At 26.3% G+C, this 57,671-nt stretch carries 50 protein-coding genes (2 of these 50 cut by a window edge); 39 read left to right on the plus strand and 11 right to left on the minus strand.

The features are described from left to right. Window positions 1-54 carry the end of a hypothetical protein gene (locus NG901_RS07195; RefSeq protein WP_252213140.1) on the plus strand. Its footprint begins 285 nt before the window's first position, so the window shows 54 of its 339 coding nt (coding positions 286-339); its start codon lies beyond the left edge, outside the window; it ends in the stop codon at window positions 52-54. 340 nt (window positions 55-394) lie between these two features. Here the strand turns inward: NG901_RS07195 and NG901_RS07200 are convergent, their stop codons facing one another. Continuing rightward, a complete protein-coding gene (locus NG901_RS07200) occupies window positions 395-1,390 on the minus strand; it encodes a CehA/McbA family metallohydrolase domain-containing protein (RefSeq protein ID WP_252213141.1) in 996 nt (331 codons plus the stop codon). Window positions 1,391-1,531: 141 nt separating this feature from the next. Between NG901_RS07200 and NG901_RS07205 the strand changes: the two genes are divergently transcribed. Continuing rightward, window positions 1,532-2,041: a gamma carbonic anhydrase family protein gene (locus NG901_RS07205; protein ID WP_252213142.1), complete on the plus strand. Its 510-nt coding sequence runs from the start codon at window positions 1,532-1,534 to the stop codon at window positions 2,039-2,041. Between the two features lie 23 nt (window positions 2,042-2,064). Continuing rightward, window positions 2,065-2,901: a CvfB family protein gene (locus tag NG901_RS07210; protein ID WP_252213143.1), complete on the plus strand. Its 837-nt coding sequence runs from the start codon at window positions 2,065-2,067 to the stop codon at window positions 2,899-2,901. A gap of 152 nt (window positions 2,902-3,053) precedes the next feature. Here the strand turns inward: NG901_RS07210 and NG901_RS07215 are convergent, their stop codons facing one another. Continuing rightward, entirely contained in the window at window positions 3,054-4,457 is a 1,404-nt protein-coding gene (locus NG901_RS07215) for a spore germination protein (RefSeq protein ID WP_252213144.1), read from the minus strand. Between the two features lie 203 nt (window positions 4,458-4,660). Then, window positions 4,661-4,960, minus strand: a complete 300-nt coding sequence (locus tag NG901_RS07220) for a hypothetical protein (protein WP_252213145.1) — start codon at window positions 4,958-4,960, stop codon at window positions 4,661-4,663. A 171-nt stretch (window positions 4,961-5,131) separates the two neighbouring features. Between NG901_RS07220 and NG901_RS07225 the strand changes: the two genes are divergently transcribed. From NG901_RS07225 to NG901_RS07260, 8 genes are all read left to right on the plus strand, one after another. Continuing rightward, window positions 5,132-5,551, plus strand: coding sequence for a YaaR family protein (locus NG901_RS07225; RefSeq protein ID WP_252213146.1), 420 nt, complete (start codon window positions 5,132-5,134; stop codon window positions 5,549-5,551). Window positions 5,552-5,957: 406 nt separating this feature from the next. Then, window positions 5,958-6,938, plus strand: coding sequence for an ABC transporter substrate-binding protein (locus NG901_RS07230; RefSeq protein ID WP_252213147.1), 981 nt, complete (start codon window positions 5,958-5,960; stop codon window positions 6,936-6,938). Then, window positions 6,913-7,683: an ABC transporter permease gene (locus tag NG901_RS07235; protein WP_252213148.1), complete on the plus strand. Its 771-nt coding sequence runs from the start codon at window positions 6,913-6,915 to the stop codon at window positions 7,681-7,683. The genes NG901_RS07230 and NG901_RS07235 overlap by 26 nt, the downstream gene beginning before the upstream one ends. Next, complete coding sequence (locus NG901_RS07240; protein WP_252213149.1) at window positions 7,667-8,338, plus strand: ABC transporter ATP-binding protein; 672 nt, start codon at window positions 7,667-7,669, stop codon at window positions 8,336-8,338. The genes NG901_RS07235 and NG901_RS07240 overlap by 17 nt, the downstream gene beginning before the upstream one ends. A 240-nt stretch (window positions 8,339-8,578) precedes the next feature. After that, window positions 8,579-10,285, plus strand: a complete 1,707-nt coding sequence (locus NG901_RS07245; RefSeq protein ID WP_252213150.1) for an ABC transporter ATP-binding protein — start codon at window positions 8,579-8,581, stop codon at window positions 10,283-10,285. Window positions 10,286-10,587: 302 nt separating this feature from the next. After that, window positions 10,588-10,902 carry a thioredoxin gene (gene trxA / locus NG901_RS07250; protein WP_252213151.1) on the plus strand — a complete coding sequence of 105 codons (315 nt, stop codon included), beginning with the start codon at window positions 10,588-10,590 and terminating at the stop codon, window positions 10,900-10,902. 17 nt (window positions 10,903-10,919) lie between these two features. Continuing rightward, entirely contained in the window at window positions 10,920-11,780 is an 861-nt protein-coding gene (locus NG901_RS07255; protein WP_252213152.1) for an NAD(P)/FAD-dependent oxidoreductase, read from the plus strand. A 366-nt stretch (window positions 11,781-12,146) separates the two neighbouring features. After that, entirely contained in the window at window positions 12,147-14,138 is a 1,992-nt protein-coding gene (locus tag NG901_RS07260) for a fructose-1,6-bisphosphatase (protein ID WP_252213153.1), read from the plus strand. Window positions 14,139-14,162: 24 nt separating this feature from the next. Here the strand turns inward: NG901_RS07260 and NG901_RS07265 are convergent, their stop codons facing one another. Both NG901_RS07265 and NG901_RS07270 read right to left on the minus strand, forming a co-directional pair. Beyond that, entirely contained in the window at window positions 14,163-15,671 is a 1,509-nt protein-coding gene (locus NG901_RS07265; RefSeq protein WP_252213154.1) for a HAMP domain-containing sensor histidine kinase, read from the minus strand. Further along, on the minus strand, window positions 15,671-16,342 hold the full coding sequence (locus tag NG901_RS07270) for a response regulator transcription factor (protein WP_252213155.1): 672 nt from the start codon (window positions 16,340-16,342) through the stop codon (window positions 15,671-15,673). Before NG901_RS07270 ends, NG901_RS07265 begins: the two co-directional genes overlap by 1 nt. 179 nt (window positions 16,343-16,521) lie before the next feature. Here NG901_RS07270 and NG901_RS07275 point away from each other — a divergent pair, with 179 nt between their 5' ends. From NG901_RS07275 to NG901_RS07285, 3 genes are read left to right on the plus strand one after another with little or no spacing between them, the layout of a single operon-like run. Continuing rightward, window positions 16,522-17,763: a M16 family metallopeptidase gene (locus NG901_RS07275; protein WP_252213156.1), complete on the plus strand. Its 1,242-nt coding sequence runs from the start codon at window positions 16,522-16,524 to the stop codon at window positions 17,761-17,763. A 55-nt stretch (window positions 17,764-17,818) separates the two neighbouring features. Next, window positions 17,819-18,457, plus strand: coding sequence for a recombination regulator RecX (recX, locus tag NG901_RS07280; protein ID WP_252213157.1), 639 nt, complete (start codon window positions 17,819-17,821; stop codon window positions 18,455-18,457). 12 nt (window positions 18,458-18,469) lie between these two features. Continuing rightward, the gene (locus tag NG901_RS07285) at window positions 18,470-19,534 is read left to right on the plus strand and encodes a transglutaminase-like domain-containing protein (RefSeq protein ID WP_252213158.1); all 1,065 of its coding nucleotides are present in this window, start codon (window positions 18,470-18,472) and stop codon (window positions 19,532-19,534) included. Between the two features lie 49 nt (window positions 19,535-19,583). Here the strand turns inward: NG901_RS07285 and NG901_RS07290 are convergent, their stop codons facing one another. Further along, on the minus strand, window positions 19,584-19,937 hold the full coding sequence (locus NG901_RS07290) for a tetratricopeptide repeat protein (protein WP_252213159.1): 354 nt from the start codon (window positions 19,935-19,937) through the stop codon (window positions 19,584-19,586). A gap of 198 nt (window positions 19,938-20,135) precedes the next feature. On the opposite strand from NG901_RS07290, the gene NG901_RS07295 reads away from it, so the two are divergent. The 11 genes from NG901_RS07295 to NG901_RS07345 all read left to right on the plus strand — a co-directional run bounded on the left by NG901_RS07295 (window position 20,136) and on the right by NG901_RS07345 (window position 36,367). Next, a complete protein-coding gene (locus NG901_RS07295; protein WP_252213160.1) occupies window positions 20,136-24,440 on the plus strand; it encodes a 2-hydroxyacyl-CoA dehydratase in 4,305 nt (1,434 codons plus the stop codon). Window positions 24,441-24,752: 312 nt separating this feature from the next. Beyond that, complete coding sequence (locus tag NG901_RS07300; RefSeq protein ID WP_252213161.1) at window positions 24,753-25,175, plus strand: UDP-N-acetylglucosamine pyrophosphorylase; 423 nt, start codon at window positions 24,753-24,755, stop codon at window positions 25,173-25,175. 323 nt (window positions 25,176-25,498) lie between these two features. Continuing rightward, on the plus strand, window positions 25,499-26,548 hold the full coding sequence (locus NG901_RS07305) for a galactose ABC transporter substrate-binding protein (protein WP_252213162.1): 1,050 nt from the start codon (window positions 25,499-25,501) through the stop codon (window positions 26,546-26,548). Between the two features lie 95 nt (window positions 26,549-26,643). After that, window positions 26,644-26,790 carry a hypothetical protein gene (locus NG901_RS07310; RefSeq protein ID WP_252213163.1) on the plus strand — a complete coding sequence of 49 codons (147 nt, stop codon included), beginning with the start codon at window positions 26,644-26,646 and terminating at the stop codon, window positions 26,788-26,790. 50 nt (window positions 26,791-26,840) lie between these two features. Then, window positions 26,841-26,984, plus strand: a complete 144-nt coding sequence (locus tag NG901_RS07315) for a CPC_1213 family protein (RefSeq protein WP_491536912.1) — start codon at window positions 26,841-26,843, stop codon at window positions 26,982-26,984. Between the two features lie 373 nt (window positions 26,985-27,357). Continuing rightward, a complete protein-coding gene (locus NG901_RS07320; RefSeq protein WP_252213164.1) occupies window positions 27,358-28,719 on the plus strand; it encodes an MATE family efflux transporter in 1,362 nt (453 codons plus the stop codon). A gap of 300 nt (window positions 28,720-29,019) precedes the next feature. Beyond that, window positions 29,020-29,631, plus strand: coding sequence for a hypothetical protein (locus tag NG901_RS07325; RefSeq protein WP_252213165.1), 612 nt, complete (start codon window positions 29,020-29,022; stop codon window positions 29,629-29,631). Window positions 29,632-29,887: 256 nt separating this feature from the next. Next, window positions 29,888-30,850, plus strand: a complete 963-nt coding sequence (uvsE, locus tag NG901_RS07330; protein WP_252213166.1) for a UV DNA damage repair endonuclease UvsE — start codon at window positions 29,888-29,890, stop codon at window positions 30,848-30,850. 266 nt (window positions 30,851-31,116) lie between these two features. Then, window positions 31,117-34,335, plus strand: a complete 3,219-nt coding sequence (locus NG901_RS07335) for a ligand-binding sensor domain-containing protein (RefSeq protein WP_252213167.1) — start codon at window positions 31,117-31,119, stop codon at window positions 34,333-34,335. A gap of 43 nt (window positions 34,336-34,378) precedes the next feature. Further along, entirely contained in the window at window positions 34,379-35,062 is a 684-nt protein-coding gene (locus tag NG901_RS07340; protein ID WP_252213168.1) for an RNA pseudouridine synthase, read from the plus strand. Between the two features lie 141 nt (window positions 35,063-35,203). Next, window positions 35,204-36,367 carry an iron-containing alcohol dehydrogenase gene (locus tag NG901_RS07345; RefSeq protein ID WP_252213169.1) on the plus strand — a complete coding sequence of 388 codons (1,164 nt, stop codon included), beginning with the start codon at window positions 35,204-35,206 and terminating at the stop codon, window positions 36,365-36,367. 167 nt (window positions 36,368-36,534) lie between these two features. On the opposite strand, the gene NG901_RS07350 is transcribed toward NG901_RS07345, so the two are convergent. Beyond that, complete coding sequence (locus NG901_RS07350) at window positions 36,535-36,933, minus strand: GtrA family protein (RefSeq protein ID WP_252213170.1); 399 nt, start codon at window positions 36,931-36,933, stop codon at window positions 36,535-36,537. A gap of 9 nt (window positions 36,934-36,942) precedes the next feature. Beyond that, the gene (locus NG901_RS07355) at window positions 36,943-37,914 is read right to left on the minus strand and encodes a glycosyltransferase family 2 protein (RefSeq protein WP_252213171.1); all 972 of its coding nucleotides are present in this window, start codon (window positions 37,912-37,914) and stop codon (window positions 36,943-36,945) included. Window positions 37,915-38,147: 233 nt separating this feature from the next. Between NG901_RS07355 and NG901_RS07360 the strand changes: the two genes are divergently transcribed. The 6 genes from NG901_RS07360 to NG901_RS07385 all read left to right on the plus strand — a co-directional run bounded on the left by NG901_RS07360 (window position 38,148) and on the right by NG901_RS07385 (window position 46,961). Further along, complete coding sequence (locus NG901_RS07360) at window positions 38,148-39,008, plus strand: S66 family peptidase (RefSeq protein WP_252213172.1); 861 nt, start codon at window positions 38,148-38,150, stop codon at window positions 39,006-39,008. 211 nt (window positions 39,009-39,219) lie between these two features. Next, entirely contained in the window at window positions 39,220-39,576 is a 357-nt protein-coding gene (locus NG901_RS07365) for a nucleotidyltransferase family protein (RefSeq protein ID WP_252213173.1), read from the plus strand. Window positions 39,577-40,151: 575 nt separating this feature from the next. Further along, the gene (locus tag NG901_RS07370; RefSeq protein WP_252213174.1) at window positions 40,152-42,794 is read left to right on the plus strand and encodes a valine--tRNA ligase; all 2,643 of its coding nucleotides are present in this window, start codon (window positions 40,152-40,154) and stop codon (window positions 42,792-42,794) included. Between the two features lie 364 nt (window positions 42,795-43,158). After that, window positions 43,159-43,479: a putative heavy metal-binding protein gene (locus NG901_RS07375; protein WP_252213175.1), complete on the plus strand. Its 321-nt coding sequence runs from the start codon at window positions 43,159-43,161 to the stop codon at window positions 43,477-43,479. A gap of 156 nt (window positions 43,480-43,635) precedes the next feature. Then, complete coding sequence (locus tag NG901_RS07380; protein ID WP_252213176.1) at window positions 43,636-44,949, plus strand: bifunctional folylpolyglutamate synthase/dihydrofolate synthase; 1,314 nt, start codon at window positions 43,636-43,638, stop codon at window positions 44,947-44,949. 47 nt (window positions 44,950-44,996) lie between these two features. Further along, window positions 44,997-46,961 carry an HIRAN domain-containing protein gene (locus tag NG901_RS07385; RefSeq protein WP_252213177.1) on the plus strand — a complete coding sequence of 655 codons (1,965 nt, stop codon included), beginning with the start codon at window positions 44,997-44,999 and terminating at the stop codon, window positions 46,959-46,961. Window positions 46,962-47,003: 42 nt separating this feature from the next. On the opposite strand, the gene NG901_RS07390 is transcribed toward NG901_RS07385, so the two are convergent. Further along, complete coding sequence (locus NG901_RS07390; RefSeq protein ID WP_252213178.1) at window positions 47,004-47,252, minus strand: TIGR03905 family TSCPD domain-containing protein; 249 nt, start codon at window positions 47,250-47,252, stop codon at window positions 47,004-47,006. 164 nt (window positions 47,253-47,416) lie between these two features. On the opposite strand from NG901_RS07390, the gene NG901_RS07395 reads away from it, so the two are divergent. Further along, window positions 47,417-48,310 carry a YncE family protein gene (locus tag NG901_RS07395; protein ID WP_252213179.1) on the plus strand — a complete coding sequence of 298 codons (894 nt, stop codon included), beginning with the start codon at window positions 47,417-47,419 and terminating at the stop codon, window positions 48,308-48,310. Here NG901_RS07395 and NG901_RS07400 read toward each other — a convergent pair. After that, complete coding sequence (locus NG901_RS07400) at window positions 48,294-48,827, minus strand: DUF4364 family protein (RefSeq protein WP_252213180.1); 534 nt, start codon at window positions 48,825-48,827, stop codon at window positions 48,294-48,296. The genes NG901_RS07395 and NG901_RS07400 overlap by 17 nt on opposite strands. A 128-nt stretch (window positions 48,828-48,955) precedes the next feature. Here NG901_RS07400 and NG901_RS07405 point away from each other — a divergent pair, with 128 nt between their 5' ends. Together NG901_RS07405 and NG901_RS07410 are read left to right on the plus strand one after the other, a co-directional pair. Continuing rightward, a complete protein-coding gene (locus tag NG901_RS07405) occupies window positions 48,956-49,717 on the plus strand; it encodes a polysaccharide deacetylase family protein (protein WP_252213181.1) in 762 nt (253 codons plus the stop codon). 98 nt (window positions 49,718-49,815) lie between these two features. Beyond that, complete coding sequence (locus NG901_RS07410) at window positions 49,816-50,466, plus strand: single-stranded DNA-binding protein (protein WP_252213182.1); 651 nt, start codon at window positions 49,816-49,818, stop codon at window positions 50,464-50,466. A 61-nt stretch (window positions 50,467-50,527) separates the two neighbouring features. On the opposite strand, the gene dapD is transcribed toward NG901_RS07410, so the two are convergent. Continuing rightward, entirely contained in the window at window positions 50,528-51,238 is a 711-nt protein-coding gene (gene dapD, locus NG901_RS07415; RefSeq protein ID WP_252213183.1) for a 2,3,4,5-tetrahydropyridine-2,6-dicarboxylate N-acetyltransferase, read from the minus strand. 239 nt (window positions 51,239-51,477) lie between these two features. On the opposite strand from dapD, the gene NG901_RS07420 reads away from it, so the two are divergent. The 5 genes from NG901_RS07420 to NG901_RS07440 form a co-directional block, all read left to right on the plus strand. Beyond that, a complete protein-coding gene (locus NG901_RS07420) occupies window positions 51,478-52,617 on the plus strand; it encodes a pyridoxal phosphate-dependent aminotransferase (protein ID WP_252213184.1) in 1,140 nt (379 codons plus the stop codon). Window positions 52,618-53,044: 427 nt separating this feature from the next. Next, a complete protein-coding gene (locus NG901_RS07425; protein ID WP_252213185.1) occupies window positions 53,045-54,718 on the plus strand; it encodes a peptide ABC transporter substrate-binding protein in 1,674 nt (557 codons plus the stop codon). 553 nt (window positions 54,719-55,271) lie between these two features. After that, window positions 55,272-56,198: an ABC transporter permease gene (locus tag NG901_RS07430; protein WP_012424500.1), complete on the plus strand. Its 927-nt coding sequence runs from the start codon at window positions 55,272-55,274 to the stop codon at window positions 56,196-56,198. A 20-nt stretch (window positions 56,199-56,218) separates the two neighbouring features. Further along, window positions 56,219-57,163 carry an ABC transporter permease gene (locus NG901_RS07435; protein ID WP_252213186.1) on the plus strand — a complete coding sequence of 315 codons (945 nt, stop codon included), beginning with the start codon at window positions 56,219-56,221 and terminating at the stop codon, window positions 57,161-57,163. 12 nt (window positions 57,164-57,175) lie between these two features. After that, window positions 57,176-57,671, plus strand: the start of a protein-coding gene (locus NG901_RS07440) for an ABC transporter ATP-binding protein (protein WP_252213187.1). 515 nt of this gene lie beyond the right edge of the window; only the first 496 of its 1,011 coding nucleotides appear in the window; it begins with the start codon at window positions 57,176-57,178; its stop codon lies off the right edge, out of view.

Below are 57,671 nucleotides of genomic sequence, written 5' to 3' on the forward strand. Positions count from 1 at the left end.
ATAAAACCAAAAGCAAAACCTAATAGAGTAAAACATAAAGATAATGGAAAATAAAATAGTTGGTATTTTTTTATTTTAGTCATAGAAAAATATAAAAAAATTAATATTTAAAATTATTTTTTATAAGATAAAAACATTAAAAAAGCTAAAATTTTAATACTGACAGGCATAAGAGATACTGTTATATATAACAGTATCTCTTATGCCTTTTAAATTTTTTTATTCTTTAGAAAATTATATTTTAAAAAAATCTGTGGATAACTCAAATTATAATCTTGTTTAAGGATTAAGAAACAAATCATAAAGAATAAAAAATTGACACTCCAAAGTTGCTTGGCAATTTTTTTTACTTGAATTTAGATTTATGTCTACTACATTGGCAGAGATTACTACACTAAATACGGAAAATAGGTGAACTTATTCCTACCTTACCATTTTCTAATATGGTTTTTATAACATACCACTTTTCATTATTTTCAGCTTTATGCCTGTAAATGTATTTTATGCGATTTAAATTTAAATCAGGTATTTTTTTTATTATTGTACCTGAAAAAGAAATTATATTTATCTCCTTAATTTTATAGTTGTTATCTTGAATAAATATATAAAATTCTAGTTCATTATCATCTAAAGGGATAGTTTCACCCATAAAAGCATTATTTATAGTAAAGTACATAACTAAAGATTTAGATTCAGTTGAATAAGTATGTCGACTTCTAAATGCAGTTATTAAGGAGTCTAAAGTAAGTTCATTAGAAATTATGCATGTTAAATTTTCATCATCACCAAAATTCATTCTATGATTATCTTGCGAGTTTATAGCACCAAGTTGCCAACCCTTATCTAATAAATTGTAATAATACTTATCATATCTAGAATATTTATTTGGAGCAGAACCATTACCAACCTCAATAGATGTTATTAGTTTATTTAATAAAGGGCTATACTCTAAGTAATTTATGTTTTTATGGGGATGATTAAGGCTTATAAAGGCGTTTGGATTATTAAACATCCATAATATTAATAATTTAAGATTACTAACTATACCAGTAAAAAATCTATTAGAATTCACTACATTTATATCTCCAAATCCACTAGTTTTACTTTCAAATCCTATTACTGGTAGGAAGTTATCATGTTTTCTTCTATATTTTATTCTTAAGTATTTTAAAGCTTCCCATTTACTTAATTCATTTCCGTTCATTCTAACAGATTTAATAAGATAATTATTATGATCTGTTAAAATCAAAAAATCTAATCCGTTATGTCGAGCATAATCAAATGCTTCAGTTGGGGTACCTCTTCCAGTAGAAAAGCCACAATGAGCATGAGGAATGCCATAGTAAAATTTTAAGTTTTTAAAGTTAATTTGTGTTTTTTTCTTAGTCAAATTATCCTACCTATAAAATTGCTTACAGTATATAATATATCTTCTGCGGTAAAATAATGACAATAACTAAATGTAATGATAAAATAAGTTTAGATATCTTAGCTAAATTTAATTATAAAAAAGAAGAAAGTGGGAAAAATAATGATAAAGAATTTTTTAAATAATATTCCTAATATATCAGAAGGTGTTTACATATCTGAAACATCTGTTATTATTGGAGATGTCGTTATTAAAGAAAATTCTAACATATGGTTTGGTGCTGTACTTAGAGGTGATGAACAATCAATATCTATAGGATGCGAAACTAATATACAAGAAAATGTTGTTATTCATGGAGATGGTGAAAATAAAGTGACCATAGGAAACGGAGTTACTATTGGTCATGGAGCTATAATTCATGGATGTACAATAGAAGATAATGCATTGATCGGTATGGGAGCTATAATATTAAATGGAGCTAAAATAAGTAAAAATTCTGTTGTTGCTGCTGGAAGCTTAGTAACTCAAAATAAAGAGTTTGAAGACGGATCATTAATACTTGGAAATCCTGCAAAAGTTATAAGAAGATTAACACAGGAAGAAATTCAAGCTAATAAAGAAAGCTCTTTAACTTATGTTAATTTAGCTAAGAAGATGGCAGACAGTAATTAATAAGGTAATAAATTGGAGGAAATATGATACTAATAGGTGAATATAATAATTTTAAGGTAAGTAAAAAAGTTGATTTTGGATATTACTTAGAAAATGACATGGGTGAAGAAGTGTTATTACCAAATTCATCTTTAAATGAAAACAAAATAGAAGTTGGCGATAAAGTAGAGGCTTTTGTTTATAGGGATTCAAAGGATAGGGTAATATCAACATTAAAAACTCCAAGTTTAACAGTTGGAAAAGTAGGTTACTTAGAAGTAGTTGGTCAAAGTGGTATAGGAGCGTTTGCGGATTTTGGTCTTGAAAGAGATGCATTTATACCAATTAAAGAGCAAATATATAAATTAAAAACAGGAGAAAAGTATTTATTTTATATGTACTTAGATAAAACGGATAGAATAGCGCTTACAACTAGAGTTGATAACTATTTAGAATTTGCATCACCTGAAGAATTTAAAACTTCAGATGAAATTGAAGCAATAGTGTATGAAAGTGGTTATAATGGAACTTTAAAAGTTGCAATAAATAGAAAGTACAAAGGAATAATATTAGGTAATGAACATTTTGACTATTTATATCCAGGTCAAGCAGTAAATGCAAGAGTTAAGAGAATATATGAAGATGGAGTAATTGGTATTACAACAAGAAAAACAAGATTAAATGAAAGAGACGTACTATCAAAAGACATACTTCAATACTTAAGAGAAAATGGAGGATTTATGCCATTCAATGATAAGTCTTCTCCAGAAGATATAAAAAGAACATTTAATACTAGTAAGAACTATTTTAAAATAGCACTTGGTGGATTAATGAAACAAAAGTTAATAGCTCAAGACAAAGAAGGAACAAGATTATTATAATAAATATTAAAACTATATTTTAGAGATATGATTATTACATAAGATTTTATATAAAAAGATATGCCGTTTAATTAATAGCATATCTTTTTATAATGCTGTGTTTTAGAAATGTTTTGATATATACATAAATAAAGTAGATTAAGTAATTGAATTTATTTAATTCTTGTTCTAAATAATAGATTTTTTAATTTGCTCCAATTAAAAGGAATTAAAGGATAAAAATAACGATCATTTGTAATTGTTTTAGTAGAATACATAATAAATACTATTAATAGTAGTCCTACTATAAATCCCCAATAACCTAAAATTGCACTTAAGATTAATAACAATACTCTCATAAACTTTAAAGCATAGCCTAACTCTATACTAGACTGCTCAAAACTAGCTAAAGCAACTATTGACATGTATAATATGGATTGAGGTATAAACCAACCAGTAGTTACGGTATATTCTCCTAATATTAATCCACCAATAACGGACAAAGACATTCCAAGAGAATTAGGGGTATTTAAAGATGCTAATTTTAATCCATCAATGGCTACTTCTAATATTAAAAATTGCCAGAAAATAGGTATAGAGTAACTGTCTTTTGGAAATAAAAAATTAAATTCAGCTGGCAAAGTTATATTTCCATTAATAAAAAGTAAGTAAAGTGGAGTTAAAACAATTGTTGATATAGTTATAATATTTCTAATTATTCTTAAATAATTACCTGTAAATATTGGAAAATAATAATCATCTACATCTTGTAGAAAGTCGAAAATAGAAGTTGGTAAAATCATAGCAGTAGGAGAATTATCTACTAAAATAATTATATTTCCTTCAGTTAAATGAGAGGATGCAACATCGGGTCTTTCTGTATATCTAACTTTAGGGAATGGATTAAGATAATTACGGTTACTTAAGGTTTCAACTAAACTTTGATCTCCTAATGTAAGGGTATCAACATTTATTTTCTTAATCTTTTCTAATACTATATCTAAGCTACGTTTATCAACAATACCATCCATATAAGCTATACATACATCAGTTTTTGAAATTTTACCTATAGTATGCATATCAAAAATTAATCTAGAATCACGTATTCTTCTACGAATTAAAGCTGTATTAAAAACTATTGTTTCAACAAAACCATCTCGTGCGCCTCTTAAAGTTTTTTCCTTTTCAGGTTCTGCAAGTCCACGTACCGGATAGGTACGCATATCTAGAATTATGCACTTATCATATCCATCAATAAACATTGAGGTTTGCCCACAAAGCACAGCATCAATTATTTTATCCAAATCAACTTCTTCAGAAACTTCTATATAAGGAATGGCATTATCTATAAATTCACTTGGTGTTTTATAAGAGTTCATTACTTCAGGCTTTATTGTAAAAAATCCATTCATTATTCGTTCCATAACGTCATCCTTAGTAAATCCATCTATATAAAACATAGTTGTTTTCTTATTACCTATTATTATATTCCTTTGAATAATATCAAAGCTCTCTTTAACTTTGAGTTTTGATTTTATTAAAGAAATATTATTATCAAAACCTGATGTGATTTTCAAAAAACTACACCTCTTTCATATTTTTTGTTATATGTTTATGAAAATATTATGTGATTTACAAGAAAATTTATGCAAAATATATTTAATAGACTAAGTGGATTTTTTTGCCTGTGATCTGGATAATATAATATCAATACTGCCATAAAACAGAATGTAAATTACAAAAAAATAAGGCTCTGTTAAAACAGAGCCGAAAATAAAAATTAGTATTTAAATTTAATAGAAATTTCTTTAATTTCACCTTTAGAATTTTTTCTTATATTAAATTGTTTTATATCAGAAAAATCATTGTCTAATTGATAAGATAATTCATTAATAGTAGCTTTGGTCTTTTTAGCTAATTCACCATCTTGAATTACTCTAAATCTAGATTTCTTACAAGTTATTTCTTCACTTTTGTCACTAATTACAACAAAATACTCAGGTGCTTCCTCAATAACTAAGTAATCTTTGCTTAAACTTAAATCATCACATAAACTATTATCTATACATTTAACTATCATTTAAAAGTCCTCCTAATATTAAAATTATAACTCAATAGTAGTATAAAATTTTCATAATTTATACTAGAAAAAATCATGAAAAAAGTAATTAAAAATAGTAAAAAATTATAATTTATAGAGAAGTGATACTTTTTTTGATATAATTATTATGAAAGAAAGGATTGATCAGTAATGGAAATTGGAAGAGTACGAAGCGGAAATGTGTCAACTGAAAGAAAAATTGTATCAGAAAAAAAAGATTTTTCTCAAAGCTTTAATCATGCCAGAGAAAGAAAGTCAGAAGAACAACTTCGTAAATTAATGGATGACATCAAAAAAAGAGGAAACAAGCTTGTATTAACTAAAACATATGTTGATGTTGTTATGTATAAAAAGATGATAAAAGAATATTTAGAATCAATATTAAAGTTTATGTATGATACAAAGAAAGATATTAGTTTTTGGCAAACTCAATATTTTGTTACTGTTGATACTATAGATGAAAAGTTAGAAGAACTGACAAATATGTTACTATCTGAAGAAAAGGAAAACTTGAATTTAGCAGCAACTATAGATGAAATTCAAGGATTAATAGTAGATATATATAGATAGAATACATAAAGGTTTAATGCTAAAGTATGAGTATTTAGTATTAAACCTTATTTATGTATAGAATTCCTAAGGCACATGAAAATAAATAATAATCCCAAAGTTGCAATGGATATTTTTCATCAGGCAAGAAGATGAATTGTCCTCATAGCGTGCTTATTAGGTCAATTTGACGACGCAGCATGATGGAAAATAGGCGGGCAAATGGACTTGTTATTTTTTCGAGTGTGCCTAAAGTTAAATATTAGTTGAGAACTGATAGTGAAAAGTTGAGAGTCAAGGAAAAAAACAAAGTGAACTAAGAGTTAATTACATTTTAAAATTAAATTATGGATATACTTAATTTGGAGGTTTGTTATAATTATTGTGTTATGATAATTATAGTAAAAATTAAGGAAGGTGGATTTTAATGAAGAGATTATCAATATTTTTAATACCTATTATATCAATATTTATGTTTATAGGGTGTGGAGAAAATAAAACTACAACTATAGATGAAGTTAAGGAAATTAATTTTGTAGTTCCAGATGGACTTCCAGCAATATCTATAGCTAAAATGATAAAGGAAAAACCAGGATTTCAAAAAGGATATAATGTTAATTATAACATTGAAAAAGTATCAGATAATGTTGTTACATCTATAATGAAAAGTGAAGCTGATATAGCCATAGTACCATCCAATGTACCTGCTATATCTTATAATAAAAATGGTGATTACAAAATAGTTGGAACAGTAGGCTGGGGATCTTTTTATATAGTTTCTACTGATAATTCTAAAAATATAGATGAATTAAAAGGTAAGGAAATTTATAATATTGGAAAGGGATTAACTCCAGATATTATAACAAAAGCTATTTTAAAAAATAACAATATAGATCCAGATAAAGATGTGAACCTTAGCTATGTTGGAGGAGTTACAGAAATAGCACCAGTAATTTTATCAGGAAAAGCTAATTATGCAGTATTACCAGAACCAGCGTTATCTACTGTATTAAGCAAAAAAGATAATCTAAATATACTTCTGGATTTAAATGAAGAATGGAAAAAAGAAAATGATTCAAAATATGGTTACCCTCAAGCGACTATAATAATAAAAAAAGATTTAATAGAAAATGATAAAAAGCTAGTTGTAAATATTTTAAGAGAAATAGAAAATAGCACAATATGGGCATATAAAGACAAAGAAGCTTTAGGAGACTACTGTGAGGAAATAGGTGTATCAGCTAATAAAAATATAATAGTATCAGCCATGGAAAGGGCTAATATAAAATACGTTGATATAAAAGATTCTATTAGTGAATATAATACTTATTTTAAAAATTTATATGAATTTGACAACATAACGGTAGGAGGAAAGATACCAGATGAAGGAATATACATGGAAAAATAGAATATGTATTCTAGCATCATGTTTATTCTTTTTAATAGTATGGCAAGTTCTTGCAGTTATTATAAATAATGATATATATTTACCAAATATTCAACAAGTAATAACTGAAATGATTAAAATTATAAGTAAAAATGATTTTAATTTAATATTTATTAGTAGTGTATATAGATCTGTGTTATGCTATATTTTAGCTATAATTTTAGCTATAATCTTAGGGGTGCTTACATTTATGTATCCCTTTTTTAAGTTTTTATTAGCTCCAATAAATTCTTTTGCTAAAACTATACCAACTATGGTATTAGTAGTGTTAGTATTGGTTTGGTTCAATAAAGATAAGGCCCCATTTATAGTAGGGTTTGCTATAACATTTCCAATATTATATGAAGGAATAGTTGGAAGTCTTAATAGTATAGATAAAAAAATAATAGATATGATGGATATATATGAAATATCTCTTATAGAAAAAATAAAAAAAATATATGTTCCAATTATAAAATTTCACTTAGCAAGTATATTGGTATCAACTTTCTCTTTGGCATTTAAAGTTGTTATCGCAGGAGAAGTACATGGACAACCTAGGTATGGAATAGGTTCTGCAATACAACTTGAAAAAGTGAATTTTAACACTAGTGGAATATTTGCATGGATAGTACTTATTGCGATATTATCACTAGCTTTTGAATTTATAAATAATTTGTTTAAAACTAGGATATATAGGTGGAAGAAAAATGAAAATAGAAATTAAAAATTTAAGTAAAGCCTATAATAATGAAATAGTTTTCGAAAGGTTTAATTTAACTTTAGAAAATAGCAAAGTAAATTGCATAGTCGGAAAATCAGGTTGTGGAAAAAGCACTTTGCTTAATATGTTAGCTGGAATTCTTAAATTTGATGATGGAGAGATTTCAGGAATATCAAAAAATGAAGTTAGTTACATATTTCAAGAAGATAGATTGGTAGAATGGCTTACAGTTGAAGAAAATTTAATTTTTGCCTTGAAAAAATATTATGATAAGTTAGAACTAAAAGAAAAAATAAAATATATTTTATCTTCATTAGGACTTGAAGATGTAAAAAATAAATATCCAGAAGAATTAAGTGGTGGAATGAAGCAGAGAGTAAATATAGCTAGAGCTTTTGGAAAACCATCTAAAATTATTTTAATGGACGAACCATTCAAATCTTTAGATTACACATTAAAATATAAAATAATTGATGAATTTAAAAATATTATGTTAAATGAGAGTAGAATAGTAGTACTAGTTACTCATGATGTTGATGAAGCTATATATTTTAATGGTAATATAATAGTTTTTGGAGAAAGACCTGTTAAGATTAAAGGCATTTTTAATGAAGATTTACAAGATTTTAAGAGTGATATTATTAATTTAATTAAGTAATAGCATATGTTTTAGTAGTGTGTTGATATATGCATAAGTAAAGCTGGACTAAGTAATTGAACTTAAGAACACTAAAATGAGTATAGTCCAATTTTAGCTTGCTCCAATGTAAAAATGAGACAAGCAGTAAATTTGACAATACTCATTAAGAGTTCTAAAAGTCCAATTACAATGCCACTTCACCTATTGCATATATCAACATCAATTTAAGACATGATCTAATAATAAAAGGAGGATTTTATGTTAAAAAAATTTATTAGTTTTTATAAACCATATAAGAAATTATTCTTTATGGATTTGATAGCAGCGTTTATAGCAGCGTTATGTGATTTAGTTTATCCAATGATGACAAGAACTCTAGTTAATGATTCTATTCCTAATAAAAATATAAGATTAATAGTAGTTTTTGCGGTAACATTATTAATTATATTTTTAGTTAAAGCATTATGTGGTTATTTCATGCAATATTGGGGACATGTTGTTGGAGTAAGAATGCAAGGTGATATGAGAAGAGATGTATTTAATCATCTTCAAAAATTACCTAATAAATATTTTGATAATAATAAGACCGGTGATATTATGTCAAGAATAATAAATGACTTGATGGAAATTTCAGAACTTGCCCATCATGGACCAGAAGATATATTTATATCAATAGTAATGCTTACAGGTTCATTTATTATATTATGCACAATTAATATTCCACTTACATTATTGATTTTTGCATTTATACCTTTTATTGTTTTATTTACTATGTATCAAAGAAAGAAAATGAATAAAGCGTTTCTAGATACAAAAGTAAAAACAGGTGCAATAAATGCAAGTCTTGAAAATAGTATTTCAGGAATAAGTATTTCTAAAGCTTTTGTTAGTCATGAAACAGAACAAGAAAAATTTGAAAAAGGAAACAAGAGATTTATCTTTGCAAGAGAAAAAGCATATAAAGTAATGGCTGAATACTTCTCAGGAGCAGGTTTTGGAATAGATATATTAAATTATGTAGGTTTAATAGGGGGAGGTCTATTTACTTTTAAGGGAATAATAGATATTGGAGATTTTATGGCATATATGTTATATATAAGACTATTTACAGATCCTATTAAGAAGTTAATTAATTTTATGGAACAATTCCAAAATGGTATAACTGGTTTCCAAAGATATATGGAAATTATGAATGAAGATCAAGAAAAGAATAAAAAAGATGCCATTGAATTACATGATGTAAAAGGAGATATAGAATTTAAGAATGTTAGTTTTAGCTATGAAGGAGAAAAAGTATTAGATGATTTTTCCATCGATATAGAAAGCGGAAAAATGTTGGCTTTAGTTGGACATTCTGGTGGAGGAAAAACAACAATTTGTAATTTGATTCCTAGATTTTATGATGTTATGAATGGCGATATACTAATAGATGGAAAAAGTATATATAATGTAACTTTAGATTCATTAAGAGAAAGCATAGGTATAGTACAACAAGAAGTATTTTTATTTACTGGTACTATAAGGGATAATATATTATATGGTAAAACTAATGCAAGCGAAGATGAAATTATAAAAGCGGCTAAAATGGCCAATATTCATGAATTTATTGAAAGCTTGCCAGAAGGATACGATACTTATATTGGAGAAAGAGGCGTAAAATTATCAGGTGGTCAAAAGCAACGTATCTCTATTGCTAGAGTATTTTTAAAGAATCCGTCTATTTTGATACTTGATGAAGCAACATCTGCCTTAGATAATACAACAGAGCATATAATCCAGGAATCCCTTAAGAAATTATGTGAGGGAAGGACAACTATAGTTGTAGCACATAGATTATCAACAATTCAAAATGCAGATGAAATAGTTGTTATTGGAAATAAGGGAATAATAGAAAAGGGAAGTCATAATGAATTAATGAAGTTAAATGGTGAGTATAGTAAATTACAGAAAATAGCTTCAATTTAAAACACAGCAAAATATATAAAGAATAATGAAAAAATTGGTAATTGTATTTAAAGTTCACGAAATTAAGTTGGTTTTGTGAACTTTTTTTATTTTTAGGAATAATAAAAAAAGTTATTTATGGGTAAATTAATATTATAAATTTAAGAAAGATTGTATCTTTTAACCATAACTGTTATGAACTTTTTCCATTTTTAATAAAAGAAAAGAGTAATCACTTTTTATATGAACAATATTAAAGTAACTGAATATTTTGATATAGAGAGTATTAAATTTAGTAGTGAAAATAATTGAGGAGGAAATTTATGATAAAGCACATTAATGATTCAAATTTTGAAAATGAAGTTTTAAATTGTAATGAATTAGTTTTGGTAGATTTTTGGGCAACTTGGTGTGGACCTTGTAGAATGTTATCTCCAGTATTGGAAGAATTAGAAGGGGAATTTGAAAATGTTAAATTTACTAAAATAGATATAGATGAAAATCCATTATCATCTAGAGTTAATGAAATTAGAAGTATTCCAACTATAAAATTATTTAAAAATGGCAAACCAATAGAAACATCAATAGGATTTTTACCTAAAGAAGCTTTATCAGACTTAATTAAAGATAATTTATAATTTAGGAGTTTAAATTTATGCAAGAACGATATGATATTGCAATAATAGGAAGTGGACCCGCAGGCCTTTCAGCAGCTCTAAACGCTAAAATAAGAAATAAGAAGTTTATTGTTTTTGGAAATAGTAATTTGAGTTCAAAATTAGAGAGAGCTCCTAAAATTAATAATTATTTAGGATTTTATGGCATAAGTGGTGAAGATTTAAAAGAAAAATTTTTAAATCATATAAATGCTATGGAAATAGATATAAAAAATGAACGAATAAATAATATTTATGCTATGGGACAATACTTTACATTAATAGGGAATGAAGAAATATATGAATCTAATAGTGTAATAATAGCAACAGGTGTAGAGTATACTAAGGCATTAGATGGAGAAGAAGAATTTCTAGGAAGAGGTGTAGGATATTGTGCTACATGTGATGCACCATTATATAAAGATAAAATAGTATCTATAATATCATATAATAAGGATGGAGAAAAAGATGCTAACTATGTTAGTGAGTTAGCAAAAACAGTTTATTATATACCTATGTATAGAGGTGAATATGATATCAATGATAAAATTACTATAATAGAAGATAAGCCAGTAAAAATTATAGGAGAGGAAAAGGTAGAAAGATTAATCTTAAAAGAAAATAATTTAATAACTGAAGGAGTTTTTTTGCTTAAAAACTTTATATCTCCTAAAGAATTAGTACCTGGTTTAAATATAGTAAATGGTCATGTTGAAGTTAAAAGAAATATGCAAACTAATATAAAAGGATGTTTTGCAGCAGGAGATTGTACTGGAAAACCATATCAATATATTAAAGCAGCTGGAGAAGGGAATATTGCAGTATTAAGTGCTGTTGCATACTTAGATTCATTAAAATAAATTAATATATATATTCAATATAGAACCTTATAAATAAAACGCATTTTAAAATATTTAAAACATTTTAAAATGCGTTTTTGTCATATAGATATTTAGAAGTTTATATAATTAGGAAGTTAATAAAATTAAGTTTCTAATATTTTTTAGTTATTTTTATAAAAACACATTAGTGTATACTAATTATTGAATAAGTCATAAATATGAGTAATTAAATTTATTTTATTAGAAAAAAGTATAGCATAAAACCAATAAATAAAAAATGTTTAGAAATTTATTCGTAGACAAAATTTGTATAAAATGGTTTAATGTTTTATATGAGGGGATTTTAAATATATAGTAATTATAACAATATATTTTATGTGAATTATGGAGGTTAAAATGAATAATAATGAGCAGGAAGACAGTAAAAAACTAAAGTATTTTAGATTGTTAGCTAAGCAATATCCTAACATTGCTTTAGCATCTACAGAAATTATAAATTTAGAAGCAATTCTTAATTTACCCAAAGGTACAGAACATTTTTTAAGTGACATACATGGTGAATATGAGCCTTTTGTACATGTATTAAGAAATGGATCTGGAGTTGTAAAAAGAAAGATAGAAGATCTTTTTGGTAAATCTTTATTAGAAAGTGATATAAAAAGTTTAGCAACTTTAATATATTATCCAGAACAAAAATTAGATATTGTTTTAAAAGAAGAACGAAATATAGATGATTGGTATAAAATAACTTTAAATAGGCTTATAGAAATATGCAGATTTTGTTCATCTAAATATACGAGATCAAAAGTAAGAAAAGCACTTCCATCTGATTTCGCTTATATAATAGAGGAGTTATTGCATGAACAATTTAATGGAATAGATAAACAAGAGTATTATGATAGGATAATAACCACTATTATAGATATAGGAAGAGCAAAAGAATTTATAATTGCATTATCTAAGTTAATACAAAGAATGATTATAGATAGACTTCACATAATAGGAGATATATATGATAGAGGACCAAGACCAGATATTATAATAGATACTCTTATGGAATATCATTCAGTGGATATTCAATGGGGTAACCATGATATGCTTTGGATGGGAGCAGCAGCAGGAGTAAGAACTTGTGTTGCTAATGTTTTAAGAATATCTACACGATATGCAAATCTAGATTTGGTTGAAGAAATTTATGGAATAAATCTTTTACCTTTAGCGACCTTTGCATTAAAGTATTATAAAGATGATCCATGTGAATCATTTATTCCAAAAGTAAAGAAAGATGACCCATCTGCAAGTCAAGAAGTAGATTTAGTATCTAAAATGCATAAAGCTATAACAATATTACAGTTTAAATTAGAAAAGGAAATAATAGATAGAAGACCTGAATTTGAATTAGAAGGAAGATTGTTATTAGATAAAATAGATTATGAAAAAGGGACTATAATATTAAACGGAACTGAATACACATTAAATGATAATAATTTTCCAACAATAGATCCTAAAGATCCATATAAACTTACAGATGAGGAATCAGTGCTTATAGATAAACTTGTCTATTCTTTTGTAAATAGTGATAAATTACAAAAACATGTTAGATTTTTATTTTCTAAAGGAAATATGTATTTAAAATTTAATTCTAATTTATTATTTCATGGATGTATACCTTTAGATGATGAAGGAAATTTAAAAAGTATGTGCATACAAGGCGAAGAATATAAAAGTAAAAGATTATTAGAAAAATTTGATTCTTTATCTAGAGAAGGTTACTTTGAAAAAGTTGGTAGTGAAGAAAAGACTTATGGAATGGATATAATGTGGTATTTATGGACAGGCCCGGTATCACCTTTATTTGGTAAAAAACAAATGGCTACATTTGAAAGATATTTCATAGATGACGAAATATCTCATATAGAAAAGAAGACAGGATATTATAAATTAAGAGATCGAGAGGAAATGTGTGATATGATACTTAGAGAATTTGGATTAGACCCCAATGAATCTAGAATTATAAATGGACATGTGCCAGTAAAAAAGAAAAATGGAGAAAGTCCAATAAAGGCTAATGGTAAAATGATAGTTATTGATGGCGGTTTTTCTAAGGCATATCAAAAGCAAACGGGTATTGCAGGATATACTTTAATATATAATTCTTATGGATTACAATTAGTTTCACATGAACACTTCTCATCTACAGAAGAATCTATAATGAAAGAAAAAGATATTTTATCTACAACTCTTGTAGTAGAGCAAAAACTTAAACGAAAAACAGTAGAAGATACGGATATAGGTAGGGAATTACAAGCTCAAATTAAGGATTTGAAGGAATTATTATTAATATATAGAAAAGGAATAATAAAAGAAATAAGATAAGGTAAATACCTTATCTTATTTCTTTTATTCACAATCATCATTAATAACAATTTTATTTAAATAAAAGTAAAATTCAACTCCATTATCTATGTTTTGAAGATTAAATTCACTATTATGAAGTTTTAATATATTTTTTACTATAGATAATCCAAGACCAGTACTATCTTTAGTTCTTTCTCTTGATTTATCAATTCTATAAAATTTATCAAATAATTTCTTAAGTTCTTCTTTAGGGATATTTATACCCATATTTTTTATGGAGATTTTAAATTTATCATTTTCTTCAGTTACAGATACATTTATTAAATTATGTGTAGGAGTATATTTAATTGCATTAGTTATAATATTAGTTATTACTTGATCCATTTGAAATATATCTGCATAAACATAACTATAAGGACTACTTGAAGTAAATTCAACTTTTAAGTCATATTCTTCAAATTTTAAATGATTATTTTTTAAAATTTTAGAAATTAATCTATTAATATTAAATGATTCTAGTTTTGGTTTTATAGTACCTGATTCTAGTTTTGATAGTTCTAACATATTTTTAACTAAGATATTCATTTTTTGAGATTCACTAATTATAGTTTCTAAATAAGTTAGTGCATCATCTCCAGATACTATTCCATCCTTAAGACCTTCAGCATAGCCTTCAATTATTCCTATAGGAGTTTTTAATTCATGGCTAACATTGTCTACAAACTCTTTTCTCATATTTTCAAGTTTTCTTTCTTTTTCAATATCCTCTTCTAACTTTTGATTTTTCTGTTTTAAATCAGTTAAAGCGTTTTGAAGATTTTTAGAGAGAAAATTTAATGTTCTAGCTAAATTTCCAATTTCATCTTCTCTTTCTACATCACATGAAACAGTAAAATCCATATTAGACATTTTATTAGCCACATTATTTAAGCTTGTAAGTGGCTTAGATATTAAATTAGAGTAAATAGAGGATAGTATACCAGCTATTATTGTTAAACCTAAAAATACATAAATATAAAATTCATCAATTATCTTTGAAGCTTCTTCAATTGGCTGAATTGATGAAACTGAAATTATAACACTATCATTATTAGATTTTAAAGACATAGGTGCTATTATACCAATTTTTTGATTTTCAGCTTCCTTGTTGTAGAATCTAGTTACTTTTATTTGTGATGAATTTATAACATCTAAAATTAAAGTTTTATTATTTATAAGTTCATCGCAAAATTTAGTTAATATAGCTATGTTATCTTTATTTTCAATTTTATTTGGCAGATACATTAATTCTCCATTTAGGGAAAAAATTGCAACTTTTGAGTTGTTGTCATTTTCAAATTTATCAAGAACTTGATATAAAGCATAATCATCATTATTTTGATAAGAATACAAAGTCTGTATTTTACTTATTTCTTTTACCAAAAAAGAAGTTTTTCTATAGAAATAAAATTTTTCAAACAAGAAAGATTGTGTAAAGTAAACTAATAATAATAGTCCAAATATAAGACAAAGAGTTATTACAAATAATCTTTTAGATAAGCTATGTTTCATTATTTAACCTCAAATTTGTAGCCACTACCACGAACAGTGACTATATAAGATGATTTGTCCAGCAATTTTTCTCTAAGTCTTTTAATGTTAGTATCCACAGTACGAATATCACCATAATAATCAATGCCCCATACATTATCCAATATGTTATCACGACTTAATGCAATTCCATCATTATTTATTAGATAAATTAAAAGCTCGTATTCTTTAGGGGATAAAAGTATTATTTTATCATCAACTTTAACCTCATGAGAAAGTTGATTTACACTTAAACCATTGAAATTTTGAATACTTGAGTCTAAATCTTCTCTTGTTCTTTTTAGTAATGCCTTAACCTTTGCAACCAGAACTTTAGGGCTAAAAGGTTTGGTCATATAATCATCTGCACCAAATTCGTATCCTTCAAGTTTATCTTCTTCTTCACCTTTAGCAGTAAGTAAAATTACAGGAACATTTGATACTTCTCTAAGTCTTTCAAGCATCTCTAGCCCATTCATCCTTGGCATCATTATATCTAAGAGTATTAAATCAATTTTTTCTTTACTAAATTGGAAGAGTCCTTCTTCTCCATTTGATGCTTCATAAATATTAAAACCATCTTTTAAAAGATAGTCTCTAATTAAAAATCTAATTTTAAGTTCATCTTCCACAATTAAGATTGATTTTCTCATATTTATACTTCACTCCTTTAAAATTAGAATTATATACTTTTTATATATTTTAGCATTACTTTAAGAATATATCTATAATAAGAGAATCTACATATTAATGAAGTTTAAATAATGTGTTATAATTTTATTTTAGATACTTTATATATTTAAGTAGTTATAATTTATTAGGAGAAGAGTGAATGATAAAATTAAATTTTGATATAAAAAGGCATAAGTTAAAAAATGGGTTAGAGGTAATAACTATAAACAAGAATACACAAATAGCGTCTATAAATATAGGTGTTAAAGTGGGTGCATTAAATGAGAGTTTAGAACAAAAGGGGATAAGTCATTTTATTGAACATTGTTTATTTAAGGGAACATACAAAAGAAGTGATGAGGAGCTTAATAGTGATTTAGAAGCTTTAGGGGGAGAGTACAATGCGTACACTGATTACGAAGCTACTGTGTATACAATTAGTTGTTTGATGGAAGAATTTAATAATGGAGTATCAATATTAAGTGATATGATTATAAATTCTAAATTCGAAGCAAGTGAAATAGAAAAAGAAAGAGGCGTAATTTTAGCTGAAATAAGGACTGGAAAAGATGACTTAGAAGATTATAGCTTTAAAAATGTAAATAATGTAGCATTTACTAAAAGTCCTTTAAAATACGAAGTAGCAGGTCTTGAAGACAATGTTAATAAATTTACTAGAGAAGAAATTAAAAAATACTATGAAAAATACTATACACCTAAAAATTCATTAATCACAATGGTTTCATCATTAAGTCATGATGAAGCAATAAAATTAATAGAAGAAAATTTTGGTATGTGGACTGGAGAAAAACCAGAAAATCTAAAGGTTGTTAAAGAAAAAAATAAGAGTATAACAAAAATTACGTACAAAAAAGATATAGAACAAAGTACAATAATTTATTTGTATACTTTCAACGAGTTAGAAAAAGAAGATGAATTACCACTTAGAATATTAAACCATAGACTGGGAGAGAGCGCTAATTCGCTTTTATTTAGAGAAGTAAGAGAAAATAGAGGTCTTGCTTATGATATATATACAAACTTAGAAATAAGTACTAATATAAAAACACTATATATATACACATCAGTAGCTGAAGAAAACTTAGAAGAAGCTAAAAGTGCAATAGATGAAACATTGAAGAATATCATTGATGGAAAAATTCAAATAGGTGATAGAGATTTAGACGTAATGAAAAAAGTTCATAAAACAGCAGTAATTTCAACATTAGAGGATTCTTTAGAGCTTTGTAATTATATGTTACATCAAGAACTTGAAGGTGAAGATATATTTGAATTTGTTAAAGATATGGAACGATTAAATAATATTGACAAAGTCAAAATAAATGAAGTGAGTAAAAAAGTTTTTAAAAGTCCAACTATTCATATACTAAAATCTAATTAATAAAATTTTACACAGTTTTAAATCAAATTTAAATAGGTTAAGGTGAGAAAATCAAATGGCTAAAATAACAAAACTAGAAATTCAAAAGAGAAATAAAGAAAGAGTTAATGTATTTTTAGATGAGGAGTATGCATTTTCTATAAGTGCTGAACTTATATATAAAGAGGGAATTAAGGTAAAAGATAATGTAGATTCAGAAAAACTTAAGGAATTAGCAAATAAAGATGCTATTATAAAATGTAGAGAAGCTGCAATAAGAACTATAGAAAGAAATTTAAAAACAGAAAAACAAGTAAGAGATAAATTGAATTTAAAGGGATATGATGAAGAGGCTATAACTAAGGCAATAGATTTTTTAAAGGAGTATGATTTTTTAGATGATAAAGATTATACTAATAAATTTGTTAAAGATAAGTTGAAATCTCAAGGGAGTAATAAAATTAGATACTCACTTATGCAAAAGGGAATATCTAAAGATGTTATAGAAGAGGAACTTAGCAGTATAGATAAAGAAAATGAAAAACAAAGTGCACTTGTTTTAGCACAAAAGAAGCTAAATAGTCTTAGAAAAACGGAAGATGATATGTATAAGATATCAAATAAATTATACAGATTTTTATTATCAAAAGGCTATGGATATGAGATTATCAAAGACGTAGTTAAAGAGGCCATGGATTTTGAACTTTTTGATTAAAGGAGAACATAAATGGAAAAAATTCTTTTATACAAAGTTATGATTTTTGGTATAATAGGACTGTCAATAATGTTTAGTATAATAAAGGTATTAAGGAATTCCAATATTGATTATGTTATTGCTCCTATAATAGATACAATAGCAAGCATATTGACATTTATGCTGATTTTGTTAAAATATGAGAATATTAATAGTATATTATCATACTTTATTAAAAACATTTTAGGAGATTTATATTTAACTAATGGAATAATCAAAATAATTGGTATTATAGCCTTATTTATAATTATAAAATTTATAATAAAATTTATAATTTCAATAATACAATCAACTATTTTTAGCGGTGGAAAGAAAGTTATAAATGAAAGTAAAACATTACTAATTATTTTTTCAACTATATTTGGTATCGCTAGAGCTTGTATTTTTATATTGATATTATTTGTTCCTATAATAATGTTTAATTCTATTCCTAACAATCCTTATCAGATTAATATTTTTAATGATATTACTGCGTTTAATAAAGTAGAAGATATTATAGATAAAAATAAATCTAAAATCATAAATAATGGACTGATTAAGGATATAGCATCGAATAGAATCATTTATTATAATGGGATTACTTTAGATGAAGGGGTAAAATCTAATGATGTTATTAACGAAAAGGCAAGAAAAATAGTATCATCAAGTAAGAATGATAGAGAAAAGGCAAAAAAATTATATTCTTGGATTGGCTCTAATATAACTTATGATTACGACAAAGCGACTAGAGTTTTAAATTCAGAAAATGTAAAAAATAGTGGTGCCATATGTGCATATGAAGAAAGAAATGGTATATGTTTTGATTATGCATGTCTTTATGTAGCTATGGCAAGAGCAACTAACCTTAAGGTTAGATTAATAACTGGAAAAGCATATAATGGAGAAGAATATATAAGTCATGCATGGAATGAAGTATACTTAAGTGATGAAAACAAATGGATTAAAGTTGATTCAACATTTTATAATGCGGGGAATTATTTTGACTGTGATAATTTTGATGAGGTACATATAAAAGATAATATTGCAGGAGAATGGTAGAGTAAGAAGCATATTTATAATATACTTCTTATAAAATATAAGAAGTATATTATTTTTTTGATATTTTTGTAAGTATTAAATTTATGGCTTTTTCGCAATCAGTATCATCATTGCTAATAGCCCATGCTATATTAAAAAATTGCAAGGCTTTATTTAGTTTATTTTTCATAGTGTAGCAGTAGCCTAAATTAAAATAATATTTGCTTTCATTTTGAATAGTAAGAGCATTTTTTAACATAGTGATTGCTTTATCAAACTGCTTTAACTTAATAAAACAAACACCAGCATTATAATATGAACAAGCCTCATTTTGTTTTTGAGTAGCAGATTTTTTATAACAATCAATAGCTCGTAAATAATCTTGAGTATTGTACAATTTATTTCCTTCATTAAAATAGTTCATTTTAACCTCCGAATATATTATTTTATAAGTTATTAAAATATATAAGATCTCCAATATACTAATTAAATACATTTAGATTATAGACATGTAAAATAACTACTATACATAAATAAAACAAAATTGAAATAATAATGTTGTATACAAATAAAAATATTAATATAGAATTTGTATTTTAATTTAGAGTAGGTGAAATTGAAGATGAAGAACTATAAAATAGGATTAGACATTGGCTCGACAACGGTTAAACTAGTTGTTCTTAATCATAAAGAGCAATTAGTATATAGTAAATATGAAAGACATTATTCTGATATAAAGAGTACTATTATAGAGTTAATAGAAGAAGCATATAAAGATCTTGGAAATATTTATTGTACATTAAGCGTAACAGGCTCTGGAGGACTTTCTGTATCTAAATGGCTTAATGTAGAATTTATACAAGAAGTTATTGCATGTTCAAAAACAGTTGAAACAATAATTCCAGAAACAGATGTTGTAATAGAATTAGGTGGAGAAGATGCTAAAATAACTTATTTCAGAGGTGGACTTGAACAAAGAATGAATGGAAGCTGCGCAGGGGGAACAGGAGCATTTATAGATCAAATGGCTGTTTTATTAAATACTGATGCTAGTGGTTTAAATGAATATGCTAAAAGTTTTAATGTTATATATCCAATAGCATCAAGATGTGGAGTATTTGCAAAAACAGATGTACAACCTCTTATAAATGAAGGCGCAAGTAAAGAAGATATTTCGGCGTCTATATTTCAAGCAGTGGTTAATCAAACTATAAGTGGACTAGCGTGCGGTAAACCTATAAAGGGAAATGTAGCTTTCCTTGGAGGACCATTATTCTTTTTATCCGAGTTAAGACAAAGATTTATAGAAACATTAAACCTAAAAGAAGAAGAAGTGATTTTTCCTAAAAATCCACAATTATTTGTAGCACAAGGAGCAGCATTATTATCAACAAAAAATAACTTTACAGATCTTGAGAGTATAGTAAAAAAAGTAAAAAATTTATCTGCAATAAAAGATGATGATGTTGAAAGATTAGATGTATTATTTGAAAATGAAGATGAATATATAAAATTCAAAAAAAGACATGAAAAGGCTAAGGTAAAAAGAGGAGATTTAAATAATTATAAAGGTAAGGCTTTTTTAGGAATAGATGCAGGATCAACAACTACTAAAATTGCATTGATAAATGATAAAGATGAACTTATATATTCTTTATATGAAGGTAATGAGGGTAATCCTCTTAAAAAAGTTATACAAATGTTAAAAGACTTATATTCCAAATTACCAAGTGAAGTTGAAATTACAAATACAACTGTAACAGGATATGGAGAAGCTTTAATTAAATCAGCATTACATATTGATATTGGAGAAATAGAAACAATTGCTCACTATAAGGCTGCAGAATATTTTCTACCAGGAGTTGATTTTATTTTAGATATTGGTGGACAAGATATGAAATGCTTAAAGATAAAAAATGGAACAATAGATAGTATATTGTTAAATGAAGCTTGTTCATCTGGATGTGGTTCTTTTATAGAAACATTTGCGAAATCCTTAAATATGAAAATTGAAAATTTTGCAAAGGAAGCAATTAAATCAAAAGCACCTGTTGATTTGGGCTCAAGGTGTACTGTTTTTATGAATTCAAGAGTTAAGCAGTCACAAAAAGAAGGTGCTGAAATTTCTGATATATCTGCTGGTTTATCATATTCTGTAATAAAAAATGCTTTATTTAAAGTTATTAAATTAAGAGATGAAAAAGATATTGGAGATAAAGTAATAGTACAAGGTGGAACATTCTACAATGATGCTGTACTTAGAAGCTTTGAACTTGTTTCAGGTAGAGAAGCAGTTAGACCAGATATAGCAGGTCTTATGGGTGCTTTTGGATGTGCAATAATATCAAAAGAAAGATATGTAGATGGAGAAAAATCTAGTATACTTTCTAAAGATAAAATTAACAACTTTAATATGACAGCAGTATTTAAGAGATGTGGGAAATGCGGAAATAATTGTCTTTTGACTGTTAATAAATTCTCTACTGATGAAGAGTTTATTTCAGGTAATAGATGTGAAAGAGCACTTGGAGTAGATAAAACTAAAAATGATATTACTAATTTATACAAATATAAGTATAAGAGAACTTTTAATTACATTCCTCTTAAAGAAAATGAAGCTAAAAGAGGAGTAATAGGAATTCCAAGAGTATTAAATATGTATGAGAATTATCCATTTTGGTTTAAAACTTTAACAGCACTTGGATTTAGTGTAAAATTATCACCTTCGTCAAGTAAAAAGATATATGAAAAGGGAATAGAAACAATACCATCAGAATCAGCTTGTTATCCAGCAAAATTAGTTCATGGACATATTATGTCACTTGTAGATTCAGGAGTGAAAACTATTTTTTACCCTTGTATACCATATGAGAAGAATGAATTTGTAAGTGCTAACAATAATTATAATTGTCCAATGGTAACATCATATCCTGAAGTAATTAAAAATAATGTTGATGAATTAAAAGATAAAAATATAAAATATATTTCTCCATTCTTTTCATTAAATGATGAAAAAGAATTAGCAAAGAGAATAGTTCAAGAATTTAAAGATTATAATGTTACATTAAAAGAAGCAGAAATAGCTGTATATTTAGGAGCTAAAGAAAGAGATGAATATAAAAAAGATATACAAAATAAAGGTGAAGAAGTTTTAAAATATCTTGAAGATAACAATAAATACGGAATAGTTTTATGTGGTAGACCATATCATATTGATCCAGAAATAAATCATGGAATTCCTGATGTAATAAATTCTTATGGCATGGCTGTATTAACAGAAGATAGTATATCTCATTTAGGTACTTTAAAAAACAAACTTAGAGTTGTAGATCAATGGACTTATCATTCAAGATTATATAGAGCAGCACAAGCTGTATCAGAAAATAATAATCTTGAAATAATTCAATTAAATTCTTTTGGATGTGGACTAGATGCTGTAACAAGTGATCAGGTTTCTGAAATAATAAGCGCTAAAGGGAAGATATATACTTTACTTAAGATAGATGAAGGAAATAATTTAGGAGCAGCTAAGATTAGAATTAGATCATTAAAAGCTGCAATAGAAGAAAGATTAAGAAAAAATTATGCCCCTATTGAAGAAAAAATAGAATATAAAAATCCTATTTTTACAAAAGAAATGAGAAAAACCCACACGATACTTGTACCACAAATGTCTCCAATTCATTTTAATTTAGTAGAAGAAGCAGGAAGAGCAAGTGGGTATAATATTGAAGTGTTACCTTCAATTGATACTAAAGCTATTGAGGAAGGGTTAAAATATGTAAATAATGATGCATGCTATCCATCTATAATTGTCATTGGTCAAATGATTAATGCTTTAAAATCAGGAAAATATGATTTAAATAATACATCAGTTATTATAAGTCAAACTGGTGGCGGATGTAGAGCAACTAATTATATAGGATTTTTAAAGATGGCTTTAAAACATGCAGGATTTGAAAATGTACCTGTAATATCTTTAAATGCAGTAGGACTAGAAAAACAACCAGGATTTAAAGTAACTTTTAAATTTTTAAATAAATCACTAATGGCTTTAATATATGGTGATTTATTTATGAAAACACTATATAGGACAAGACCATATGAAAAAGAAAAAGGTTCTGCATTTTCATTGTATGAAAAATTCAACGAGAAGGCTAAGAAGATTATAAGAACTGGAAGTAAGAAAGAATTTAATAATAATATAAAAGAAATAATAGAAGCTTTTGATAAATTACCATTACTAGATATTAAGAAGCCAAGAGTTGGAGTTGTGGGTGAAATATTAGTTAAGTTCCATCCCACTGCTAATAATGATATAGTTGGTATATTGGAAAGAGAAGGTGCTGAAGCTGTAGTGCCTGATTTATTAGACTTTTTCCTATATTCAGCATATGATGATGTTTTTAAGCATGATTATCTTGCAGGAAGTTTAAAGAATAAAGTTATTAGCAAATTGGCTATAGCATATATAGAAAGTTTTAGAAAATCTATGAAAAAATATTTAGACAATAGTAGTAGATTTACAGCACCAAAGCATATAACAGAATTAGGTAAATTAGCTTCACCAATAGTATCGCTTGGAAATCAAACTGGAGAAGGCTGGTTTTTAACGGCAGAAATGATTGAGTTGATTGAAAATGATGCTGAAAATATAGTGTGTATGCAACCTTTTGCATGTTTACCAAATCATGTAACCGGAAAAGGTATGATAAAAGCACTTAAAGAAAAATATCCAAAGTCTAATATAGTTGCAATAGATTATGATCCAGGCGCATCAAATGTAAATCAATTAAATAGAATTAAGCTAATGCTTTCAGTTGCATTTAAAAATATAGAAGATCAAATTATATTATGCAAGAATATAGAATCTAAGGACAATGTGTTAAAAAAAGAAGTTAGTATAACCTTGGAAAAAAAAGAATAACATTTTATTATTTGATTATGTTTTAGTAGCATGTTGATATATGCGTAAGCAAAGTGGGCTGAGTAATTGAACTTAGGAATACTAAAAATGAATATAGTCCCATTTTAGCTTGCTCCCAATATAAAATTAAGACAAGCAGTAAGTGTGACAATACTCATTGAGAAGTCTCAAAGTCCAATTACAATGCCTCTCTGCCTATTGCATATATCAACACATATTTAAAACATATCCTAATTATTTAGATGTTTAAATTGTGTACAGGTTAAGATATAATTTTATTGTACTTATGTAGAATAAAGAGGTGAATTTTAGATGAAATTAGAATTAACAATATTTGAATTAGGTCAAGCTTTAAAAAAATTAGAAAAAAAGCATGAACTAGATTTACTAGTGAAATCAACATTAAATGGTGGTTGGATGACATTAAGAGGAATGGCTAATATACAAAGAGTTCCAGGATTAACTTTAGGTTGTATTAGTAAAGGAAATAATATTATAGATATAAAAATAAAAGATAATAATGGACAAGGAAGTACATTAAAGCTTACTGGTGCAAAAGAAAAAAAATTTAATGTAGAGATATCTTCAACTAAATATATAGAATTATCTAATAAAAACAGACTTAGTTCAAATGAAATAAAAGTTAACCAAAATGAATGTAAGTTACGAATTGATGAAAATATGATATTTACTATAAAAGCTAGTGCAGATGAAGTAATAAAGCTTATAAAATAAGCGAGTTTTAGGTATTAAATTAAAAGTATAAATACTAAATAAATTTATTAATAAAAAATTATATGCTTGTCTAATGAAGAATTAGAGATATTAGAAAGCATAAAATAGTTTTTAGAGAATTACTTTATAAAGAAGCTCATTAAATATTAAGATTAGTTTTAATATTTAATGGGTTTATTTATGTTTTAATGGATAATTTATAAACACAATCTAATACTATTAATGATATTTAATTTAAATTTGATAGTGTAGAAAAATAAGAAATCATTTAATAAAAAATACTAAATATAAAATCAAAGTAATTATATGGAGGATAAAATTAAGTGTTAAAAAAAATATTAAATATTAGTATAGTTGTATTTATGATAATCATAATATTTGTAAATTATAATAAAAATTCAATAATTACTAATTCAAAGGTTGAATTAGTAAATCCAGCTAAAGTAGGTGTATTAATATACAAATTTGATGATGAATATACCTCTACAATTCAAAAAAACTTAGAAGAAATTCAAAAGGAAAATGTAGGTAAAGTTGAATTTAGTTTTTTTGATGCTAATGGGGATCAAAGTAAACAAAATGAAACTATAGATACAGTACTAAAAAATGAAGTAGATCTTTTATTAGTAAATTTAGTTGATACGAGTGAAAAATCTACACAAACAGTTATTGATAAAATCAAAGAAAAAAATATTCCAGTAATTATATTTAATAGAGAGCCAATTAGTAAAATACCTGTAAAATCTTATGAAAAAGCTATTGTTTTAGCAAGAAATCCAGAAGAAGCAGGTATTCTACAAGGAAAAATTCTTGTTGATTTATGGAATACCAATAGATCTGAAATAGATGTAAATAAAGATAGTATAATGCAATATGTTATGTTAACAGGTGAACGTAATAATCTAGATACTATTGCAAGAACAAAATACTCTATTGAAACTGTTAATAAAAATGGAATAAAAACTGAAGAAATTGCATTAAGAGTTTCTGATTGGAGTAGAAAATTAGCAGAAGAAGCTGTTACTCCATTGCTTTATCAATATGGTAATAAAATTGAAGCAATAATTGCAAATAATGATGCTATGGCTATAGGTGCTATTGAAGCTTTACAGAAGCAAAATTATAATAAAGGAGATGAAACAAAAAAAATTATAGTTGTTGGAGTTGATGCAACACCAGAAGCACAAGAATTAATAAAAAAAGGTTTTATGTCAGGAACTGTTTTTCAAGATCCTCGTGCAGAAGCAGAAGCACTTTATACTTTAGGGATGAACTTAATTTCAGGTAAAAGTGCTATTGAAAATACAGACTATGAATTTGATGACACAGGAGTTACAATTCGTATACCATATAAAGAATATATCACTGAATAGAAAAACAATAAAATTTAGTATAAATAAAAATAATTTACTTATTAGAATAAAATATTATGATAAACACAACATATAAATAAAGCGAGGTGATACAAATGGACAATAATAAAAATAGGTTAAAAGATAGACCTAAATCAAATGTAGAACTTAGAAAAATAGACCCTAAAGAAAATTCGGATTTAGGTATTATTGATGGAAAAAAGATAGGTGCACCTTCACATAAAGAAAAAGATCATTTTTAATAAAGTATAAAATAAATACAAGTGTACACCATAATGTTGAGGTGATATTAATGAGTAATAAAAGTAATAAAATGAGAGAAAATAATAAAAGAAAAAAGAAAAATGTAAATCATAATCCTCAAGCTGAAAGTGTAAAAGCAGTTTTTGGAGAACCAAAAGCTAAACCATATGATCCAACAGATTTTAAAATTTAATAAAGAAAAGAATTATAAGATAAAGCATGAGTAAATCAATTTATTCATGCTTTATCTTATATGAATAAAAAATGAATTGATTTATAAATTAGAATTGGAGATTTTTTATTTTATATCAAAATTGAGGGTGTAACTGTCCTCTAACCATTTATCTAATCCTTCTTTAGTAAAAAAATATCTACTTTTACCAACCTGAAAATGAGGAATTTTAGAATCAGAATCATTAACTGTATAAACATTATACAATATATTACTGGAAAATTTTTAAGTTTAGGAGTAAGATAATATGATTGTTCTAAATAACTATTTAAAAACTAGTAAATTATCCTGAGAGGGAATAATATAGTTACTAGAGGGGAGAGGGGGCTATAATATGTTTATAAGAAAAAATGTTTTAAAATTAGCTATACCAATAATAATAGAGCAAACATTTGTTATGCTTTTGGGTGTATGCAATACAATGATGGCAGGACATATAGGGGAAGAAGCGGTTTCTGCAATTGGAATGGTAGATTCAATAAATAATATGTTTATATCTTTTTTTGCAGCCTTATCTGTTGGAGCTACTGTAGTTGTTGCACAGCATATTGGAAAAGAAAATCATAAAAAAGCAAATGAAACAGCTAGACAAGCTTTGGTATCTGGATGCTGTTTAGCTGTTTTAATAAGTATTTTAATGTGGATTTTACGTGTTCCAATGATTAATGCTTTATATGGTACAGCAGAAGAATTAGTAAAATCAAATGCAAAAATATATTTAGAACTTACACTTATTACGTATCCTTTTATTGCAGTGCAGCAAATTGCAAATGGAGTATTAAGAGGATGTGGAGATACAAAAACACCAATGTATATTACAATGTTTATGAATATTATTAATATAATTTTAGGATATATATTAATTTATGGAATAAAAGATGTTAATTTATTAGGATATGTTTTAAATACAATGTCATATGGAATAGAAGGAGCTGCAATATCAATTGCAATTGCAAGATTGGTTGGAACAATTCTTATAGGAATTGTTTTATTTAGAGGAAGTAGAATTATAAGAATGAGAAAGATTTTCCCATTTAAATTTGATTTAGAAACACAAAAGAGTATATTTAATATAGGAATACCAGCAGGTGTTGAGCAAGTACTTTTTAATGCAGGAAAATTAATTGTTCAAATATTTATAGTAACTATGGGAACCGCATCAATAGCAGCAAATGCAATAGGTTCATCAATAGCAACTATTGTTGCAGTACCAGGAAATGCACTATGTTTAGCTGCAACAACTTTAGTAGGTCAATATGTAGGACGAGATGATACAAAAGGTGCAAAAAGCACACTTGTTTATTTAACTAAATTTGGAACAGTATGTTTGGTGGCAATAGGTTTAATATTTATTCCTATTTCAGAATGGGTATCTTCTTTTTATACAGATAGTATAGAGGTAATAAAACTTTCATCTACATTAATTAAAAGTAATAGTGTGGCTTTAATAGTATGGCCTATTTCTTTTATATTATCATCAGGGTTAAAGGGAGCTGGAGATACAAGATATACTATGTTAACAGCATTTGTAGGAATGTGGATTTTTAGAATATTTACAGGATACATTTTAGGAATAGTATTTAGACTTGGTGTTTTAGGAATTTGGATTGGAATGTACGCAGATTGGTTAATCAGAGGAATAATGTATTGCTTTAGGCTTAGAGGTGAAAAGTGGCTTAAACATAAAGTTGTATAATAAATTAGGCTATGTTTTAGCAGAGTGTTGATATATGCATAAGCAAAGTGGACTGAGTAATTGAACTTAGGAATGCTAAAATGAGTATAGTCCAATTACAATGCCACTTTACCTATTGCATATATCAACACGCATTTAAAACAGAGCCATAAATTAAAATAAAGTATCAAATATAATAAGGAGGTAGTTTATTTAAATAGTGTACAATATTTTGAGTGAAATTTTTAAGTTTATGAGTAATATGATATGATTATATTTAAGTAAAACTAGTAAATAATAATATGCAGAGGATGACGTAATATGGAAGAAGTTATAATGTTAGAAGGATTAAGCGCAAAAGAAATATGGGAAAAGATATATAATAAAGAATTAGATTGTAAGAAAAATGTATTAGACTATATAGAAAAAATGAGAATACTTAAAAAATCAAATGTTAATGAAGAGCAAATTCAAGATACTTATAATTTTATTTATGATAGCATAGATGCAATGGCTGATAAAATAAAACCAAACACTATTATGTATTTAAAAAATCAACTTAAATCACAGCTTGGGAAGTATGTTTCAATAAAAGATCCTAAAAAAGAAAATGGATTTATAACATTTTTTAAAAAAGCTTACCCAGAAAAGAACAGAAGAAAAGATTTTACATGGGTATTAATGGATATAAATAAAATATCGGAAGAACAAATTTGGACTACATTAACTTATATAAATAGAGAATGTCTAAAAAATAACTGTAAAATAACTGAAGACGAAAAATCTGATATTATTAAAATAATAGAAAAATTAATTGCAAAGAATAACATAAAATATATAAATCAAGTTAAAAGTTTAGAAAAACTTCTTAATGTTTTAAAGATTAGAGTTGTGACTGTAAAAGATAGGTATAGCATTAAGTCTATAAATTAAGTTTATTATGTAGATGATAATAAAAAGATAACACTATATTAGATATGAATAAAAAGTAATCTTGCTTAAAAGAATAAATATATCTAAAATAACACATCCTTATAAAATAAGAATAAAGTTTATAAGGATGTGTTAATTATGCCTTGGTATATAATTTTAGTGATATTTATTATAGTATGTTTAATAGGAATATGGATAGCTAATTGGTACAAAAATAAAAGATAGGTAATTCTTTTGATAATATAGGAGAATATTTATGAAAGTAAGATTAGGATATGTTTCAATAGCAATGAATTTAGGAAAAAAAGTTACTAGTTCTAGTACAGTAACTTTTAAAAATTATAGCAAAATAATAGAACAAGAAAAGAAGAGTGAAAAATTAAAATCAGTTGCATTATCTAACTTAAATGACTTAATAAAGATACTTGAATATAATATAGAAAACAATATACATTTCTATAGAATAACATCAGGTCTGATTCCTCTAGTCACTCATCCAGAAGTGGGGTACTGGGGGCATAGAGAGATGTTTAGAAAAGATTTTAAATATATAGGGAATCTCATAAAAAATTATAATATGAGGGTAGATACTCACCCAGATGAATTCAATGTTATAAATAGTATAAATCCTCAAGTTGTTAAAAATACAAAATTAAATTTAATACGTCAAGCAGAGTGGTTTGAAGACTTTGATTATAAAGAAGGAAAAATGGTAATACATCTTGGTGGAGCTACAGGAGGAAAAGAAGAGGGGATTAAAAGATTTATTAAAAATTTAAAAGAGTTTCCCACAGAAATAACGTCTAGATTAATTATAGAAAATGATGACAAAACTTATACTGCAAGTGAAATTTTAAATATATCTAAAGAATTAAAAGTACCTATGGTATTAGATGTTCATCATCATAATTGTAATAATTCTGGAGAAAACATAATGGAGTTAATTGAAGGTATTTTTAATACTTGGAATGAAGAGTCATTACCACCTAAAGTCCATTTTTCTAGCCCTAGGGATCATGAAAAAGATAGAAAACACTCAGAATTCATAAATGCAAATGATTTTGTAGAATTTATTGAAAAAACTAAAGTTATAGATAGAGATTTTGATGTTATGCTTGAATGCAAACAAAAAGATATAGCATTATTTAAATTAGTAGAAGAAATAAAAGAAATTAAGCCTAATTATAAATGGATTGATCAAAGTACTTTTGAGGCTTAACCAAAAATGGGGCTGTTGCAAAACTAACTTGAAAGTTAGTTTTGCAACAGCCTCTTAAAATAGATATTTTTATATAGATAGAAAATATTATAATAATTGGTTTTACTAAAAGGTGATTTTTTACTTAAATTATGTAAAAAATTTAAAATATTTAAAAATAAAATAAAATTAACTAGGAATATTAAACTATTAATATAAAATATTGTATTAAAAAATAGTATTGTAGTATAATTATTTATATAAATATTGTCGAAAAGGGAGAAATTATGAAAAAGAGATTAATATTGAAAAAAATAATGATTGTAGTAATATTTTTTAGTTTCTTAATAATAAATACTCAAAATGATGTTAAGGCATACAATAATATTAATTTTAAAAGTATTAGTATAGATGATGGATTATCTCAATCTAGTGTAGAAGACATTTTTCAGGATAGCAGAGGATATATTTGGATAGGTACTCATGATGGATTAAATAAGTATAATGGAAAAGAATTTAAAGTTTATAAATATGAAGAAAATTCAAATAATAGTATTTCAAGTAACAGTATAACCGCAATTAAAGAAGATAAATTAGGGAATTTATGGGTTGGGACAGCAAATGGATTGAGTAAGATTAATTTAAAGGATGATTCAATTAAGAATTATTATGATAAGGAATCACAAGGAAATTTATCTAATTATAACATTTGTGATATTTTAATTACTAATGACCAAAAAATATTAGTTGCTACAGCTGATGGGTTAAATATTTATAATGAAAATGAAGACAAGTTTGAAAGAATTCTATATAGTAATAATCAACAAGTTCTTACTAATCAGGTTATATATAGCTTAGATGAAGATGAAGATGAGAATATATGGATTGGAACTGAAAATGGACTAAATAAAGTAAATATGCAAACTGAAAAAATAGAATTTTTATATAATACTAATAATAACTATAAAAACTCTATACATAAAGTATATTCAGATAAGAATGGACAAGTATGGGTAGGAACATCTGGAGCTGGATTATTGAAGGTAGATATAAAAACAAATAATATAGTTGAATATAAATCTCAACATATTGAAGAAAAAAAGGAATTTGAAAAAGGAAAGTTAAAAGGTGGAGTAGTTAAAGATATTTTAAGAGACAGTAGGGGAGTAGTATGGGTATGTACAGATTATGGATTATCTATGTATAATAAAGAAGAAGATAATTTTACTACTTATATAAATAGAGTGTATGATAAATTTAGTTTGATAAATAAAAGTACGTTCTCTATAATGGAAGATTCTACAGGATTGATGTGGGTAGGTACATATGGTGGAATAAGTACATTCGATCCTAATAATGGAATAAAACATTATAAACATGATCCTTTTTTAAAAGACACGATAAGTGATAACTCCATACAAGGGATTTATGAAGATATTGAAGGATTAGTTTGGATAGGTACTAGCAATAAAGGATTAAATATACTGAATCCAAAAACTGAAAATGTAACAAGAATAAATTCTAAAAATAGCAATCTTGTAAGTGATAAAATTAAATTTATAACTGGAAGAAAAAATGAAATTTGGGTAGCTACAGACAATGGTTTAAATAAAATTGATAAAAATACTAACGAAGTTAAAGTATATACAATTGAAAATGGATTGACTAATAACAACATAAGAACTTTATTTATAGATAATAAAGATTGTTTATGGATAGGAACAGCAGATGGTGTTAATATTTTAAATTTAAAAGACGATACTGTAGTAGATATGACATATATTTTAAAAGATAATAATATAGTAGATACTTATGTTGATAGTATATATCAGGATAAAGAAGGAATGTATTGGATAGGGTTATATATGAATGGAGGGTTAATAAGATTAAATCCATATGATATGACTATAAAAAATTATACTAAAATTGAAGGTGATAACAATACGATAAGTTGTAATGCTGTAGTTTCAATAGTAGAGGACACAAAAAATAATATATGGATAGGCACTAAATATGGACTAAATAAATTAGATAAGAATACAGAAAAATTTACAAGATACACAGAAAAAAATGGACTTGCTAATAATAATATTTATGGGATTTTAATAGATGATTATGATAATCCTTGGGTAAGTACTAATAATGGAATATCAAAATTAGATATAAGTAACAATACATTTACTAATTTAAATATATCAAATAGACTTCAAAGCAATGAATTTAATGGAAATAGTTATTTTAAAAATAGTAAGGGAGAATTTTTATTTGGAGGTATTAATGGATTAAATATATTTAATCCATCAGAAATAAATAAAAACAGAAGTTTACCTAAAGTTTTTTTTGAAGCATTTGAAGTAAAGGGAAAAAAATATAAAAATATAGATGGATTAAAATTTAATTCAGATGAAAATATGGTTAGAGTTAAAATGTTTGTTCCAGATTATAAGAATAGAGATGCTATAAAGTATTTTTATAAGTTGGAGGGGATAGATAGCGATTGGAATATGGGAAATTCTAATGAATTTACTTATAATAATATAAAATCAGGGAATCATATATTAAAAGCAAAAGTTGAAATGCCGGATGGGAGTCTAAGCGATGAAAGCCAAATTACATTTACTGTAAAACCACCATTATGGAAAAGTAAACAAGCAATAATACTATATTTAATTATATTTATACTAATAATTTATTTAAGTCTTAATAAAATGAAGAATCTTGATAGAATGGTTGAAAAAAGAACTAAGCAGTTAAGAGAAGAGATGGACAAAAATAGCAAATTATTAAATAAAGTTATTGACTTAGAGCGAAATAAGAATAATTACTTTGTTAATCTTTCTCATGAACTTAGAACACCTTTAAATGTTATTTCATCTACAGAACAGCTTATATCAGAATTAAACAAACAAGATGATGGAATAGATAAAGAAAAGTTAAATTATTATATGAAGATAATAAAAAGGAATTCAAATAGATTATTAAGGTTAATAAATAATATAATAGATACAAATAAAATTGAAAGTGGAAGATATGAAACAAATTTTAAAGAAAATGATATAGTATATTTAGTTGAGGAAACATCTTTGAGTTTAAAAGATTATATTGAAAATAAAGGAATACACCTAATTATAGATCCGGAAGTTGAAGAAAAAGTTATAATGTGTGATAGTTATGAAATTGAAAGATGTATAGTTAATTTAGTAAGTAATGCAGCTAAATTTACACCAGAAGGCGGAGAAATAAAAGTAACTTTAAAAGATTTAAATAATAAAGTCATAATTAAAGTTAAAGATACTGGAATAGGAATAGATCCTAAATATCATAAAGCTATATTTGATAGATTTAATCAAATTGTAGATGCAAATTCAGAATCAAAAGGTGGCAGTGGATTAGGATTAACTATAACCAAACATATTATAGATTTACATAAGGGAAAAATATATATTAATAGTGATATTGGAAAAGGCTGTGAATTTGTTATAATATTACCTACTAATATAGAGTAGAATTTATATGTATCATTAAGCTTGTAAGGTTGGGATATAAAATATGAGAATAAACAAACTTTTTAGTAATTTAGGTATTTGTTCAAGAAAAGATACTAGTAAGCTCATTGAAGAAAATAGAATAATTGTAAATGGAATTCCATGTATACAAGGACAATGGGTAGAATTAGAGGATGAAATTCTTCTTGATAACAAGACTCTTCCAATAAAGAAAAAAATCTATATAGCATTAAATAAACCAGTAGGAGTAACCTGTACTGCAGCAGATGAAGTTGAAAATAATATAATGAATTTTATGGATTATCCTGAATATATATTTCCTGTAGGTAGATTAGATAAAGCATCTCAAGGATTAATATTGTTAACTAATGATGGGGATTTAGCTAACAATATTTTAGAATCAGAAAATGAACATGAAAAAGAATATATAGTTACTTTAGATAGACCTTTTAATAATGAATTTATTTTAGGAATGACAAGTGGTGTTGAAATATGTAATGTAAAAACAAGACATTGCAAAGTAAGAAGAATTTCGGAAGATACATTTAACATTGTTTTGACGCAAGGTCTTAATAAACAAATTAGGAGAATGAGCAAAGTTTTTGGATATAATGTTAAAAAATTAGAAAGAATAAGAATTCTTAATATTGAACTTGGAAATTTAGAATATGGTAAATGGCGTTATTTATTAGAAGAAGAAATAGAAGGGTTAAAAAATTCTAAGTAACAAAAATTTTTAGACAATATATACATATAGGGCTATATTTTACTACAATTCCATTTTACCTATTGCATATATCAATATATGTTTAAAACATAGCCAAATATAAAATATTTTAATTAAATATATCGTAAGGAGAGATTTTATATGGAAAATTTTAATTATTCAATACCTACTGAAATTTACTTTGGAAAAGGTCAAATAAAGCATTTAGGAAATGCTATAAAAAAATATGGAAGCAAAGTTCTTGTTGTATATGGTGGGGGAAGCATTAAGAGAATAGGTTTATATGATGATATGATGAAAATATTAAAAGATAATAATATATCATATGCAGAACTTTCTAATATAGCTCCAAATCCTAGAATAGAGTCCGTTAGAGAAGGCGTAAAACTTTGTAGAGATAATGATATAGAAGTTGTTTTAGCTGTTGGAGGAGGAAGCACAATAGATTGTGCTAAAGTTATTGCAGCAGGAGTAAATTATGATAATGATCCATGGGATATTGTATTAGATCCAAGCAAAATAACTAAGGTGTTACCTATAATTACAATTTTAACATTATCAGCAACAGGTTCAGAAATGGATCCATATGCAGTTATATCTGATATGAGCAAAAACCAAAAAATAGGTACAGGTCATGATAAGATGAAACCTAAAGTATCAATATTAGATCCAGAGTATACTTACTCTGTTCCTAAAAATCAAACAGCAGCAGGAACTGCAGATATTATGAGTCATATATTTGAAAATTATTTTAATAATACTAAAGGAGCATTTATCCAAGCAAGAACTGCGGAAGGACTACTTAAAGCGTGTATGAAATATGGAAAAATAGCAATACAAGAGCCTAATAATTATGAAGCAAGAGCAAATTTAATGTGGGCATCTAGTTTGGCTATTAATGGTTTAATATCATATGGAACAGCTGGAGCATGGTCAGTACATCCAATGGAACATGAACTAAGCGCATTTTATGATATAACTCATGGAGTTGGTTTAGCGATTTTAACACCTCATTGGATGAGATATGTTTTAAATGATGATACGTTATATAAATTCGTTGAGTATGGAGTTAATGTGTGGAATATAGATGAGAGTTTAGATAAATATACTATAGCTAATACTGCAATAGATAAGACAGCAGAATTCTTTAAAGAATTAGGAATTCCATCAACATTAAGAGAAATCGGAATTGGAGAAGAAAATTTTGAAATTATGGCACAAAAAGCAGTAAAATCAGGATTAGAATATGGATTTAAACCGCTTACGCCAAAAGATGTAGCGAACATTTATAAAGCTGCATTATAAATATTTATTTAAAACTTGCGTTAATAATTAAAAATAAAAAGACTGGTGTACAATGAATAAAAATTTATTGTACACCAGTCTTTTTGCATAATTTATATAAAAAAGATTTTTTTATATAAATCTTATAAATACAAGTTTTTCAATAATACCGTTTATTTATATTATTATTAATGCTTAAACGCAAAAAATTTCATTAATACAAATGTTACAGGAACTCCGATTATAGCTGCTAAAACATAAGCTATAAGCTTGTGTAATCCCATCATGTTAAATACTATAAGAACAACTATATTTTGTATAATAAAATTTGGTATATATGAAATTGCAAATTTTATAAATTTATTAAAATCTAAAGCTTCTTTAAATGTAAAGAAACTGTTCAATAAATAAGATATAAATAATCCACAAATATATCCTACCACAAAAGCTATGTTCTCATTTAAAAAGCTTGAAAATATATATGAAAATACAACCCCAATAAATGTGTTTATAAGTCCTATAGTTACAAAAATAAAAAATTGTTTTGTAAAAAATGTATTTTTAAATTTTAGTATAAGCTTATCCAATATAGTCACCTACATATCAGTTTTATTTTCATCAGTTTTTATTAATTTATCAGCGATAATAAAACGAGGTCTTTGTTTTGTTTCATTATATATTTTCCCTATATATTCTCCAATTACTCCTAAAGATAAAAGTTGTATTCCACCAAGCATCCAAATAGATAAAGTTAATGAAGTCCAACCTGTAACTGTTTCACCTAAGAATTTAACTATAAGAGAATAAATTAAAGCTATAAAACTAACAAAAAATATAAAGAATCCTAATCCAGTAATTATTCTTATTGGTTTTATACTAAAAGATGTAATACCATCTAATGCAAAAGCAAGCATCTTTTTTAAAGGATATTTTGATTCGCCAGCAAATCTTTCATGACGTTCATATTCTACAATAGAGTATTTGTATCCGATTAAAGGAACAATACCTCTCAAGAATAAATTCACTTCTTTAAATTGACTTAATCCATCTAAAGCTCGTTTACTCATAAGTCTATAATCAGCATGATTGTACATAACATCTACACCAAGAGCATTCATAAATTTATAAAATCCTAAAGCAGTTGTTCTTTTAAAGAAAGTATCTGTTTGTCTAGATGATCTAACACCATAAACAACATCACTGCCTGAATAATATTCTTCAACAAATTTATCAATTACTTCAATATCATCTTGGAGATCAGCATCTAGTGATATTGTTATATCAGCATAATCTTTAGCAGTCATTAATCCAGCTAATAAAGCATTTTGATGTCCTTTATTTCTAGATAAATTTACTCCACTGAAAATTGGATTTTGAGCATGAAGCTCTTCAATTATATCCCATGTCTTATCTTTTGAACCATCATTAACAAATAAAATTTTACTATCATTTGATATAAAATCTTTATCTATCATGGAATTCATTTTTACTAATAATCTCTTTGCTGTTTCGTGTAATACAGCTTCTTCATTATAACAAGGAATTACCAAGTATAGGCAACCTTTCATATTATACTACCTCCAAATTGTCAATATATACGTTATGAAATATATGTACCAATGTTTCATAACGTATAAAAATACAAAAATCATTATAATCCATAATATTCAAATTGTAAACAAAACTCTGAGTTAAAGCAAGTGTATATAGGAAAAAACTTATCATTGACCATTAATAAATGAAAAAATATAATTAATTTAGATAAAGGATGTAACTTAAGAAAATATAAAAGGAGAATTTGATGAAGTTATTAGATAAAGGTGATAAAGTTGGAATTATAGCGTGTTCTAATGGGATTGATAAAAGTATGGAATTAAAGATTAACGAATTGGAAAGAATTTTAAAATCTATTGGTTTAAATGTTATTTTTTCTAATACAATATATAAAAAATATTCTTTATTTAATGGAAGTGGAAAAGAGAGAGCTGATGAACTTATGAATTTTTTTGAAAATAGTGGCATAAAAGCTGTTTTTGATATTTCAGGTGGAGATTTAGCTAACGGAATCTTAGAATATTTAGATTTTAACACTATAAAGAAAAATCCTAAATTATTTTTTGGTTATAGTGATTTATCAGTAGTTATAAATGCATTATATACTAAAAGTGATATAAAAACGTATCTTTATCAAATAAGAAATCTAATTGGAGATAATTCTGAAATTCAAATTAAAAATTTTACAGAGACTTTTATGGATGATAAAGAGAGCCTTTTTGATTTTAAATATGAATGGATACAAGGAAAATCTATTGAAGGAATAGTGGTAGGTGGAAATATACGTTGTTTTTTAAAACTTGCTGGAACAGAATATATGCCTAAATTTAAAGATAAAATTTTGTTATTAGAGAGTTTCAGTGGTGATGTGGCAAAGATGGCTACATATTTAACTCATTATAAGCATTTAGAAGTGTTTAAAGAGATAAAAGGTATAATATTAGGCAATTTTACAGAGATGGAAAATAAGCAGTATAGACCTAGTATAATTGAATTAGTAAAAGAAATAGTAAATGATGAGAATATGTCTATAGTAAAAACAAGTGAAATTGGTCATGGCTCAGACTCAAAATGTGTTATTATAGGAAAGAATATATTATTAAAGTAATTAATATATTATTATTTGATTTAATGATAATTGTAGCTGCATTTAAGAATTTTAAGGTATTAGATTTTATGTAATGAATATAAGGAGAGAGGATTAAAATATTTGAAAATATTTACGCTTTATAATATTACAGGACTTGTTTTATTTACAATAGTCATTAAGTTGTTATAAAATAGTATAATAATTCAGAATTAAGATGGGATGAATTTAAATGAGAAATGATGTTGATTATTCACTAGATGAGAATTTAAGAAGCAGTATAATTAAAGCTAGAGATGTTATTTTAGATAAATTATATAATGCTAATGTATATCTTTTTGGTTCAATATCTAAAGGGAGATATTCAAAACAAAGTGACATAGATTTACTTGTTATAATTGACGAAAATAAATCAACTAAAGAATTAAGGTTATTAAGACATGAAATTGAAGATGCAATAGATGACATTAAGTTAGAAAAGGATGTAGATATTAAGTTATATAGTAAGATAAGGTATGATAAGCTTTGCAAAACACCATGTTTTGAGCAAGCAATACTTGAAGATTTAGTTAACATAGGAGGCTGGTAAAATGGTAAATAAGGATATGTTTTATTTTGCTGATATCGATGAATGCTTTATTATGGAATAAAATTTCATTAAACTACGATTATTGACAAAACATGACCATTAATATATTATAAAATAAAGAAAATATAAATTAATAATAAAGGCAATGAAAAAGAGGAGTAAAAACTGAAAGTATTATAAGGAAACTCGTTTTTATAAGATGAGAAGTACGGTTCTTTTAAGCTAAACTGTAGATTTAGAAAGAACAAAAAAGAGAGAGGGAATAGGTGAAAGCCCTTATATGGAAGGTTTTGAAGGTAGCTTTTGAGCTTCTTTGGTGAAATAACAGTAGCTAAAGACGGTTTTTCTAAATCGTTAACTAATTAAGAGTCCATTAAAGCATTATATGTGCTTATGTGGAAATAAAGGTGGTACCGCGAGTCTTCGTCCTTTTATGGATTGAGGGCTTTTTTTATTGCAGAAAAACAATAATTAATTAGCTTTAAATAATAGCTCTGTTTTAAATATATCAACACCATATTAAAACATAGTCTACAAACAACAAGAGCTAATTTAAATAATAGGGAGGAAAACAAATGTCAGAAACAAAAAATATTGCGACAACTTATGATCCAAAAGAATTTGAAGACAGAATTTATAAGACATGGGAGGAAAAAGGTTACTTTACTCCTGTAGTAGATAAAAAGAAGAAACCATTTACAATAATAATGCCACCACCAAACATAACTGGTGAATTACATTTAGGTCATGCATTTGATGATACTCTTCAAGATATGCTTATAAGATTTAAAAGAATGCAAGGTTATGCAGCACTATGGTTACCAGGTGAAGATCATGCATCTATAGCAACAGAAGTTAAAGTTGCTAATGAACTTGCTAAGCAAGGTTACAATAAAAAAGAAATGGGAAGAGAAGCATTCCTTGAAAAAGTTTGGGAATGGAGTGACGATTATAGAGCAAGAATAAGAAATCAAGTTAAAAAACTTGGAGTTTCTGCTGACTTTACAAGAGAAGCATTTACAATGGATGAAAATTTAAGTGCAGCTGTAAAGCATGTATTTGTTAAGCTTTATAATGAAGGTCTTATTTATCAAGGAAATAGAATAACTAACTGGTGTACTCATTGTCAAACAGCACTTTCTGATGCAGAAATTGAATATGAAGAACAAGCAGGTCACTTCTGGCACATCAACTATCCATTAGCTGATGGAAGTGGAGTTTTAGAAATTGCAACAACAAGACCTGAAACATTACTTGGAGATAGTGGTGTAGCTGTTAACCCTAACGATGAAAGATATAAACACCTTATTGGTAAAACTGTAATATTACCACTTGTAAATAGAGAAATTCCTATAGTTGGGGATGACTATGTTGATTTGGAATTTGGAACTGGTGCAGTTAAGATGACTCCAGCTCATGATCCTAATGACTTTGAAGTAGGAAAGAGACACAATCTTGAAATCATAAGAATCATGGATGATAAAGGTATCATCAATGAAAAAGGTGGAAAATATAAGGGCTTAGATAGATACGAAGCTAGAAAATCTATAGTTAAAGATTTAGAGGAAGCAGGACTTCTAGTTAAAATTAAAGATCACTCTCATAATGTTGGTACGCATGACAGATGTGGTACTACAGTAGAACCAATAATATCTAAGCAATGGTATGTTAAGATGGAAGATTTAGCAAAACCTGCTATAGAAGTAATTAAGACTGGAAAAACTAAATTTGTTCCAGAAAGATTTGATAAGACATATTTCAACTGGATGGAAAACATTCAAGATTGGTGTATTTCAAGACAATTATGGTGGGGACATAGAATACCAGTTTACTACTGTAAAGATTGTGGTGAAATGATGGTACTTGAAGAAGCGCCAACTAAATGCTGCAAATGTGGATCTAAAAATATAGAACAAGATAATGATGTACTTGATACATGGTTTAGTTCAGCATTGTGGCCTTTCTCAACATTAGGTTGGCCAAATAAAACAGAAGACTTAGAATATTTCTATCCAAACAATGTTTTAGTTACTGGACATGATATAATCTTCTTCTGGGTTGCTAGAATGATATTCTCAGGACTTCATTGTATGGGAGAAACTCCATTTAATACTGTATTAATACATGGACTTATAAGAGATTCTCAAGGTAGAAAGATGAGTAAATCTTTAGGGAATGGTGTTAATCCATTAGATGTAATAAGTGAATATGGTGCGGATGCATTAAGATTTATGATTGCAACTGGTAATGCTCCAGGAAATGATATGAGATACTATCCTGAAAGAGTTGAAGCTTCAAGAAACTTTGCTAATAAGATTTGGAATGCTTCAAGATTTGTTATGATGAACCTTGATAAGGAAATCATGAATAAATACAAAGATTGCAAAGAATATTCATTAGCTGATAAATGGATATTATCAAAAATGAATACATTAGTTAAAGAAGTTACAGAAAATATGGATAAATATGAACTTGGAATTGCAATGCAAAAAGTTTATGATTTCATGTGGACTGAATTCTGTGATTGGTATATAGAACTTGTTAAACCAGTATTCTATGGTGAAGATGAAAAAGCTAAGGGAGTGGCATACAATGTATTAAATACTGTATTAGTTACAGGATTAAAATTATTACATCCAGCTATGCCATTTATAACAGAAGAAATCTTTACTCACTTAACAGATGAAGAAACAATTACAACATCTGTTTGGCCTGTATTTCATGAAGCTCTAGTAAATGCAGAATCTGAAAATGATATGGCATACATTATTGAAGCTATTAAGGGATTAAGAAATGTAAGAGCTGAAATGAACGTACCACCATCAAGAAAAGCTAAGGTTATTTGTTATATTGCAGAAGATGCAAAACAAGCATTTACAGCAGGTAAAGCTTACATGGAAAAATTAGCATCAGCTTCAGAAGTTGAATTCATAGCTGATAAATCAATTGTTCCAGAAAATGCAGTTTCATTAGTAGTTAAGGGTGGAGAATTATTCATACCATTACTTGATTTAGTAGATAAAGATAAAGAGCTTGAAAGACTAAATAAAGAACTTAAGAAACTAGAAGGCGAAATCGAAAGAATAGATAAGAAATTAGGAAATGCAGGATTCGTTGCTAAAGCTCCAGCCGCTGTTGTAGATGGAGAAAAAGCAAAAAGAGAAAAGTATGTTGAAATGCTTGATGCTGTTAAATTAAGAATTGAATCTTTAAATTAATTATATAATTAAGATGTGATTTTAATGAGAATTGTACACATATTTGAATGTGTGTACAATTCTTTTATTATATATGGAAAAGTATAGAATTTTTAAAGCATGAAAAGCAAATAAAATATAGTGAAAAGCAAATAAAAGGTGAGAATTAAAAGTTAAGAAAAAAATCATTGATGGAAGTTTTAGTGTCTAAAAAGTAGAAACAAGTAGATTTCACTAAAGGGGTAAAATAATAACTTTGTTATTTTAATCTTAAAATAATTTAAAAACATGGTTTAAGGTTAAATTATATATTATAATCATTTTAATAATAAATAGATAAAAGTTAATAATTACAAATAAAATTAAGTATAAAGGAGAGTTTTACATGATTATAACAACAACACCATCTATAGAAGGTAAAAATATTTTAGAATATAAAGGAGTGGTATTTGGGGAGGTAATCTCAGGTGTGAATTTTATAAAAGATTTTGCAGCTGGATTATCTAATTTCTTTGGGGGACGCTCTAACACTTATGAAGGTGAATTAATTGAGGCAAGAGAAAAGGCTATGAAGGAAATGGAAAATAGAGCTATACAAATGGGAGCTAATGCAGTAGTTGGAGTAGATATTGATTATGAAGTACTAGGAGCAGATAATGGAATGCTTATGGTAACAGCATCAGGTACTGCTGTTTATTGTGAATAATATTAGAAATTTTTAATATCACTAATATATATAAGTAAAGAGTAATTAAATAATTTAATATAATAAGTATATATTAAAAAAAGTAAAATAAATATTAATACAGTTGGTTATATAAGCTAAATAAGCAAATTTTACAGATAATTAAAGGGGAAGCAAATGAAAATGAATTATGAAGAAGCAATGAATTATATAAGTAGTGTAGGTAGGTTTGGATCTAATTATGGCTTAAAGAGAACTTATAGATTATTAGAGATATTAGGAAATCCTCAAAAAAAATTAAAATTAATTCATATAGCAGGAACTAATGGCAAGGGTTCTACAACTTCAATGATAACTTCAATTTTAATTGGTATGGGATATAAAGTTGGAATGTATACATCACCTTTTTTAGAAGAGTTTGAAGAAAGAATTCAAATTAATGGTGAAAATATACCTAAAGAGAAATTAACTTATTCAATTAATATAGTAAAAAAAGCTGTAGATAAAGTTATAGAAGAAGGATATGATCATCCAACTGAATTTGAAATTTTAACAACAGTTATGTACCTATACTATTATAATGAAAAAGTTGATTATGCTGTAATTGAAGTAGGACTTGGAGGTGAGTTAGACTCTACAAATGTAATAACTCCAATTGTTAGTGTTATTACATCAATTAGTTTTGATCATATGAATATTTTAGGAAATTCTTTATATGAAATTGCTATGCAAAAGGCTGGAATAATAAAGAAAGATATTCCAGTAGTAGTTTATCCTCAAAGTAATGAAGCTATGAAAGCGATAAAAGAAAAAGCTGAAATAGAAAAGAGTAAGGTTTATGAGATAGATAGTAAGAGTGGAACACTTTTAAAGATAACTTTTAATGAAAATTTATATCAAGAAGTTAAAATTAAGACTAGAAATAATTTATATGAAGTTAAATTACCATTAATGGGTGAACATCAAATTTTAAATTTAAGTGTGGCTTTAAATACAATAGAGGTATTATGTGAAAGAGAGGGGTTAATAATTAATAAAGAGATAATGGAAAAATCTATTGAATCTGTAAAGTGGAAAGGTAGATTGGAAGTATTAAATAAAAATCCTTTAATTATAATTGATGGTGCTCATAATATAGAAGGCATAAAGATGCTAAGGAATAATGTAGAAAAATACTTTAGATATAATAAGATTTATCTATTATTAGGAATTTTAGCAGATAAGCAAGTAGAAGAGATGGTTAAAGAGATAACTAAAATAGCACATAAAATATATGCATTGACGCCTCATAGTGATAGAGCAGAACTGAATACAGAATTAAAAAGTGAGATATTAAAATATAATAAAAATACTATAGCTTTAGATAGTTATGAGCAAGCAATTAAGCAAGCATTGAACGAAGCAAAATCAGAAGATTTAATATTGATAAGTGGGTCATTATATATGATAGGGGATATGAGAAAAATAATAACACAAAAAATAAAGATATAGAAAAAGTTTTTATATGTTTTTTGTACTTAGAAGGGAATGAGAATTTAATGTTTGATTTTACTAATAAATGTGAAAAAACAACAATATATGAGGAATTAAATAAGTTTTATAGTAAAACCCCAGATTTACCATATAGTTATCAGGATTTTGAAATAACAGGATTAAGAGAGTTTAAGGTTTTATATAATAAAATAAAGCCATTAAAAAAAAATCAAAGAGTAAAATTAGCTAATGAGCTTATTGAGTTATTGGTAGATTATACAAAGGAAGAGAAAGAAGAGATTTTTGAAAATATAAGAGGATATATGGCCCTTAATCCAATAAGTGATTATTATGAAGAATTTATAAAAAATTTTAGAGCATTTATAGAAGCATTTATAGAATATAAAGAAGACTTAACTAATCTTTTGAAAAAATTAATACTAGAAAGTAATTCTCATGATGAAATAAAGCTTGGACTTATGATGTTATGTGTTCTAAAAATTGATGATATAGAGAAAGTATTGAAAGTATTATCAATCAATAATGAATATATTTTTTATGTAATACAAGTATATGAAACTATGAAAAATTCTAATGAAAGAGTATTTAATTTAACTAAGCATTCTATAGGATATGGGAAAGCAATATGTATACATGAATTACAGCCTGTAAGCGATGAAATAATTGAATGGTTAATATTAGATGGATTAGAACAAAATTTTGGCTATTTGGAGTCATTAGAGTATACAATGTTATCAGTAAATCTTCTTAAGTTTTTAAAATCAGGGAGAATAAATAAAGATAATATTAAACTACTATCTAAGTCATTTGGTGAACTGTTTTCAGAGTATACAATTAATAACATAGATAATGGTTTTAATGTATGTTTTGAATACTTTAAATTAGTTGATAAGTATGGATATGATATATATAGTTTATATGGGGTTATAAGTGGAATATATTCTATAGATACTTTTATATTTGAAGAATATGGTGATGATAGAGTCGATAGGATAACATCTTTAATACCACAGTATGAAAAACTTTCTAATTTTGCTGATGAAATATATATAAAAGATATTTGGAAAGATGTTATTTTAAAAGAGTTAAGTAATATAGATTTAGAAATTGAAGTTTTGATAGATGCAATGGAAAAAACCGAGTTTCAGATTTCTAACGAAGAATTTATAGGACTTATAGAAAGAGATCATATGAATCCAGCATTATATAGATATGGACTTGAAAAAGGAAATAAAGAATTAAAAGAATGTATATATAATATAGCATATGATAAACTTCCAATTATAAAAATTTTAAATAGAAATAAAGAAATTATAGATTTAGATGATCTTATAATTAAGCCAATGTATCATCTATGTTTCTATTTTTTAGTTAAGGGAATTAAATATAATGAATTTCCTGAAGAATATAAGAAAATAAATTTTGATGCTTTAAATGCTAGTTTGGTAGAAACTCGTAATAAAGCTATTAACAATCTTATGTTAATTAAAAATGAGTTTTCAGATGATGATAAAAAAATAATAGAACAGCAATTAACGGAAGAAACTTTAAAAAAATCATTAACATCTTTATTAGACAATTTGCCTAATAAAAAGAAAGAATATTTAGAATTAAATAAAGAGGAAATAATACCTCATGTTAAGGATATATATGTTATGTCAACATATATTGCAGATACTAAATATAGAGATTTAAGTGTTATAGATAATAATTACTTAGAAGATGAGATACTATATTTAATTAGAGAAAAAGATAGTAAGTATGATGAAAATGCTATAAATATAGTTACAGGTAAGGGGTATGTATTAGGGTATGTACCTAAATCGGATAGTTTAATATTGAAGAATATGATTGATAATGGAAAATATTTTTATGGAGTAATTGAAAAGATAAGTGAAAATTTTGATAGAATTGATATTATGATTTATATGAGTTATAAAGATGTTATAGACGAAATAACCAACACAATATCATTATTATATAATAAGGATGGAAAGTATTTACAATAGAAAAAAGGGTGTATCGAATTTTTTACGATACACCTTTTATTTTTAACAACTCACTTTCCATTCTATTAAGGCCTTAGCTAATTGATCAGGGCAAGAAGTTTCTTTAATTCCGCATTTAATTCCTCTTAATTTTTCAATTGCCATATCAACATCCATATTTTTAACTAATGAACCAATACCTAAAAGATTTCCTGCACAGCCACCAATGAAATTTACAGATTGTATTTTATTATCTTCAATTTCAATATTTATAGTAGTGGAACAAACACCTTGAGTTTTATATGAAAACATATTAACTTTCACTCTCCTTATTATTAATAAAAATAAACTAATATTTTTATTATAGTAGTATTTTGTCAAGAAATAAAGATATTAGAAAAAAATAGTAGTACCATTAATATCTTTTGAGAATATATTATAAATACAAGAATGATTATCCAAGGGGGGAGAAAGAGATGAAAAAATCAATTATTATATGTAATACAGGATCAAATACATTAAGTAAAATTGATGTTGAAAATTTAGGGATTGAAACTTTGAATTTATCTCTAGAAGGGAAAGAGATAGGACCTCATGGATTGTCATTATACGATAAAAAAATCGTAGTAGCCAACAATTATAGTAATACTATATCATTAATAGATGCAGATAAATTTAAAGAAGAAGAAAATATATATATAGGAGCACATCCAAATGATTTAGCAATTTACAATAATAAGCTATATGTCTTATGCGGTGAAGCAAATTCTCTTATAATATATGACTTATTTAAAAGAGACATTGATTTAGAACTACCAATGGGAGTATTTCCTCATAGTATAGTATTTTTTCATGAAAAAAATAGAGCATTTATAAGTAATATGGGTGATGACACTATATCAATAATTGATTGTATTGAAAATAAAGAGATAAAAAGAATAAAATGTAATAAATATCCGACTAAAATAGTCATATCTAATAACAGAAAGCATTTATATATATGTGAAAGTTATATAGGTTATGCTACAAGCGGAAGTATATCTATAATATCCTTAGAAGACTTATCTTTAAAAGCAACTATAAAAGTAGGGAATGGTCCAGTTGATTTTTGGGAAGAAGAAGGATATATTTATGTTTCTAATTTTGTAGAAGGATCCATTAGTGTTATTAATGTAAATAAATTAAAAGAAGAAAGTAAAATATTTATTTCAGGTATGCCAAGAGGAATTATTAAAGTTAATGAAAAAATTTTTGTTGGAGATTATCTAAATGGAAAATTGAAGATTATTGATTTAAAAGGTAGGATGATAAAAAACATAGCAATAGGAAAAGAACCTAATGCTATGCTTTTAGTTAAGAATCTTCACTAAATAACATATTTATTATATTATTATAAATATTTGATGGATTATCTTTCCATTTATTGCAAAGGAGAATAGCTTGTTTTTTCGTTGGAACTGTTAGTTTTAATTCCATAAGCACACCTTCATTTTCTATAGCTTTTAGGTGTACTAAAAAATTATCATTATTATCAAGTGTATAATCACTATGTATAGTAAGCTCTTTTTTTATAAGTTCTAATTTTTCTGTTATATATTGTTGTACAATTGAAATCTTTGAAGGGGATATTCTATCTTTAAATAAAGTTAGAACAGTATCTCCTTTTTTTGTTAAGCATAATAATTTCTTATCATTATTCTCTTTGTAAACAACAAAATCAGCACTTTCTAATTCAGATAAATATTGTTGAAGTGTGAAGTAATTAATAAAATTATTTTGAAGTACTATTTCTGTTAACTGAGTATTAGATATCGGGTCTTTTATTGCTTTTAATACATAGAGTATTAATAATTTATTCTCCGCTAATTCTGCTGAACTTTCGTACATAAACTAAACCCCCATGATCGTTTAAATAATATATATATTATATCATAAAATATGATTTATTGAATATAGTTAATATTAATAATAATTAAGTAGAATGAAAAATTATAAAATATAAGGAGAGTTTAGGGATGAAATGGAGAAAAACACGGATATTTTTGGATTTAATTTTAATAATTATAGTAATTTTCATATCAATAGAGTCTAATAAAAATGTAAATGCTATTTGTGTAAATCTATATGAACATCCTATATATTCTGTTGATATAGAAGAAAAAGCAATTAGTCTAACTTTTGATATAAATTGGGCGGAAAAGGATAATCTTCAAAGCATATTACAAATATTAAATAAATACAATGTAAAAGGAACATTTTTTATAATGGGGGGATGGGTTGATTATAGTAGTGAAAATGTTGAAAAGTTAAAGAAAATTAAAGAAGGGGGGCATGAAATAGGTAATCATAGTTATAAACATCCTGATTTTGCAAAGATAAGTGAATTAAAAATAGAAGAACAGCTTAAAAAGACAGATGAAACTATAGAAAATAACATAGGAGAAAAAACTAAACTTTTTAGGTTTCCTAGTGGGTCATACAATAAACAAGCAATTCAAAAAGTAAAAAGTTTAGGGTATATTCCAATTCAATGGAATGCGGATTCTGTTGATTGGAAAGAATTAGGACAAGAAAGTGAATATAATAGAGTTATGAAAGGGGTAGCGCCAGGAGCAATAGTACTTTTTCATAATAATGCAAAATATACTCCAAACAATTTGGAGAGAATTATAAAAGAGTTAAAAACTCAAGGATATGAATTTAAAACAGTAGGAAATTTAATATATTCTGATGAATATTATATAGACGAAAATGGTATTCAGCACAAAAATAAATAATAAAGATTGAAAATAAACCAGGATTTGTATTATAATGGTAATAAGTGCTAGTGGGAGTACTGTTTACCAAATTATTAACAGTAGAGAGAGGGGTAACAATGGATAATTTAATGTTAAATAACAAGATTTATCTAGAAGGTAAAATAGCATCTGGATTAGAATATAGCCATGAAATGTATGGGGAGGGTTTTTATACTTTTAATTTAGATGTTATGAGATTAAGTGATTCGGTTGATAGGTTAAATATAACTATATCAGAAAGATTAATTGCAAATATTGATTTAAGTATTGGAACAGAAGTTATTGTTGATGGTCAATTAAGATCATACAATAAATTTATAGATGGATCTAATAAACTTATACTTACTGTTTTTGCAAGAAATATAGAGCCATGTTTAGAAAGAAGTAAAAACCCAAATGAAATATTCTTAGATGGTTATATTTGCAAAGAACCAGTTTACAGAACAACACCTTTTGGCCGAGAAATTGCAGATGTATTACTTGCTGTAAATAGAGCATATAATAAATCTGATTATATTCCAACAATTGCATGGGGAAGAAACTCAAGATTTTGTCAAAGCTTAAATGTTGGAGATAATATAAGAGTATGGGGTAGAGTTCAAAGCAGAGAGTATCAAAAGAAAGTTTCTGATACTGAAACTATAAAGAAAATTGCTTATGAAGTATCTATATCAAAAATGGAAAAAGTAGAGGGTGACAATTCTTCAAACGAAGAAGGAGCAGTTTAAAATAATTAATATATAAATAAAAAGGGGATTTCTTAAATTAGAAATCCTCTTTTTATATGTATTATTTTCTTAAATCCTCTAATAATTGAGTTTTACCTTTTGTTTTATCATCAACTGATTTAATTATTTTTGCCGGAGAACCAGCAACAACAACGCCTTCAGGAACATCTTCTGCAACAACAGAACCAGCTGCAACAACAGAACCAGCACCAATTTTAACTCCTTCTAAAATAACAGAGTTAGCACCAATTAAAACATTGTCTCCTATTGTACAAGGTTCTTTACTTGGTGGTTCTAGGACACCAGCAACAACAGCGCCAGCACCAAGATGGACATTTTTACCTAGCTTACCACGAGCACCAATTACAGCGTTCATATCTACCATAGTACCATCACCTATCTCAGCACCAATGTTTATTACGGCACCCATCATTACTACAGCATTTTTTCCTATAGTTACTTTATCTCTAATAATAGCACCAGGCTCTATTCTAGCTTCCACTTCAAGTAAATCAAGCATAGGAATTGCAGAGTTTCTTCTATCATTTTCTAATCTAAAATGTTTTATAAGATGTTTATTATCTAATATGATTTTTGCTACTAAATCAGATTCTCCTATTAATATGTAAAAGCCATTTGCTCCATACCATTCAATATCATCCATTAAAGCATTGCTTAAATCTCCATTAACATATACTTTAACAGGAGTAGATTTTTTTGATTCTTTAATAAATCTAGCAATTTCATAAGGATCTGTTAAATTATAAGACAAGTATATCACCCTTTCATTAATTACAATTACTTTAATTATAATAAAAAAACAAGATAAATGAAAGAGAAACATTGAAAATAGAAAAGTTTGAATACTATTATTTAATAATGTAGAATGATTTATAAGAAAATAATAGATATACTATGTTATAGTATCAATATTTTAATAAATAATAATGTTAATATCAATGTTCATTTAAAACAGATCATAAAATAAAAGTAAAAAAAAGGAGAATAATGATGAATAATAGGGTAAAAAAAATACAAATTTCGGGAATAAGAAGATTTTATGAAAAAGTTCAAAAAGTTGAAGGTGCAATATCTTTAACAATAGGGCAACCGGATTTTAATGTTCCAATTGATATAAAAAAGGCAATGATAACTGCAATACAAGAAGATAAAACTACATATACTTCTAATTCTGGTATTGAATCTTTAAGAGTGGAAATAAGCAAGTATTTAAAGAAGTTTAATATTAATTATAATAAGGAAGAAATATGTATAACAGTTGGTGGTAGCGAAGGGTTATATTCAGTATTATCTGCAGTTATTAATGAAGGTGATAAAATATTAATACCATCTCCTGCATATCCAGCTTATGAAAGCATATCTAATATAATAGGAGCTGATGTAGTAAATTATTCTTTAAATGATGATTTTACATTAAATATAGATGAAATTAAAAAAAATATAAAAGAACAAAATATTAAATACTTATTAATCTCATTTCCATCTAATCCCACTGGAGCAATACTATCTAAAGAAAACAGAGATGAATTAATAAAACTTATAAAAGAAACTAATATTACTATAATAACAGATGAAATGTATTCAGCTATAATATTTGATGAATATTATTCTGTTGCTCAAGATAATGAAATATTAGAAAAAGTTATATATGTAAGTGGATTTTCAAAAATATTTTCAATGACAGGACTTAGAATAGGATATTTTGCATGCAAAAGTGAATTTATGAAAGAAATAATAAAAGTACATCAATATGCTGTTTCTTGTGCTCCATCTATAGTACAATGGGGTGCTTTAGAAGGATTAAAAAAATCACTTGATGATGTAGAGACGATGAGGAAATCTTTTGAACTAAGAAAAAAATATTGTATTAAAAGATTAAATGATATGGGGATAGAAGTTGTTGAACCTAAAGGAGCATTTTATATATTTCCATCAATTAAGAAATTTAATATGACATCAGAAGAATTCTGTACTAGACTTTTAAATGAAGAAAAGTTAGCTTGTGTTCCAGGAACGGCTTTTGGAAAATTAGGTGAAGGATACATGAGAATATCTTATTGCTATAGTAATGAAATTTTGTCACAAGCTTTTGACAGATTAGAAAAGTTTATAAAAAAGTTGTCTAAATGATTATCAACTATAGAATTTTTATGTTTATCGATAAGAAGAATAAATCTTAGTTTTATATATAGTTACTTAATATATTTTGCTTGTAATTAAAAGCTTTAATGGAAATTGAAAAAATAGTTAAAAATATTCTAACGTCAAATATTTATTTAAAATATTTGACGTTTTTTCAAAATATACTAAATTATCAAAAAAAACTAAAAGAAATATCAAATATAAGTAAAAAAAAAATTAACAATATGATTTATTAATAAATTCGTATTATTAATGTGTTAATTAATAGCCTTGAAAAGAGAGTATTGTTTGACAAAAACATAAAATATTATATAATTTAATAAATATTAATAAATAAAAATTAAAAAATGATATTAGTGTGTTGCAATAAGTACGCTATTATGTCGTTTATAAAAATAAGGGGGATAATATAATTATGAAAAAGAACAAACTTAAAAAGTTATTTGCTGTAACTTTAGCTTTAACTTTAGGGATATCAGTTTTGGCAGGTTGTGGCAAATCATCTACTAATACAGCAAAAGCAGATGGACAAGTTATGACTTATAACTTGAACGCAGATCCTAAAACTTTAGACCCAGCATTAAATAATGCAGTTGATGGGGCAATAATGCTAGTAAATACATTTGAAGGTCTATGTAAATTAGATGAAAATAATAAAGCTATTCCAGGAGTAGCAGAAAAATGGGATGTTTCAGATGATGGAACAGTATATACATTCCATTTAAAAGATACTAAATGGTCAAATGGAGAGACTGTTACAGCTCAAGACTTTGAATATGCATGGAAGAGGGTAATAAATCCTAAAACAGCAGCAGAGTATGCATATCAAATGAGTTATTTAAAAAATGCTACTGAATATAATCAAAACAAAGATGTTGATGGAGATGGTAAAGTAGCTACAGCAGATGAAGTTGGTGTTAAAGCTATTGATGATAAGACATTAGAAGTAACTTTACATGAGGCATGTCCGTACTTTTTAGAATTAACATCATTTCCATGCTACTTCCCAGTCAACAAAGCTTTAGTTGAATCAAATCCAACTTGGGCAAATACGGCTGAAACATATGTATCAAATGGTCCTTTTAAAATGACTAAATATGCAATAAAGGATGAAATAGTATTAGAAAAGAATGAAAATTATTATGATACAAAGAATGTTAAACTTGATAAACTTAATGTAAAATTAGTTACAGAAGAAACTTCTGCCTGGGCAAGTTATCAATCAGGTGAATTTGATATGGTAGATGTTGTTCCATTATCAGAGATTCAAACTGCTGTTAAAGATGGTAGTGCTAAAATATTTGAACAATTAGGAACTTATTTCTATTGTGTAAATGTATCTGAAAAAGCTAAAACTGTAAATCCAGAAGCAGCAAAAGCATTATCAGATGCAAAGGTAAGAAAAGCTTTAGCTTTAGCTATTGATAGACCTTCATTAGTTAAAAATGTTACTAAAGCTGAACAAATACCAGCATATAGCTTTGTTCCAGAAGGTATTTTAGATAAAGATGGAAAAGACTTTGCTAGTAAAGAGTATTTCAAACCAGAAGGTAATGTTGAAGAAGCTAAAAAATTATTAGCTGAAGCAGGATATCCAAATGGTGAAGGATTCCCAGCGATAGTATTAACTTTTAATCCAGAAAAAGGACATGGAACTATTGCTCAAGCAGTACAAGATATGTGGAAAAATAATTTAGGTGTAAATGTAGAGCTTCAAAGTCAAGAATGGAAAGTATTCCAAACAACTAGAGATAATAAAGATTATTTAATTGCTAGACATGGATGGGTTGGAGATTATGTTGATCCTATGACATTCTTAGAAATGTGGATTAGCACTTCTGGACAAAATAATGCAGGATATAATAATCCTAAATATGATGAATTAATAAAGAAATCAAAGACAGAAAAAGACGATGCTAAGAGAATGGAAATATTACATCAAGCTGAAAATATATTAATGGAAGATATGCCAATAATTCCAGTATATTATGAAACTCAAGCAAAAGGTGTAAAAGATTATGTGAAAGATGTTAGAGTTTCACCATTAGGATTTATATATTTTGATAAAGCTTATATAGACGGAAAGTAGTTTTATTATTGAAATTGCTTCAAATGTATATGGATTCTAATCTATATACATTCTGAAGCAATTTTTAATTCTTTAGGAGATTATAAAAATCTTAAATATAAAGATATCGTACATAATTTTTATTTGTTTATATATATTTGAGAAAAATAGTAGTTTATTATTTAACAATGTCGTTTTTATATAATTGCAATCTATTTTATTTTATATAATATCAATATTTTTAATGGAAATTAATTAGCAAAAAGCAATATTATTAACGATATATCAGTGAAAAACTATATATATTAATATAAAAATAAAAAAACAAGAAAATAAAATTACATTAATAAAAAAATATGTAAAAAAATATGTAATCAACATTTAAAAATACAAGTGTTTTTGAACGAAATACAGGCTTAGAGGAGGATAGAATATATGGAAAATATATATTAAATTATTAATTAATCAATAGAAATGGTTCTAATTTATTGACAAAAATTAATATTATTATATAATTATTAAATAAATTGATATGATTATAAATATCGAATTTTGTAAAAAGGGAGAGGGAAAAATGCTAAAATACATTGGAAAAAGATTATTAGCAAGTATATTAACAATATGGGTTGTCATAACTTTAACATTCTTCCTTATGAGACTTATGCCAGGTGGGCCTTTTGATAGTGAAAAATTAACACCTGAAATTAAAGCTAATATGGAAGCAAAATATGGAATGGACAAACCATTAGGAGAGCAATATGCATTGTATATGAAAAACCTAGTTAAAGGGGATCTTGGTGAATCAATGGTATTTAAAGGAAGAAGAGTATCAGAAACAATATCATATTCATTCCCAGCATCTGCAAAAATTGGTTTAGTGAGTGTGGCTTCATCAGTTCTTGTAGGAGTAGGATTAGGGATAGTAGCAGCATTAAAAAAAGGTACATGGGCAGATTCACTTATCATGCTCTTAGTTACTTTAGGAATTACTATACCAAGTTTTGTAATAGGAGCTGTATTAATTTATTTCTTAACTGTTGAGCTTAGATTATTACCAGCAACAGGATTTAGTAGTTGGAAGCACTATATAATGCCAGTAATAGCATTATCACTAGGATCAATGGCTTTTATTACAAGACTTACAAGAAACAAATTATTGGATGTGTTAAAATCTGATTATATAAGAACAGCAAAAGCTAAAGGATTAAGTAAAAGAAAAGTTATATTAAAACATGCACTTAGAAATTCATTAATACCAATAGTAACTTATGTTGGACCATTAATAGCAAGTATTTTAACTGGTAGTTTCGTTGTAGAAAAAATATTTGCAATTCCTGGATTAGGTAATGAATTTGTTCAATCAGTTACAAATAGAGATTACACTATGTTACTTGGAGTTACAGTATTTTTTTGTACTTTACTTATAATGTTCAACTTTATAGTTGATATTATGTATGTAGTAATTGATCCAAGAATAAAATTAGAAGATGCAGAAGTTTAGTAGGGAGGAGAAAAAAAGTTATGGAACAAGAAGTTAATTTAGAAAAGGACTTATTTACTCCTCTAACTGAAGAAGAAAAAAAGATAGAGGTTATTGTAAGACCAAGTATTGGTTATTGGAAAGACGCATGGAACAGACTTAAGAAGAATAAAATGGCTATAATATCTTTAATTGGAATAATAATTATTACAGCAGCAGCAATTTTAGTTCCTATGACATCACAATATACTTATGATTCAAATTCTTTATCTGCTGTTAATTTAAAACCATCAGCAGAACATTGGTTTGGAACAGATCAATTAGGTAGAGATATATTTGTAAGAGTATTTTTTGGTGCTAGATATTCATTAATGATAGGTGTAGCAGCAGCATTTATTAATTTATTTATAGGTGTATTATATGGTGGTATAGCAGGATTTTGCGGTGGAAAAATAGATAATTTAATGATGAGAATCGTTGATGTATTATATTCAATCCCATTAATAATATATGTAATCATTTTAATGACTATATTAAATAAACCAGGAAGTGGTGGTAGTGGTCTTTCAACTATTATATTAGCACTTTCAATATCTTATTGGATTGGAATGGCAAGAATAGTAAGAGGAGATGTTTTACAATTAAAACAACAAGAATTTGTTCTTGCAGCAAAAGCTTTAGGAGCATCTAATACTAGAATACTTATAAGACATTTAATACCAAACTGTATTGGATCAATAATGGTTACATTGACTTTGCTTATACCACAAGCGATATTTACAGAAGCATTTTTAAGCTTCATAGGATTAGGACTTGTTCCTCCTAAAGCATCTTTAGGAACTTTAGCTAATGAAGCAATGAAAGCAATATATCAATATCCTTATCAATTGCTATTCCCAGCATTAGCAATTTGCTTAATAATATTAGCATTTAATCTTTTCGGAGATGGATTAAGTGAAGCACTAGATCCTAAGAATAAGAGATAGGAGGAAGATATAATGGAAAGACTATTAGAAGTAAAAGATTTAAAAACTTCCTTTAAAACTAATGTAGGAGAAGTGCATGCAGTAAGAGGTGTTTCTTTTTACTTAGATAAAGGAGAAGCTTTAGGTATAGTTGGAGAATCAGGTTGTGGTAAAAGTGTTACTATGATGTCAATTATGAGATTACTTGCTGACAATGGAAAATTAGCAGGTGGAGAAATTGAATTTGATGGTAAAGATTTATCAAACATAAAAGAATCAGAAATGGAAAGTATAAGAGGAAATGATATTGGAATGATATTCCAAGATCCTATGACATCATTAAATCCTGTTTATACTATAGGAGATCAATTAACAGAACCATTAATGAAACATACTGGTATGAGTAGATCAGAAGCTAAACAAGAAGCTATAAAAATGCTTAAATTAGTAGGAATACCGAGCCCAGAAAAAAGAATAAAACAATATCCACATGAATTTTCAGGTGGTATGAGACAAAGAGCTATGATTG

It is taken from the genome of Clostridium sp. CMCC3677, from assembly GCF_023845585.1.
GTDB lineage: Bacteria > Bacillota > Clostridia > Clostridiales > Clostridiaceae > Clostridium > Clostridium aquiflavi.

Excerpts from the sequence above, each read along its gene's own strand:
- NG901_RS07205 (WP_252213142.1), top strand. The coding sequence starts at position 1,532 with ATGATAAAGAATTTTTTAAATAATATTCCTAATATATCAGAAGGTGTT.
- NG901_RS07210 (WP_252213143.1), top strand. The coding sequence starts at position 2,065 with ATGATACTAATAGGTGAATATAATAATTTTAAGGTAAGTAAAAAAGTT.
- NG901_RS07220 (WP_252213145.1), bottom strand. The coding sequence starts at position 4,960 with ATGATAGTTAAATGTATAGATAATAGTTTATGTGATGATTTAAGTTTA.
- NG901_RS07225 (WP_252213146.1), top strand. The coding sequence starts at position 5,132 with ATGGAAATTGGAAGAGTACGAAGCGGAAATGTGTCAACTGAAAGAAAA.
- NG901_RS07230 (WP_252213147.1), top strand. The coding sequence starts at position 5,958 with ATGAAGAGATTATCAATATTTTTAATACCTATTATATCAATATTTATG.
- NG901_RS07235 (WP_252213148.1), top strand. The coding sequence starts at position 6,913 with ATGAAGGAATATACATGGAAAAATAGAATATGTATTCTAGCATCATGT.
- NG901_RS07240 (WP_252213149.1), top strand. The coding sequence starts at position 7,667 with ATGAAAATAGAAATTAAAAATTTAAGTAAAGCCTATAATAATGAAATA.
- NG901_RS07245 (WP_252213150.1), top strand. The coding sequence starts at position 8,579 with ATGTTAAAAAAATTTATTAGTTTTTATAAACCATATAAGAAATTATTC.
- trxA (WP_252213151.1), top strand. The coding sequence starts at position 10,588 with ATGATAAAGCACATTAATGATTCAAATTTTGAAAATGAAGTTTTAAAT.
- NG901_RS07255 (WP_252213152.1), top strand. The coding sequence starts at position 10,920 with ATGCAAGAACGATATGATATTGCAATAATAGGAAGTGGACCCGCAGGC.
- NG901_RS07260 (WP_252213153.1), top strand. The coding sequence starts at position 12,147 with ATGGAGGTTAAAATGAATAATAATGAGCAGGAAGACAGTAAAAAACTA.
- NG901_RS07265 (WP_252213154.1), bottom strand. The coding sequence starts at position 15,671 with ATGAAACATAGCTTATCTAAAAGATTATTTGTAATAACTCTTTGTCTT.
- NG901_RS07270 (WP_252213155.1), bottom strand. The coding sequence starts at position 16,342 with ATGAGAAAATCAATCTTAATTGTGGAAGATGAACTTAAAATTAGATTT.
- NG901_RS07275 (WP_252213156.1), top strand. The coding sequence starts at position 16,522 with ATGATAAAATTAAATTTTGATATAAAAAGGCATAAGTTAAAAAATGGG.
- recX (WP_252213157.1), top strand. The coding sequence starts at position 17,819 with ATGGCTAAAATAACAAAACTAGAAATTCAAAAGAGAAATAAAGAAAGA.
- NG901_RS07285 (WP_252213158.1), top strand. The coding sequence starts at position 18,470 with ATGGAAAAAATTCTTTTATACAAAGTTATGATTTTTGGTATAATAGGA.
- NG901_RS07290 (WP_252213159.1), bottom strand. The coding sequence starts at position 19,937 with ATGAACTATTTTAATGAAGGAAATAAATTGTACAATACTCAAGATTAT.
- NG901_RS07295 (WP_252213160.1), top strand. The coding sequence starts at position 20,136 with ATGAAGAACTATAAAATAGGATTAGACATTGGCTCGACAACGGTTAAA.
- NG901_RS07300 (WP_252213161.1), top strand. The coding sequence starts at position 24,753 with ATGAAATTAGAATTAACAATATTTGAATTAGGTCAAGCTTTAAAAAAA.
- NG901_RS07310 (WP_252213163.1), top strand. The coding sequence starts at position 26,644 with ATGGACAATAATAAAAATAGGTTAAAAGATAGACCTAAATCAAATGTA.
- NG901_RS07315 (WP_491536912.1), top strand. The coding sequence starts at position 26,841 with ATGAGTAATAAAAGTAATAAAATGAGAGAAAATAATAAAAGAAAAAAG.
- NG901_RS07320 (WP_252213164.1), top strand. The coding sequence starts at position 27,358 with ATGTTTATAAGAAAAAATGTTTTAAAATTAGCTATACCAATAATAATA.
- NG901_RS07325 (WP_252213165.1), top strand. The coding sequence starts at position 29,020 with ATGGAAGAAGTTATAATGTTAGAAGGATTAAGCGCAAAAGAAATATGG.
- uvsE (WP_252213166.1), top strand. The coding sequence starts at position 29,888 with ATGAAAGTAAGATTAGGATATGTTTCAATAGCAATGAATTTAGGAAAA.
- NG901_RS07335 (WP_252213167.1), top strand. The coding sequence starts at position 31,117 with ATGAAAAAGAGATTAATATTGAAAAAAATAATGATTGTAGTAATATTT.
- NG901_RS07340 (WP_252213168.1), top strand. The coding sequence starts at position 34,379 with ATGAGAATAAACAAACTTTTTAGTAATTTAGGTATTTGTTCAAGAAAA.
- NG901_RS07345 (WP_252213169.1), top strand. The coding sequence starts at position 35,204 with ATGGAAAATTTTAATTATTCAATACCTACTGAAATTTACTTTGGAAAA.
- NG901_RS07355 (WP_252213171.1), bottom strand. The coding sequence starts at position 37,914 with ATGAAAGGTTGCCTATACTTGGTAATTCCTTGTTATAATGAAGAAGCT.
- NG901_RS07360 (WP_252213172.1), top strand. The coding sequence starts at position 38,148 with ATGAAGTTATTAGATAAAGGTGATAAAGTTGGAATTATAGCGTGTTCT.
- NG901_RS07365 (WP_252213173.1), top strand. The coding sequence starts at position 39,220 with ATGAGAAATGATGTTGATTATTCACTAGATGAGAATTTAAGAAGCAGT.
- NG901_RS07370 (WP_252213174.1), top strand. The coding sequence starts at position 40,152 with ATGTCAGAAACAAAAAATATTGCGACAACTTATGATCCAAAAGAATTT.
- NG901_RS07375 (WP_252213175.1), top strand. The coding sequence starts at position 43,159 with ATGATTATAACAACAACACCATCTATAGAAGGTAAAAATATTTTAGAA.
- NG901_RS07380 (WP_252213176.1), top strand. The coding sequence starts at position 43,636 with ATGAAAATGAATTATGAAGAAGCAATGAATTATATAAGTAGTGTAGGT.
- NG901_RS07385 (WP_252213177.1), top strand. The coding sequence starts at position 44,997 with ATGTTTGATTTTACTAATAAATGTGAAAAAACAACAATATATGAGGAA.
- NG901_RS07390 (WP_252213178.1), bottom strand. The coding sequence starts at position 47,252 with ATGTTTTCATATAAAACTCAAGGTGTTTGTTCCACTACTATAAATATT.
- NG901_RS07395 (WP_252213179.1), top strand. The coding sequence starts at position 47,417 with ATGAAAAAATCAATTATTATATGTAATACAGGATCAAATACATTAAGT.
- NG901_RS07400 (WP_252213180.1), bottom strand. The coding sequence starts at position 48,827 with ATGTACGAAAGTTCAGCAGAATTAGCGGAGAATAAATTATTAATACTC.
- NG901_RS07405 (WP_252213181.1), top strand. The coding sequence starts at position 48,956 with ATGAAATGGAGAAAAACACGGATATTTTTGGATTTAATTTTAATAATT.
- NG901_RS07410 (WP_252213182.1), top strand. The coding sequence starts at position 49,816 with ATGGATAATTTAATGTTAAATAACAAGATTTATCTAGAAGGTAAAATA.
- NG901_RS07420 (WP_252213184.1), top strand. The coding sequence starts at position 51,478 with ATGAATAATAGGGTAAAAAAAATACAAATTTCGGGAATAAGAAGATTT.
- NG901_RS07425 (WP_252213185.1), top strand. The coding sequence starts at position 53,045 with ATGAAAAAGAACAAACTTAAAAAGTTATTTGCTGTAACTTTAGCTTTA.
- NG901_RS07430 (WP_012424500.1), top strand. The coding sequence starts at position 55,272 with ATGCTAAAATACATTGGAAAAAGATTATTAGCAAGTATATTAACAATA.
- NG901_RS07435 (WP_252213186.1), top strand. The coding sequence starts at position 56,219 with ATGGAACAAGAAGTTAATTTAGAAAAGGACTTATTTACTCCTCTAACT.